This window comes from Halobacteriovoraceae bacterium, from assembly GCA_020635115.1.
In the GTDB taxonomy this organism is placed as follows: Bacteria; Bdellovibrionota; Bacteriovoracia; order Bacteriovoracales; family Bacteriovoracaceae; genus JACKAK01.
Genome location: JACKAK010000011.1, coordinates 1 through 57671 on the forward strand (window position 1 = coordinate 1; position 57671 = coordinate 57671).

Genomic DNA, 57671 nt, shown 5'->3' on the forward strand with positions numbered 1-57671 from the left:
CATCAAAAACAATTCTCTTTATGGTGTTATATGTCTTTAAGAATAATTCTTCTGCTATTAATTATTTTACCTTCGATAAATTTATTTGGAACTGAAACCAAAGTTTGCGAGTCTCTCATTTTGAATTTTTCACAAGTTGGCCTTGCAAAATCTATTCAATTCACTTCTAAGTCTTGGGATCATATAGAGGGTGAATTTTCAGGAAATAAAATTAAATCTGGCCTACACACATTTCAGGGAATTCAAAAACTCTCAAATTTGAACCCTGAAAGCAAAGTTGTGAGTCTCAATGCAAAGTCTTATCAGGAATTTAAAGATGCCATTAAAAATATTCTAAATGAAAAAAATCACAAAAATACCATTTACATATATGAATTTGAAGAATCAAGTGCAATTGCAGCTTTTATTCCACAACAAATGATGAATTCGAAGGCCAAAAGCGCAACTTATATTTCTGCTGTCTCTGGAAGAGGGCACTATTTAACTAAGTCACTTTGGCCTAAAAAATTTACTAAAATAGATATTGAAAACTCTGTCAGAAATGCTTTACGGGAAGGATTTTCAACTTCACTAAGGAGAGATCAAATCCTTATAAAGGCCAAAAATGGAATAACTATCGAAGTTAAAAAAGATACATTTGAAGTGATCACTGCCTATCGGGAAATTGATCAAATTTGGCTAGGAGAAATTTTAATGAAATCTGGCCTAAATTTAGAACATGATTTGTATGAGATCTTTTTAGATATTAAAAATTCTAAATTTGAAAATATAGATGAAGTCGACTGGCTTCTCTCTGAGGCCTATGGAGATGCATTTATTGATATTACTCATAATTATAATGAAGTTCTATTGGCCATAGTCTCGTTTAGCTTAAACCAACATGATCATGAATCTTATATTATAGTCAAAAAAGCTTTCACTAACTATATTATGAAACAAGACCTTGACGCGAGAGACTTACTATTATTAATAAAATATAAATTTGAAGATGGCGGAATTGCTGTTTGGGATATATTTGAGGAAGAAGTCCAAATCTATCCCAAAGATCAAACCTGAACATATTAGAAATATTCTACGTTAATGAAAATATTTTATTTTATAATCACAATATTTATTCTAAATAACTCCTTTGCTGGTATCTTTGAACAAAAATGTTTAAGGCCAGTTTATATGTTACTAGAACCCCTAACAAAAACGAAAAATATTGCCTACAAAGAGTGGAATATAAGTAAATCAACTGAGCTTCTCATCAAAGAAAATTTCTCTGAAGATTTTGAAGATGAACTTCAATATAAGCTTCTGTTTGATTTTTTAGTTAAAGAAAGAAATTTAGATATGGGCCCTTGGGGGCAGAGGTTCATGAAAAAAGTTATTCAAGAGGCCCTCGAAACAGATAGTGAGTTTATGAAAAATATTGGAATTAAAACCTTGAATGATTTCAATGGGCCATTCTATGATCAATTAAAGAATAGAGTTGCGATAAATGGTGAAGGAGAAGGAGTAGAGCGTTTAAATGCTGCAATTCACGAATTAGAACATGCTTTCGATAGGAATTCGAATTTTAAACGGTTTTTTTTCTATGATATCTTTAATATTCTTAATGCCCTTTCTTTTATAAAAATGCCTATTGCATCTATCCTTCACACAAGAATTGAGTCACAGGCCATAGGAGCTCAGTGGGAATTTGTAAGTAGGATCCCCCAAACACATAGACAAAAGTTAATTGAAAAATACACTTATGAACTTACCAATTTGAATCAGTTTCAATCAACAAAGATTACAGATGACAGAAGTATTAGGGAGTTACTCATTTTCTCTTTGATGAATGCTGGACTGTCAAAAAGTGATTACATTGACAGAATGCTTGTCTACCAAGGACACTATTTTGAAATGATCATTTCCACACATTTAGAAAACGGATTTGGACTACTTGATATTCCCAACTTATTATTATACTTGGTTTTATTCTTACATCTATGAATATCTCTCAATTTATTGCTTCTTGTATTGCTGTATGAAGAAACTCATGCCAATGTCTTTCTTTTTACAAAGGAGAACTTATGAATTCTAAGGAATATATAAACAACGCTGTGCGCACGGAGTCTCGTGATTTTGAAGCAATTGGTAAGAGACTTAGCGAAGAATCAAATATTCGCTTATTGCATGGAGCAATTGGACTCGCAACAGAGTCGGGTGAGTTTCTCGATGCTTTGAAGAAACATATTTATTATGGGAAAGAATTGGACCGAGTAAACTTAGCTGAAGAATTAGGTGATCTTTTTTGGTATATGGCCATTATTGCTGATGAGCTCGAGGTTAACTTTGAGCCAATTATGTCTACAAATATTGCTAAACTAAAGGCCAGATATGGGGAGAAATTTTCAGAGCAGGCTGCAGAAAACAGGGATCTTAAGACCGAAAGATTAATACTAGAGCAATAGTTGTCTTATTAAAGTTCCAAGTTAAGTTATTGAAAAAACATTATTTAAATGTTCACGGATAAACAGATTTATTGAACATAGATGGTTGTCATGTTTTTGAGGCATCTAGAGTTCTAGGATGTAGCAATATAAAAACGTATTACCAATAAGTTAGAACTCTATTCTCATGTTTTGATAATAGGGATTCTCCAGGACTTATAATTGAGTTCTGGAGAATTATATGCAGGTAGATAGATTTCTAATTATCCTAATGACACTTGTTTTTCTAAATTCGTGTCAAATTGGAGAAGACACTTTAGATACTTCTACTGGGAATCCATTAACCTCTCTTGCACAATATTTAGATGTAAACAATGATAAAAATGTCCAATTTTATGAGGCCTATACCCAAGACTTGAAGGCCGCAGAATATATTTCAAAAGAAATTCCTGTTGAGAGTGATTTGAATTTAATAGACTTCAACGGGGATAAAATATTTTCACAAGAAGAATATGACTCTATTCAATTACAAAGAGAAGAAATTTTTAAGCTCCAAGACGGGGAAATAGATTGTACAACAGAACAAGTCGTTGAAGAATTTGCTGAAGTTACAAATAACTTTTTATATTATAATCCATTTTGGGCCGGAATTGTGGTTGAGAGGTCTCTCAGGGCAAAATGTTTGTCTACAAATTATAATGGCCTGCTTTTTAAAGCATTAAGATTGATAGATCGTAATAGAGATTCATATATTGATGAAGATGAATTTCACCAACTTTATGGGCAACAAAAATATTCAAAAAAAGAAAGTGCTAATCTTTGGAACTATGATTATTCTGGAGAACTAAAAAAAACAATTTTTCATAGTAATGATTTATATGTTTTCTCTGAGGATTTAATAAGCTTAGTGAAAGCTCATCAGAATATTTTTAAATCTGCTTCTAGTGATGATGGACTTAGATATATAAATCAATTTTTAGCAGACAATAAAAACTTTTATGAAGATGTTATCAAGTCGTACCAGAAATTAAGAAGCCAGGTTTCGCTTTTTGACACTGCTTTTGCTAATCGATATACGATAATGAATTATTCACTTGAAGATTATCCTGAATTTAAAAAATTTGATTTAAATGAAGATGGCCATTTTACATTTGTCGACAAGTTTGCAATTGATTTTGTAATTCAAACTAAATATTTTGATAAATTTAAAGATTGTCATTATGTGGAGTGGAGTGACCCTATTCCTTGGATTACAGTGAATAAAGTTTGTAAAGAAGACGAAGATACTTTAATTAAAAAATTTAAGATAGAAAACAGAACAAGTGTTCTTGATAGATTATCAAATGAAACGAAAAAAGAGGAGTTTATCAAGTCATATAAATTTTTAATAAATTCAATCGTTATTTCAAATTTAAATAAATATGACTATAAGTATAAGTATGTTGAGTATCTTACTAGAAATTGTGGCGATGTTTCAAAAGATTTATCAATAGAGTCTAGTTTTAAGGAGCTCATAGATTTGTATATGAATCTTTCAAGGTTGATTTTTGATGGGGGCGAAAAAAAAGAATACATTATGAATTGTTTTGATTCAGCAATTGAAATTCATACTTGGATAAATTTGGCCCATTATAGTCTACCCAGGCTAAAAAATGACCTTAATCTTTTAAGAAAATCCTGGAAGGAACTTTTTCCCAATGACAATTCATTAAAGCGAATTGAAAGTGAGATTCTGGAACTGACCTTTTCTCATCCAAAAGCACTTAAAATTGCAGATGAAAATCAACTGAGCTTGTTAGATTTGCAAGAAGTAATCTTAAAAGATCTATCGGAAAAATAGTATTTTAAAAAAAATCACTTATTGCAAAATTGAGCTGGAACTTTCAGATATTAGAGGAGATCTTTGGTATAGATGGGTGTTTGGAAGTTCCTCTTTGAGTTGTTCGACGACAAAATCAACTGGCCTAAATTCATTCCAATCTAGCTCAATAACCCTGCTACCTTTATCTTTTAAGTCAATCATTAACTCATGGTACAACTGATCTAGTCCTGTTAGATAACTTAAGGGGATATCCGATTCACAATTACGACTACGCATTTTAATATTTTCATAGGTCCTTGTGGGATCATTTTTTAAATAGATTGTAATATGTGGAATCATTAAATTTCTGAGCATCACATTTCTCATTTTATTATAGTTATCAAAATCTAAATCACTCATATTCCCATCAAGCCAGTTTTTTTTAGCAAAAATATAATCACCATAAATTGATCGATCATAGATACAAGATTGCCCTGTTTTCCAGATATGTGTAATCCCCTCAAGGTGAAATTCATATCGATTTGACATAAGATAAAACTGCATAGGTAAAGCGTAATTTTTTGGATCATTGTAGTACATCTCAAGATATGGATTTGTTTCTACAGGTTCATAAAATGGTTTTATTTTTAAAGCTTCAGAAAGCTGTCGTGTTAATGTCGATTTTCCTGCTCCAATATTTCCCTCTATGATGATCATTTTCATAAGAATCCTTTATTTTTACTTTTAATTAAGCAAATTATTTAACATAGAGAAGCAATAAAATAAATTTATATTAAAAGATACGCAGATTTGATGTTTTTTATTACCTTTTTTTCTGGATCAAGTTACACTTGTTATTGAAATAAATTTAACATAAGTGAGGAATTTTGAGCAAACTCTTAATTATTTCCGCAACAAAGGGTTCAAATTTAGAACTTTCTAAAAAAATTTGTAAAACAGCTGAAAAAATTTTTCATTCGACAGAAGTCATTAGTTTAGAAGATTTCAAAATTCCACTCTATACTCCATTGGAAGAGAATAATGGAATCAATGAAGATGTTCTTCACTTGTATGAAAAATTACGAGAATGTAGTTCGATTGTTTTATGTGCTCCAGAATATAACGGAAATATTCCTCCAATTGTAAATAATGCTATCTGTTGGATCAGTCGTGCATCTGAAAATTGGCGAGAAGCATTCAATGGGAAGACAGCTGTGATTGCGACTTCAAGTGGGGGGACAGGATTTAAGTTTCAGTTATCAATGAGAATGCAATTAGAACATCTTGGATGTGTTGTGCTACCAAGAACAGTTGCTGTTGGTGGGGGAAAGGAGTATAATGCGAAGTCTTGTGAAGGCATAATGAAGCAACTTAATTTGTTTTCAGGAAGAAAAAATGAATAACAAAAAGAGTGTATACTATTACAATTTATTAAAATCCCATGAAATAGAATTTAATAAGAATTATAGTTACCTAATTACTCGGATTTTAAATGTTCAGTCAATGTATACTATTGGAAATCTAGAACTTGAAAATGTGAGCAAAGAAATATTGGATGCTTTTAATAAAAATGAGAGCTTTGTAGGAATTGATCGTATTTGTCTTTGTATTTCTGATGATTTTTCAAAGAAATTATCAGTTATATCTTCAGCAAACTCTTTAAAATTAACAGAGAATAAAATGATGGCCCGTTATCAATGCTATGTGGCCCATGAGAGCTCGCTTTATAACCTCTCTCAGGGGGATTTTAGGTCATATAGTGATATAGATCAAATACTTAAAACATATGATGAAAATTCAAAACCTTCTCAAAAATCATTGATAAGACTCAAGGAAATGGGGGTGAAAAGTGGCCTAACACTAAGATTTAAAATTGATGAATCTCATAGCGGTTTTATTTTTTTAAATTCATCCCATACACAGGTTTTTAATGTATTAGATGATGAATTTTTTTCTATGCTATATTTGTTAAAATCTGTAGTAATGTTAATTATTCTAGAAAGTATTTATAAGAATGAAAAATATCTAAATATCACAGACTTTTTTGTCAATGATAGACTTCTTACAAGATCAAAAGTTAATTTTGATATTATAATGAATGCAATTCAGGAGTATTATAATTTTCATTATTCTGAAACTAAAATTAAAGGTATAGGAAGTTTAAATATAAGCGCATTAAATTCAAATAATATACTTTTAAAAGAATTATTTCATCTAATAGATCTCAATCCTAATTTATTGAATCTTACTCAACTCGAAGTTGAATTGAGTATTGTTGCAAATAAATTAAAAATTGAAATTAGATATGAAGAAAAAATAAAACTATATATATCTAAACACACACTGGGAAAGAGATTTTTTGGTGTTCATTTGTCCATTGAGGAAAATGGATTTGTTTTAAGTATTCCTATTGAAATATCAAAAAAAGAAATGTTTCCTTATAGTGTGGAGTAAAAAAAATGCGATTAGAAGATTTTCAAAAAACCGCAAAAGATCTCTCTGAGTATATAATTTCAACGCCTACAGTTTATTCATCTGTTTTCTCAGAGCTGGCCAAGTCTAAAATATATCTCAAATTAGAAAATTTGCAATTGACTGGATCATTTAAGATTAGAGGGGCCTTAACCAAACTCAATCACCTCTCTCAGAGCGATTTAGATAAAGGGATCCTGGCCGCTTCTGCAGGAAACCACGCTCAGGGGGTTGCCCTGGCCTCACGAATCAAGGGGGCCAAATGTACTATTGTCATGCCGGAAACAACTCCCCTTTCAAAGATTCGGGGGACTCAACGTTTAGGAGCAGAAGTAATTCTTTGTGGTAATACTTATGATGATGCCTTTAATAAAGCAATGGAGTTACAAACACAAAAAAATTATACGTATGTGCATGCTTATGATGATGAATCCATTATCCTTGGCCAAGGAACTGTTGGTCTTGAAATTATTGAACAGTGCAAAGGTGTTGACACGATTATTGTTCCAGTTGGGGGAGGAGGATTGATTTCTGGAATTGCTAAAAGTGCAAAAATGCTCAACCCTAATTTAAGAATTATTGGGGTAGAAACTGAAAGCGCAATCTCTTTGAAAAAAAGTATTCAAAGAGGACAAAGAATGCCTACTGAATTAAAAAAAACCATGGCCGATGGGATTGCTGTTAAGCAAATAGGTGAAGCAAATTATACAATCTTAAAAGAACTATTGGATGAAGTTGTTACTGTCACTGAACTAGAAACAGCAAATGCGATTATGCGCTTACTTGAAACTGAAAAAATACTGGTTGAAGGAGCAGGGGCGGTAGGTATTGCAGCAGTTATAAATGATTACATTTCAATGAAAGAAAACGAGAAAGTTGTTTGCGTGATTTCAGGGGGAAATATAGATCTAAACTTTCTGTCTAGAATAATTAATAAGGGGATGGAAAGTGATGGTCGATTGTTTCAGTTCAAAGTTAAAGTGCCTGATGATCCTGGTATATTAGCTTCAATTGCCAAGTTGATTGGACAAAAGGGTGCCAATATTCTTGAAATCAATCATCAACGGGTGTTCTCAAATACAAGACTAAATGAAACGATTTTGAGTTTCAACTTGGAAACCAAAGGTTTTGACCAGGTCGATGAAATTTTAAATGAAATTAAGGCCCAAGGATTGGAGCTCATGACAAATTAGGGCGCTAAAGTTACAAAAATAATCTCATTAGCGCCATGGACCTTGAGTTGCGAATAAAGTAGTTCTCTCATGAGACGTGTTGAGTTATTTCCCAAAATGAGTAAAATGTTTTGACCTTCTATTGATTTGAAATATTTTTTCGAAAAATTTACTGACCTAGAAAAAAGTAATTTTTCGGAATCAGTCCCTGGACTTGCACCATAGTGCATAGTTTTTTGTGTGAACTGATCTAACATGATCTCGGAGAGATTTAGATTTAATTTCTTGTTCATGTATTCTAATAACTTCCATTCTATAGTTCTGACTTGCTCAAGACGTTTCATAATATATTTATCAAAAATTGGAGTTATAAATACGGAATGAATTTCATGATTTTTAATGAATTGAGAAATTTGTTTATCGAATTGACCTGAAGATAGATCCTCATACTTAATTTGATTCTCAAATATGGAGTGTATACTTTGATCTTGTTTAAGTTGAGAATATTTACTAGAAAAAGAAGACAGACCATATTTAATAGACCAATCAATTAGTTTTGAGTAAAGATCTAATTCATATTTATTCACAAACTCATGCAATTCAACTGATTCTAATTTTCTTGATGGTTTGGCAACAGATGAAGCTCCTAGTGTTACAAGATCCACACCAGTTTCTAAGTAAACGTTTATAGCAAATTCTTCTAATAACTCTTGATAGCTATGAGTAAAAAATTGGTTAAATCGAGAATATTTTTTTTCAAAAGGGTGAGAAGTCACAAGATCAAAATGTTTACTTTTTACAATGATTTTATCATGTTTTAATATTTGAAAATGAGGATTATTTTCAATTGTTCTTTTAAATATCGGATGTAAAAAATTATTAGAAAAGAATTGATTTTGATTTATTTCTTTTTTGTGAATTAATCTAAGGCCCTCTCCAACTAAATGGCGAGCAAAAACTCTAAAATCAACTCGTTTTAAAATCGCTATAGCGTTTGCATAATCAACATCTTCGGCCCTAAAAATGGTAGAATTCCTACTTGGATCGAATAAAATCTTACTGCCACTTTTTTCGATGGCCTCTAAAAACATACTCTCTTTATCCATGAATTCTATTTTTTTTTCACCTAGAATAGTAATAGGCTCATACTCTTCGTGAATTACATTTTTGGCATCTATTATGTCTTGAGTATTTTTTTGAAGTGACCGAGGAATTGGTAGATGGTTTGAATCAAAAAAAGACAGAGGGATTCCAATCGAGTTGTAGTGAATCGCTATTTCCAATTGATCTTCTTTCGTACTCATTTTGGGTTCACAATCACTTGCATATAAGGAAGAGAGAAAAAAGAAAATACAAAGTATGCAAATCATAAATACGGCCCTAGATAATATGAAAAAAGGGGAATATACACACTTTTCTGACTTGTTCAAATAACTTTGATATTTAAATGTAGTATTCGTGAAATTGTTCTAGATCAATTTCTCTAGTGGTAAACAGTCGATATTTATTTTAATTTTAGTGAGAGTCATCGCCTGGTAAAACAACATCTTTATCAAAGGTAGAATTGGCAATAATAATTGAAACTGGTAAACTGGCCCAAGTAGCAACTAAAATTAAGGCCATCCATAATTCATCACTCATATATAACCCTTTTTCATTATCTTAATTTTGGAATTTTGATTAATATTTATAGAAAATCATTATATGTTTCAAGAAATAAAATGAAAATATGATATATTTTGCTGGAAGGAAAAACTATGAATATCAAAGAATACGATAAACAGCAATTAACAGCAGAAATAAACTCAAAAATTTGTTTAGATTTTGGTCAAGATAAAGGATTTCAGGAATATATCTCATTTTTACTCATGAATTATGCATATCGTTATTTTGATTCTGAAAACGAAACTGAAATTAAACTTATCAAGGAAAATGGTTTTTACTTTGCAAAGTACTCTGAAACCAAATGGTCCAAAATATTGAAGCTGAGCAACTCAGATATTTTACCTATTCTCAAACAGGCCGCAAAAAAGAATCCAAAAGGTGTTGGCACAAAAGTCGTCTATTCAATTTTTATTCAAGATTGTGAAATTTCTGAAAAACAAGGAGAAATTGATTTTGGAATATCTTGGAACTGGAATAATCCAAGTTTTGATAGCAATAGTGAAAACGAATTTGTTAAAATGCATAATTTTGAATACTCCGATAGAGTTTACTTTCGTAACAAATTTCCAAAAGCATTAGATGATCTATGCTCTCAATTTGTGTGAGTCACATTTGAAAAAATATTCTCTTCAGCAACTTCCGCCTTATCGTTTTATTCCGGGTATAAATCCACATCCTTACAAAGAAAAGCAAGGATACAATTATGGAAAATCAGAACCAACGTTTGTTGGTACAACGAAACAATTTTATAATGAAGAATTTTATAAATTTGCTCTAGATCTTTTTAATAATGGCCATTATTGGGAAGCACATATTTACTTCGAGTCTCTTTGGAACTCTTTCGGCAGGAAGGGCCAGCAGGCAGATTACTTTAAAGGACTCATTCAACTTTGTGCTGCTGCAGTCAATTTAAGTCAATTGAAATATGAAATATTTATAACTCAATTTAAAAGAGCAAAAGAACTACTGACCCATTTGCCATTAAAATTCCATGTATTTGAGTGGCCAGAGGAAAATTTTGAACTAGCAATTTTACAAAACAGATCTGTGATTTATAGTTTTCTGAAAATATATGGCCCGTAAAAAGAAGCAATGCATATAGCTTTGTCTACTAGAGGGCCCGTAGAATATGACATCGCAGTTAAATTAACTATTTCAAGGAGAAGGAAAATGGCCAAAAAGAGTGCCCCAAAAAAGAAAGAAATGTTATTAGTTGGATCTAAAACAAAAGAGGCCCTAAAAGGAAAAGGATACAATGTATCTTCTGACACAATTGAAGCTTTAAATGAATATGTTTATTGGTTAGTTGATCAGGCCCAAAAAAAATGTCAAGCAAACGGTCGTAAAACTATAAGACCATACGATATTTTAGCGTAATTTTTTAAATTTTTTCGGGCCGTTTTTATTGAGCATATTTTTAGAAACGGCCTCATCTGTGTTTTTTTGGAGTTAATATGGATATTAGAAAGGTCGCAATCATAGGTGGAGCTAGAATCCCTTTTTGTAAAAGTTCAACAATTTATTATGATTCAAGTAACAAAGAAATGATGACGGCCACTTTGAAAGCATTAAGTCGAAAATATGATCTGAATAAACTTCAAATTGATGAGGTATGTGTTGGCGCAGTATTAAAAAGTTCTAAAGATTTTTCTTTGGCCAGAGAGTCGGCCATAGATGCAGGCCTTGGCTGGGATGTCACAGGCATAGATATACAAATGGCCTGCGGAACTTCTCTTGCAGCAGCTGCGAGTATTTTTGGAAAAATTGCCACAGGCCAAATTGAATGTGGAATTGCCGGAGGTGTAGATTCTAGCTCAGTTGTTCCAATTGAATTTAAGCAAAGTTTTGCAAATCGATTAGTTCAAATTTCAAAGGCCACAAACTTGGGTGAACGTTTAAAAATTCTAAGTGGTTTCAGACCTAGTGAACTTACTCCTTCTATTCCTTCCATTAAAGAACCTCGAACAGGTCTATCAATGGGGGAGCATTGTGAGTTGATGGCCAAAGAATGGAATATTTCAAGAGAAGAACAAGATCAGTTCACCTTAGATTCACATCATAAATCGAATAAGGCCTACGAAGAGGGCTTTATGGACGATCTCGTATTTGAATTTAAAGGTATAAAAAAAGATAACTTAATACGTCCAGGTGGTACTCTCGATAAATTGGGTAAACTCAAACCTGCATTTGATAAATTGCATGGCACTTTAACTGCTGCAAATAGCTCGGCCTTAACTGATGGTGCTTCTTGTGTTTTTTTGTGTTCAGAAGAATATGCAAAAAAACATAATTTAGAAATACAATCATATTTAAAATTTGTTCAAACTGCTGCTGTCAATTACAAAGAAACTGATGGACTTTTAATGGCCCCTGCCTACGCAGTTCCTAAAATGCTTGGTAAGCTTGGACTTACTCTTCAAGATTTTGATTTTTATGAAATTCACGAGGCCTTCGCTGCTCAAGTACTTTGCACATTGAAAGCATGGAAAGATGAAAAATTCTGTAAAGAAAAATTAGGTCTAACTAGTCCTCTTGGAGAGATAGACCTGGCCAAACTAAATACTAAAGGGAGCTCACTTTCTCTTGGTCATCCCTTTGCAGCAACAGGCAGTAGAATTTTGGCCACAACATCAAAATTATTGCATGAAAAAGGTTCAGGTAGGGGACTCATTTCAATCTGTACTGCTGGCGGGATGGGAATAACTGCTGTCGTTGAAAAATAACGGAGATATCAATTTGATCAAAAACTAAAAAAAGACTGTTCTATTCTTATAGAGAATAAGTATGGCCATGATGATCAGAAAAAGGCCAAATAATTTTTTCAATTGTTTCTGTGGGACAAAGCATGTGAGCTTTGTCCCAATAACAATTCCAATTGACGTAAAGATAGTAAATTTACCTAAGAATTTCCAAGGAATTTCAACAGTCCCTAAATAACCTACAAAACCTGAAAAAGAATTTAGTGCAATGATAAAAAGGGAGGTTCCGATGGCCTGTTTCATTGGAATTCTAGCAAGTAATACCAGCGTTGGTACAATCAGAAAACCTCCTCCAACACCGACTATGCCTGTTACAACTCCCACTAGAAACCCTTCTAGTAAGATGAAAATAATCGGAAAAGATGAATCTCTAATACTTTCTTCAGAATCTTTTTTTTCTTTAAGCATAAAATAAGAAGCAAGCATCATAATGATGGCAAATGCAATGAGTTGAATTTCACCAGTTAACAGAACTGCAAGTTTGGCCCCTAAGAATGTTCCAAGCATTGCAATTGGAGCAAAAATGAAGGCAACTTTAAAATTTACATTTCCGGCCCTTAAATGGGTAATTGTCCCTATTAAACTCGTCAAACCGACAATTGCCAAACTTAAAGCGATAGACGTTTTAGGGGGCATATTAAGAATATAAACAAGTATGGGAACAGTGAGAATAGATCCACCGCCACCAAGTAATCCTAGTGATAAACCGATAAAAGAAGCAAATAGGTAGGCAATCATTTCCATAATTATTCCCCTTTTTAGTTATCATTAGAATAGTTGACTGAAGAATTAAATACTTTGATTTTGATCAAATCTATATAAAACTTGAGGCATAATTTAATAAATCCTCAGTGCTTTCAATCAAAATATTGCGACCTATTTTTTTTATTAAATTTTCTTTCTCCAACAATGATAGTACTCTTGCAACTGTTTCCGTTTTTGTTCCTGAATATTCACCAATTTCTTTACGTGTCCATCTGTGGTTTGGATGTTTAGTTTTTAAGTATACTAAGGATTCAATTATTCTGGTTTGAGCTTTTTTGCCAGTTGAATCTCTTAATCTTAACTCTGCGGCCTTTAATTCTTTGGCCAAAATTTCTGTCATTTTGAGTAAAATATCAGGTTGTTTATGTATAATTTCATAAAATCTTTCTTTCGACACAAAGCAAAGACGGGTTTCATCCAAAGCAATAGTTGTACTGTGATATGTTTCATTGGCCAGCATTGTACGATGGCCAAAAAAATTATTTGGGCCAAAAACTCTAAGTAGTGACTCTTCTCCGTTTGGCAAAATGTTTACAAGCCCAACAATTCCACTTGTGATACAGTATAGTCCTTCAGGTTTTGATCCTTCGTGATAGATTATTTGACCTTTTTTATAAGTCTTAACTATTCCACACTCTTTGATGAAAGGGCCAAAGTTTTTATTCATTCAGATTCCCCCTAGTACTCAAAATTTGATATTTGATGGCCATCATAGTTTAAAAACAATTATCTATTTAGTATAGTTTTAGTAGGAGCAGGGAGGATATTATGAAAGTTCAGGAGTTTTATGACGCTAGTACATACACATTAACCTATATAGTCTACGATGAAGCTACAAAAGATGCGATCGTTATTGATCCAGTATTAAACTATGAACCAAACAGTGGAAGTTATTCTTTTGAATCCATGCAAAAAATACTGGATTTTATGAAAGGAAACGAACTAAATGTACACTTTATAATTGAAACTCATGCTCACGCTGATCATTTAACAAGTTCATATTTCGTGAAGTCTAAATGGCCAAATGCCAAAGTTGCAATAGGAAAAAATATTACGAAAGTTCAATCAGTCTTTAAAGATGTATTTAATCTTAAAGAATTTATTCCTGATGGTTCTCAATTTGATGTTTTATTAGCAGATAACGAAGAAACAAAGGCCGGAAATCTTAGTTTTAAAACCATATTTACTCCTGGACATACACCGGCGTGTACTTCTATTTTAGTTGGAGATGCACTCTTTACTGGAGATACTATTTTTATGCCAGATTATGGTACTGGAAGATGTGATTTTCCGGCCGGAAGTGCAGAAGATCTATATGAATCTATCACTCAAAAAATCTATACTCTGCCAGAAGATACTCGAATATTTGTGGGGCATGATTATTGTCCCAATGGGCGAGAGCTGGCCTTCCAAACAACTGTAGGGGAATCCAAAAAAAGTAATATTAGGCTTACATCGAACACCACAAAAGAAGAATTCGTTAAATTTAGATCTGAAAGAGATGCAACGTTGAGTGCACCTCGTTTACTTTTACAAAGTATTCAAATAAATATACAGGCCGGGAAACTACCTGAGGCCGAAGATAATGGGATGAGATATTTAAAATTGCCTTTAAAAACCGAATGAGTTTACATTTGCATTAATTGTATAACTTTATATAAAAGGAATTATATGGAAAAAATTCAACTTTACTCACTGGCCACACCTAATGGACAGAAAGTTTCAATTGCACTAGAGGAAATGAAAATTCCATATAAGGCCTACACAATTGATATTAATAGTGGATATCAATTTGAAGAAAAATTTATAAAAATTAATCCAAATTCAAAAATTCCTGCGATTATTGATCCGATAGGGGATGACGGAAAACCACTGGCCATCATGGAGTCAGGGGCCATTTTAGTATATTTGGCCGAAAAAAGTGGAAAATTTTTTCCAAAGGATCCGGCCTTAAGATGTAAAACTCTACAATGGTTATTTTTTCAAGTATCAGGCCCAGGTCCCATGTTTGGACAATTTGGCCATTTCTTTAGATTTGCCAAGGATAAATGTGAACATCCTTATCCTCTTGAACGATATAAAAATGAGGCAAAAAGACTTTTAGGTGTAATAGACATCCAATTATCAAAATTTAGTTATATTGTTTGTGACAGGCCCACAATTGCTGATTTTGCTCTTTTTCCATGGATATTATGTTTGGATAAGTTTTATGAAGCGAGAGAAATCCTTGAATTAGATAGCTTTACAAACATCACTAAATGGGTGGGCGATTTGGCACAAAGACCTGCTGTTCAAAAAGGTCTAAACGTCTGTAGTCTCTAATCAGTCGTGATCAATCCAGGCCAAAACTCTTTGAACACACTTATCTATTCCAAGAGCAATATCACTGATTGCTGCCTCATCGTACATATATGCTGGAGTTGAGACTATTTTTAATTTTTCATCCACAATTATTTCATGAACTTGGGTTTTTATGTGTTCTGCACCCAAGGACTCTATGACTTTTGCTGTCGCTTCGTCGCTTCCAATTGTAAGTTTTGCTCCTTCTTTACCAAATAGTAACGAAAGTACTGCAGGTGATATGCATATTGCCCCAATTGGTTTGGCAGAATTTCTCATCATTTCTAAAAGATTTTTGAGATCAGATATCACTTCTCCTTGGTTTCCTTCAAACGCAAAATTCGATAGATTTTTAGCAACCCCAAATCCACCTGGTAAAATGATGGCCTCAAGTTCAGTCGCCTTGGCCTCAGATAGTGGAGAAATTTTACCACGAGCAATTCGGGCCGCTTCAACCAATACATTTCTGGTTTCCTTTACCTCTTCACCGGTAATATGGTTCAAAACATGATGTTGATCTTGGTCTGGTGCGTATATTTCTATGTCGAAGTGTTCTTTTCCATGTTTATCGAGGGCCAATAAAGTTAAAACTGCCTCTCGAATTTCTGAGCCATCAAGATGACCTGATCCGGCCAGTACAACACCTATTTTCTTTTTCATTTTTTACTCCCTAACATTTTTGTCAATTATAAAATTTCTTAATAGAGACGGATAGGCTTTTTTATTTATTTTCGTAAGCTTCAGAAATCTTTGAGTTTATTGCAATTTTACTCATTTTGTGCTGAGAAAGATCATTTTGTTGATTGAAAAAAGATGATAGTTAGTATATTAAAATAGATGTTTGGTTATTCAAACAATGTTTGGAAGGATTACTATGAGTTTAGACCAATCTCCCAAAGGCCCCACTAGAAAGATCTGTTCAAGCTCTTTCGATAGTCTATGTGAAACCAAAATAAGACTTCTGCAATTAGGTTTTCTACCAGATGAGGATGTTACTGTCGTTCACCGTGGGAGTTTTTCAAACAATATTTTAGTCGAAGTAAGAGGTAGTAAGTTTGCTCTTACTGCAGATGAGGCACATTTAATTAAACTCAAAAATTAAAGTGAACATTATATGTTAGAAAAAGCTACTGTAAAGGGATCAAACGAAACACTTCTAGTTGCATTGGCCGGTGGACCTAATTGTGGAAAAACGGCCCTCTTTAATGCTCTTACTGGGCAAAAGCAAAGAGTCGGAAATTTTCCAGGTATTACTGTTGAAAAAAAAATAGGGCAAGTTGAAACCAACGGGGAGAGCTTCTCTCTCATCGATTTACCTGGCACTTATAGCCTGGCAGCCAGAAGTTTAGATGAACAGGTCACGGCCGATATATTGGTTGGGCGTGACAAGAATGTCCGGCAACCAGATTTAATCATTGCTGTAGCTGATGCAACAAATTTAGAAAAAAGTTTATACTTTGTTTTAGAACTTATTAAAATTGGAAGACCTGTCATTCTCGCTTTAAATCTTTATGATCTTGCACAAAAAAGAGGTCTTGAACTAGATTTAGATATCCTTAAAAAAGAACTTGGCATTACGGTTGTTCCAACAGTGGCCGTCGATAAAATAGGGACCAAAAAATTGGTTGATGAAGTACTTAAACATGCTGAAATTACCGACCCCAAATCTCCCATCAATACCAAGATTATATCTGATGTAAGTAATATGAGTTTTATTGCCGAAAATTATCGCTATCTCAACTCATTACTCGCCAAGGCCACCATAAAAAAAATAGTGCCTGATACTTTGACACAAAAAGTGGACCGTTTTGTATTAAACCCGATTTGTGGGCCAATAATCATGTTGAGTACATTGGCCCTCATTTTTCAGGCCGTCTTTGAATGGGCCGGCCCATTACAAGATTTTGTTGAGTCGCAGTTTGAACTTCTTTCAGAATATGTATCCAATATAATTCCAGTTGGACTGTTAACAAGTTTTATCATTGATGGGATAATTGCTGGGGTTGGGGGATTTGTTGTTTTTGTTCCTCAAATCGCCATTTTATTTGCATTTATCCTAACCCTTGAAGAAATTGGTTATATGGGAAGGATTGCCTATCTTTTAGATGGGACCATGAGGAAATTAGGTCTACCCGGAAAGGCCGTTGTTCCCCTTTTGTCTTCCCACGCTTGTGCCGTCCCTGGAATTATGGCGGCCAGAACATTAACTAATGAAAAGGACCGCCTGGCCACAATGTTAGTAGCACCTCTCACACAATGTTCGGCAAGATTACCGGTTTATACGATGCTCATTGCTGCAATTGTTCCTGATAACAATGTACTTGGCCCATTCAAGTTGCCTGGACTTATTATGTTCGGTCTTTATTTTACAGGAATGATGTTTTCATTTTTAGTGGCCTTCATCTTAAAGAGCAAAGTCATTAAGGGTGTGCCCTCACAGCTTTTGATGGAACTGCCTGATTACAGACTTCCAAGACTTGCCAATATTTCAAAAGGAATCTGGCAAAAATGTTCTATATTTATTAGAAAGGCCGGTACTGTCATTCTTGTTTTATCAATTGTTATTTGGGGTCTTGTCACTTTTCCAAACTATAATGAAAAAGATGCAACTAAAATGGTCGAAACAAGTTATGCAGCTTCCATTGGGAGGTTTTTTGAACCAATAACGCGTCCACTAGGTTTTGATTGGAAATTAAATACTGCTTTGATTCCTGCTTTTGGAGCAAGGGAGGTTGTCGTTTCGGCCATGGCAACAACTTTTTCTGTTGCTGAGTCTGAAGATAGTGAGGCCTTTGAAATGAGTCTTGCACAGAAAATGGCACAAAATTATTCTCTGGCAACACTAGTTGCCCTTATTGTTTGGTTTATATTCGCTCCACAATGTGTATCAACGATTGCAATATTAAAACGAGAAACGGGTGGATGGAAGTGGACTTCACTGATGTTATCCTACACAACTGTTATGGCCTATGTTTTTTCATTTATTGCTTATCAAGTCATAAGTGCTCTGGCCTGATGAGATAGATTTAAAATTTGAGTTAACAAAATAAATTTCTATGATAAATTCTCTTTGAAAATTCTGGAGTTAATGATGAACTATATATTCTACCTCTTTATTATTCTGAATATTTCTGAAGCTTATTCTTTTGAAAAGCTTTACGAATCTCTAAATGCTAGGGAACAACTTGTTGCTGGTGATGATGAGCTCACAATCACACAGAAAACATTAGACGGATTGATATGTATTAAAACAATTTCTGAAAATACTGTTTATGAATGTGAAATTGATATATCTGAAATTGATTCACAAAGTCTTTATGATTCACTAAACATCCGTCCCTCACCATTTGTTGCCAATGTATTTGAAAAAAGTGCTGATGGTTTAACTTGCACAATAGATCTTGATATACAATCCAATCAGAGATATGAATGTTTCATTGATTGGGCCCATGAATGAAATATAAGTATTTGGAAATAGATCATATTTCTGTCATAGTTAAACCAGGCTTCCCTGAAAAAAATGAAATCAAGTGCAAGAATTTAATCGGTCACAGAAAATATCATTCAGGCCAAGGAACAGCTGCGGAATTTATAGTTTTTGAAGAGAATTATTTGGAGTTTATTTGGGCATCTGATAATGAAGAATTAAAGAAATGTGATATCCACCTATATAATCGCTTCACTAACATCAATTGTCCTTTTGCTATTTCGTATAGAGGAAATATCGAAGAAAAGTTTAAGTCTGATTTTATTGAGTATAGGCCAAAGTATTTACCATCAGGTCGAATTCTAAAGCATTTTTCATATAAAGAAAACCTGACAATTCCATTTATTTTCGTCATGGATGTTTATGATACTCTAGATCGTTATTGGCCAAAATATAATGAAAGATTTAATATTTTTGATTTACGAAAAGGTGGAGTTAAACAAATTGTCATTCATACTCCTTATCCAAATGAAATTTATAAAAACTTTCCTCAAATAACCCAAGTAAAAAGTGATATTTGGAAACTTGAAATTCATGGTCTAGAGAGTTTCGATTTTTCACCGTTTAATTTTTTAACTATGGCCAAAGAACAAGACTAGTTTTTGGTTTTGTTAAAAATATGTAAAAAAAACGAAAAATTATCAAATTTATGAATTATCTTTCTATAGTGGCCCTTAAAAAAATTCATTTTTTTTGCTATAATGCGCTCATGAGAGCTTTATTATTTATATTTATTTTTTATTCAAATTCAATTCTTCCTCAAGAAAAGGCCTTAAAGTTAAAGGAAGAAAGCAAAGAAGATTTTAAAAAAATATCCGGAGAAGATAAGTCTGTAAATTTAGGAGATACTGGGAAATTTAATGATGCGCAGGACCTTCAAGGGGATTATCACGAACTCATCAAAAAATATAAACAGGCCCAGGAAAGAAAGAAACCTGGAACCTCTCAAGATCCTGGAATGCGAAATTTTGACCGTTTAGGCCCTGATTCTTTTGATGGCATTTTCAAACAACTGAGAGAGGAAATGGAAAGAGACTTCGGAGACTTTGACCGTCTTCTGCAAGAACGAAGTGGAATTGGACACGCCGAATCCTCTGTCTCACAAAAAGATTTAGGGGATTCTATCGAATTAACTATCAACATCACAGGAATTGAAAGTGGTAGCACGAGTGTAGATGTTGAAAATGGGGTTATCTATGTTCGTGGAGAACAAGAAATAACTAATTCGCAAAACCATGGTGATCAAACTTTTAAGTCAATTTCTCGCAGCTCTTTCCAACGAATGATTCCTTTGCCTGAAGGCGTTAAAGAATCAGGCTTTAAGAAACGTATTGAAAAGGATAGAATCATCCTAGAATTTAAAAAGAAATAATTTTAGATCTTAAAAAGGATGATACATGGAAGAAATCTCTATCGATCAACTAATCCTAGAGAATAGGTATCTACGTTTTGATACAGACATTGATAAGTTATGTGAGTCAATTTCACAAGTAGGCCTTATCCATCCCTTAATCGTTAATAAAGATAACAAACTTCTTAGCGGAGGGAGGAGATTAAGTGCTCTTAAGAAATTAGGTTTTAACAAAGTTCCAATTGTCAGAGTGGATAAGGGTGAACTCATTGAAGAACTTATATCAATAGATGAAAATCTTATTAGATTAGAACTTAAAAATACCGACTTAGAAATACAGTTGCTAAGAGCTAAAGAACTTTATGAATCACTATATCCCGATTCCGTTGAAGAAAATCGGCCAAGAGAATTAACTACTGAGCAAGTTGAGGCCTTACCTTTAAAATTCGAGACACAAACAGCAAAAAAAACAGGCCTATCTGAAAATAGTATTTCTATGGCCATCAAACGAGCTGAAAAATCTGCTCCAACCGTTGTAAAACTCAGAAAAGAGGGGCTGATTTCAACCGCTCAAGCAAATGAACTCATTAAACTTGACAGAGATGATCAAGAAAAAATTCTTCCAGTTGTAGTCGATAGGCCAGTGAGTGAGATTAAAGATCTCATTAAAAATGTAAAACAAATGGGTCTAACTCAGGCCATTGAGATTGATTCTCAAACTGATAATCATTCTAAACGCGACTTTGTAGAACTAAATAAACTTGCAAAAAAACTGAACAAACAGATTAACAAAATTTTATCTGAAGATGTAGAATATCAAGGTCCAGGCCATGAAAAAGTTTATGACTCTGTGATACAGGTGTTTCAAGGGATGAAACAACTTCTTGAACAAAGAAGGCCTGATATTTTGGTTGAATTTGTGAACAATCAAAATATTAATAACAATTCTGAACACAGTATGAATCAATAGTATGAAAAAGAAAAAAATTGACGTATTTAGGGAAGATTCTGACAAAAAAGGCGTGATGGGTTATTTAGAAGGACTGATTCGTAAGTTCAGGATGCTTAGTTTTGCTCTCCTCCTTATACCTATAGGCATTGCTCTAATGTTCTGCTTAGGAGTCGCCATTACTCCAGTTGTAGGTCTTATCGATTTTGTCTATCACGGGACAAAAGATTATTGGAAAATTTTCCACTATTTTTTAACCGCTTTTTCAATTGGAATTGGATTTTATGTTTATGGACTTACACTAATTGTTGTTGTTCCAATCGTAAATTTTCTATTTCCATTTAAAGTAAAACCATGGAGAGGCCCTTGGCAATCAATTGAAACAATTCCTTGGCTTTTTCACAACGCACTTACTTATCTTGTAAGATATACTTTTCTTGAATTTATAACCCCAACTCCCTTTGCAACTTTTTTCTATAAAATGATGGGTATGAAAATTGGTAAAGGTGTTCATATAAATACGACAAATATTTCTGACCCTTGCCTTATAACGATTGAAGACAATGTCACAATCGGTGGATCGGCGACAATCATTGGGCATTACGGACAAAAAGGTTACTTGGTGCTCGCTCCTGTTGTCATCAAAAAAGGTGCTACAGTAGGGCTTAAATCTTCAATTTTTGGAGATGTACATGTTGGTCATAAGGCCAATGTCTTGGCCCACAGTGTACTATTTCCCAAAACTCGTGTCGGTGACGAAGAGACTATATGATCGAGTTCTCCCTCATTACTTTTAATATTCATAAGGGAATGGATTGGCGAGGACGTAAGTTTACCTTCCAAAAAATTAAAGATGCTCTTGAATCCGAAGGAACTGAATTTGTATTTTTACAAGAAGTTCATGGAGAAAATTTAAAACATGCTCAAAAGTTCGATGTTGCTTCACAGTTTGAGGAACTTGCTGACAGTATGTGGGAACATTATCGCTATTCTAAAAATGCAATTTACCAAAATGGTCACCACGGAAATGTGATTTTAGGAAAATTTCCAATCGTTTTTAGTGAAAAAATTGACATGACTCTCAACAAGCTTGAGCAACGTGGACTTCTCTATGCAAAATTCGAACTAGCTGATGTTGGAAAAGATCTCCACTGTTTTTGTGCACATTTGAATCTTATGGAGAAGGATAGAGTCAAGCAATATGCGATCATTATTGATGAAATTTCAAAAAGAACAACCAAAGATGATCTCATAATTGTTGCAGGTGATTTTAACGACTGGAAACAAAAAGCATGTGACCATTTGACCGAAGGATATGGACTTACAGAGGCCTATAAAAGCATTCACGGTAAATATGCCAAAACTTTCAATAATTTATTTCCTTTACTCGCATTAGATAGGGTCTATGTTCAAAATTTAGAGGTTTTGCAGGCCGAAGTACTCGACAATAAGGCCTGGAGAGAGCTCTCTGATCATTTACCTCTCAAAATTACACTTAAAATATAAATATTTACTGATAATTTATTTATCAGTTTATTTTTTGATCTGTCTTGTGCTAGGTACATCTAGTTTGAAAATAAGGATCAATATGTTTAAGAAAATTGTCGTGTTATGTATTTTAATTATGTCATCAGAAGTCATGAGTTCATGTGAAATGCAATTTGCAAATATTTTTGAACCTAAAACTTGGCCAGAAGTTCCGAGTAGAGTTTTAATTGAAGAAAAATTATCTGAGATGATTGAACACGACGAAATCGTTTTAAACTATGTTCTTAAACTTGGGCAATTGATAAAAACATGGCCAAGCAAAGAAGAGTATAAAAACTTATCTTATCCAGAACAAAGTAAACTTAAAATTTCTCTTCAACATACAGTTTCTCAGATCGTATTTTCACTAAGGTTAAATCCTATGTATGAGTTTTTTGAGGCGTACAACCTGATGTCAATGAGAGGAGAAATACAAGAATACGACCATGCACTTTCACGAAAAATGCTTTCACATCAAAATTCAATAAATCGACAAATCGGATTAGTTGTAAGTGATTTAATTAAGGAAAATTTCATAGATTAACTAGAGATAGGGCGTAAATAATCGACACAAATTGCTTCTAAGCTTGTAAAAAGTTGGCCTGTTTTGAAAAACCTCAGAAGACAATTGAGTTGAAGTTTTTAATTTGTTTTCTAGAATTGAAGTGAGTTCTAATGCAAAATTTTGATTGAGACATTCTATGTTAAATTCAAAATTAAGTCTTAAGCTTCTTACATCCCAATTTGTAGACCCGATTAGGCTCCAACATCCATCGACAACCATTAATTTACTGTGTTCAAATTTATCTCCAACATAATAAATATTACAACCGGCATCTATCAGTTCTGGAATGATTGTTTCAGTGGCCCAAGTCATAAATGAAAAATTATTATGTCGAGGTAATAGAATATTAATTTTAACTCCACTTAAAGCAGCAACCTTAAGCGATGTTACTAAATCTCTTTCCGGTACAAAATAAGGAGTTTGTAGCCATATTTCATATTTTGCACACCTTATAATCGACTCCAATGTAAGAGGTAATTTATCGATGTACTCACTAGGCCCGTCAATTATAGATCGACACAAAATTTCACCACTTGAGTGGAGATTTAGTTTTTTCTTAACGAGTCGTCTTTTTTTCTGAACACTAAAATTCCAATCTTTAACAAAAATTTCATAGATTTGTTGAACAACAGGGCCTTGCAATTTGAAATGAAGATCATCAATCTTGTCAAGATGTCCTCTTCTGATATTCATCCCCCCTGTGAAAGCATGATGTCCATCAATAACCATAATCTTTCGGTGGTTTCTCAAGTTCATATATCTAACATTAAAAGGGTGTCTAACCGGCAGAAAAATAGCAAAGGGTATTTTGTTTTTTTTAAGAACTTTAATAATTGAAGGAGAAGAGTACTTTGTACCAGCTCCATCTACTAAAACCTTTACTTCTACTCCACGTTCTTTGGCCTTAGCTAGTGAATTTACAAATCTCTCGCCAAGCTCATCATAATCAAAGATATAGGTACACAAATAAATATTATGATTGGCCATATCTATTTCTTCTATCATCGACTCATAGGCAACTTTTCCCTCGTGAAATGTTTCGATCTTATTGCCATGGCAAAACGAAAAGTGATGAGAATTATTACCTAGAGTTAAATGCTGTGAAAATTGCTGAGGACAAGAAGATTCTATTATTTTATTAGATTGAATCAGTTCTTCAATTTTTTCAGGTTCAGTCATATCCGAGACAAGTCTAAGACCTGTGCTTTTTATGCGATTAATTCCAAAAACAATGTAGGCCAGGGCCCCGAAAATGGGAGAAAAAATGATGATAGAAATCCAAGCAATCTGACCTCGATAGTCTCTTTTGTTCATGAGGACATGAAAAACAAGTGCAGTTTCAAATATAATGAGGAAAAAACTCAATACCGTAAATACTTGGGGCCAAAATTCAGTGAAAATATTCAAAGACCTATCATACATTACTCTACAATGACATATGACATAAAAAGTGTCTTCATATATTTAAAATCTTTATGTTTTTTGTTTTGACCATCTGCGCGTAGAAAGACTTTCTAGAGTAATATAATATGGCAAAAATTTTTGGAGATAATAGTATGAGCTTGAAAGACCAGCTGATGAAAGCAGGCTTTAAACCTAGTGTAAATTCTAATGTTAGAGAAGAAAAAAAAGGTCCTCGTAAAGCTTCTGAAAGACATCAGGCCGAGAGGAATTTTTGTGAACAATGTGAATCTATTTTTCCCGATGTAGAGAAATATAATCATAAAAATCCAACAACATTTGCTAAATGGATTTGCGCTGCTTGCGCTGATAAATTGGAAATATTAGATAAATTTAGAGTGACTGCGCAATCTGAGTTTTCAAAGACTGGAAGATTTAGACGTGAATATGGAGAAACATATAGAATGATTGGTGGCAAATTGCAGGCACCTTCAGAGTTGAAACATAAAAAGGGTAATAGACCTCAAGAATCTTCTCAACAAAGAAATACCCCAACTCGTCCAGAGGGCAATCAAAGAAGAAATGATAACCACCGCCGAGGCCCAAAGAAAAACTTCAATAGCTAATTATCAATTTCAAGCTTGTGAAGGATTATTATGCCAAACTTAAATATAATCTATCTTGTGATAGGTACTTGTTGCATAGGTTTGGCCCCCATATTCGTAAAGATGTGCCATTTATCTCCAAGTTTGATTGGATTTTATAGATGTGGAATTGCTGGACTTGCCCTTCTTGCTTACCAACTCATTTTAAAAAAACCATTTCCAAAAGATAGAAGATTTTATTTGATAACAACTTTATCAGGGATTTTTTTTGCTGCAGATCTTTTTGTTTGGCATAGATCTGTCCACTTACTTGGGCCAGGAATGTCTACAATTTTAGGAAATACTCAAGTCTTCTATCTTCTTATTATTGGCTACTTTCTTCATAAAGAGTCTCTATCTTTAAAAAAAATTCTGATTTTTATTTTTGCTTTTTTTGGAACGATACTCATCATAAATGGACAAATGGAATTTTTCAGTAGAGATAATTTTTTATGGGGCACTTTTTTTGGTCTTGCAACAGGTCTTTGTTATTCACTTTACACAACTTCAATTAAGCAAGCTTACGTGACAAGATTTGAACCTAAACCAATTCAAATCATAACTTTCGTTTCAATATCAACAGCATTTTGGATATACGGACTATCTTTTTTTGATAAAAATTATCCGCGCTCATTTCAAGACAATTGGCAACCTTTGATTGGGCTTGCTTTCATTTGTCAAATAATTGGTTGGGGCCTCATTACCAAGGCCATTAAATTTGTACCTCTTTCGGTTTCAGGACTCATTATTCTGCTGCAGCCGCTTATTGCTAAAACACTTGGAGTATTCATTTTTAATGAACCTACCTCTATTTTGGAATTCATGGGAACTTGTATTCTATTTACTTGCATTTATTTTGGCTCTAGGCCAGAAGTTCCAAAAAATAAATGATAACTCTTTTTTTTACAAGTTTGCTTTGACAAGAAAAAAAATCATGATGTTAATCAGTATTTGCCCAGCACTGAGTCATGTTTAGTTTATTATTTTTAGGTATCCTACCGCAACGTTAATTAACTAAGGTTCACGATTTCGATGTTTGAAAAATGTCCAACAGATCAAGCAACTTCTACGAGTAGAATATGCTCGCATTGTGATAGCACTATCATTGTGCCATTTTATATCAATGGTGAAAGTGAAGGTCGGGAAGTTTTTTGTTGTGCGGGGTGTCGCGCTGTTTTTGAAATTCTTCATCAAAAAGGCCTAGAACGCTACTACGATATTAAAAGTAAAAGCGAGGCCGTCCACGATGCAACTCCCGCAAGCGAGCTAAACTCTAGATTTATTCATTTTGATGATGATGATTTTCAGAAAGAGTATATTATAAAAAACGATAAAGGTCATAAAGTCGTACGTTTTTATCTAGAAGGAGTACATTGCCTGGCCTGCTTATGGCTTATTGAAAAAATACCCCAGTTTGTTCCTGGAATCATTTTTTCTAGATTAGATTTAGGTAAGGCCATCGCTACCATAACCTTCAAGGAAGACTTTCCACTATCTAAAATTGGATTTGAACTTCAACAATTTGGCTATCGTCCACACATTCTTAAAATTGATGAAAATGGAGAGACTCAATTTCAAAAAGAAGAGCGTTCAATGCTGATTAAAATTGGCGTTGCTGCTGCTTGTGCTGGAAATATTATGCTTTTCGCAATTTCCATCTATGCGGGAGTCTCAGGTAAAATGGCCAATATTTTTTCTTGGCTTTCTTTTTTCATCACTATTCCCGTTATGAGCTATAGTGCTCTTCCTTTTTATCAAAGTGCCTATGGATCACTCAAAAATAAGATTCTCTCCATTGACGTTCCTGTGGTTTTTGCTATTTTACTTGCCTTTATATACAGTACTTTTGAACTTTTGAATCAAGGAACACATATGTACTTTGATTCAATTACAAGTCTTGTTTTTCTACTCCTTAGCGCTCGTTTTATTCTGAGACGTATGCAAAAATCTGGTATTGGTGCAGATCAGCTTGAAAAGTTCTTCTCATTTGATGCAGTAAAAAAAATAAATGAAGATGGGGAAGAGGTTGAAATTCTTCCAAAATATCTCAAAAGAGGAGATATTATTAGAGTTACTTCAAATTCTCAGATTCCTGTCGACGGGGTTATCGTTAAAGGAAATTCAAATCTTAATCTCTCTCTCTTAACAGGAGAGTCTTTACCCGTTGAAATCAAACCGGGTGATCTGGTTTATTCTGGAACTGTAAATTTAGATTCAACTCTGGAAATTAGAGTTGATTCAATCGGAAGTGAAACAAGATTAGGTCAAATTCTGCATAGGATTGAATGTGAATCTCAAAACAAGTCACAAATTGTACGTATCACCGATAAAATTGGTAAGTATTTTGTCTATATTGTTCTTACTCTAGGACTCTTAGTTTTTACCTACTTCGCTTTAAGGGGAGAATTATCTACTGGTATAGAAAGAGCTCTAGGACTTATCATTATTTCATGTCCATGTGCTTTAGCTTTGGCCACACCTCTAGCACTCTCTTATGGATTAAAAAAAGCGGCAGACCTTGGAATTTTTGTCAAATCTGATGACATCATAGAGAGAATTTATCGGGCAAAAGAAATTTTTCTCGATAAAACAGGAACTCTAACCTATGGACTTTTTCAAGTTGTAAAAGTTGATGATCAAACCCCTCAAGATTTGAATCTCTATGAGATCACTTACGCATTAGAGGCCAAATCATCTCACCCAATCGCAAAAGCTCTTAAAGATTTTTGCCTTTCAAAATTGAATGGAACACTAAATAAAGAAATCTTTGTACATAATTATAAAGAATATCCTGGAGTTGGTGTGACAGGTGAGTGTAATGGAGGCAAATACAAACTAATTAAGGCAAGTGACAATTTTGAATCATTAGAGAACGTTGTTGAATTAAAATGTCAGGTAAGTGAAAATATTCTAGCTAGATTCTTCCTAAAAGATAATCTTAGAGTAGATTCACTTAAGGCCATGGATACGATGAGAGATTTAGGACTAACACCATATATGATTTCTGGAGATCGACGTGAAATTGTATCATCGATCGCAGATTCTTTAAGAATCCCCCCCGGAAATTATATTTCAGATTTAAAACCAGAAGATAAAGCAAAGATTATAGGCGAACATCCTTTTTCCATCATGGTAGGTGATGGTGCAAATGATGCAATAGCATTAGTAAAATCTTTGGTTGGAATTGCAGTGCATGGAAGTGTGGAAGTTAGTCTTCGTGCAGCTGATGTCTATAATTCTCGTCCAGGAGTATTGCCAATTTCAAATCTCATCAATATCGCTCATGAAACAATTAAGGTTGTTAAAAGAAACCTCATTTTGTCACTACTCTACAATGTCATAGGTGTTCTTGGTGCGTTGCTTGGCCACATCACTCCACTTTGGGCCGCCATTTTTATGCCTTTAAGTTCTTTAACCGTGATTCTATCTACTATTTATGGGACGAAAAAAATGAGACAAAATTCAAAGGGGGGGAGATGAATATAGTTTATTTTCTTATTCCAATAGCACTTCTGCTTGGTGCCCTATTTGTGGGAGCATTTATATGGGCCACTAAAACAGGACAGTATGAGGACCTAGATACTCCATCGCACAGAATTCTATTAGATGATGATAATATTAACGATAACTTAAAAAAGGATGAAGAATGAGCTCAGACAATGCTGACAATGTAAAGCTCGAAACCTTCTCTTACGACGATAAGGTTGTAAGGTGGTATCTCTTTGCAAGTATTTTTTGGGGGGTTGCAGGACTTCTCGCAGGTGTGACAGTTGCTTTTCAACTGGCCACATGGAAAGCTAACTTTGGTTTAGAATGGTTAACATTTGGCCGTTTGAGACCATTACACACGAATGCTGCGATATTTGCATTCACGGGAAATATGATTTTCTGTGGTGTCTTTTATTCAATGCAAAGACTGTGTAAAACCAGGATTTTCAGTTCCACATTGGCGTGGCTACAATTCTGGGGATGGCAGCTAATTATTGCCCTAGGTGGCGTATCGATTCTCATAGGCTTTTCACACGGGAAAGAATATGCAGAACTTGAGTGGCCATTTGATATCGCAATTGCTGTGGTATGGGTCATGTTTGGTATCAACATGATTGGAACTCTTATCAAAAGAAGAGAGAGACATATCTATGTTGCGATTTGGTTTTATCTTGCAACCTTTGTAACAGTTGCAGTTCTTCATATTGTGAATTCAATAGAATTTCCAGTTTCCCTCATGAAATCTTATCCAGTTTACGCTGGGGTTCAAGATGCACTTGTACAATGGTGGTACGGACACAATGCTGTTGCCTTCTTTTTGACAACACCATTTTTAGGGTTAATGTACTATTTCATACCAAAAGCAGCAAATAGACCTGTTTACTCTTATAGATTGTCCGTGATCCACTTTTGGTCACTGGTTTTTATCTATATCTGGGCCGGTCCTCACCACCTGCTTTACTCTTCTCTACCAGAATGGGCACAAACTCTTGGTATGATCTTCTCAGTTTCTCTTTGGATGCCAAGTTGGGGGGGGATGATTAATGGTCTACTCACTCTAAGAGGTGCATGGGATAAATTAAGAAAAGATCCTATTTTAAAGTTTCTTGCAACTGCAGTAACTTTCTATGGTATGGCAACTTTTGAAGGACCTTTAATGTCTATAAAGTCAGTTAACTACCTAGCTCACTTTACTGATTGGGTTGTTGGACATGTTCACAGCGGAACTATCGGTTGGAACTATATGATGATCTGCGGGATAGTTTATTATCTCGTTCCAAAAATGTGGAAAACAAAAATTTTCTCTGAAAGATTGGCAAATATTCACTTCTGGACAGCTACTTTCGGTCTTCTCCTTTACATAATGTCAATGTGGGCAGCAGGGATTACTCAAGGTCTTATGTGGAGAGCAGTTGATGATCAAGGAATGCTTGTTTATGACAAGTTCATTGAAACTGTTGTAAGAATTGTTCCTATGTATTGGGTTAGAGCAAGTGGTGGGGTTCTTGTCCTAACTGGATTTATTTTGATGGTTTATAACGTCATTAAAACAATTAAGGCCGCTCCTCCGATAACTGAAGAAGAAACTTTCCAAGCAGCTCCTCTTGCATCTGATAAAGAAGAAGCAAGTGCTACTCCCCATAGAAGACTTGAAGGTATGCCCGTCTTATTCACAGTTCTTTCTTTACTTGCAATAGTTGTTGGTACATCTGTTGAGCTTCTACCTGCTCTATTAAGTGAGTCATATGTAGAAAAAAATCCAAACGTAAAACCTTATACTCCGCTTGAACTTGCTGGACGTGATATTTATATCAAAGAAGGTTGTTATGTTTGTCACTCTCAACAGATTCGACCAGATGTTTCAGAGCAACTTAGATATGGAAAGATTTCAACTGCAGCTGATTCAATCTACGATCGTCCTTTCCAGTGGGGTTCTCGTCGTATTGGACCAGATTTAGCTCGTGTAGGTGGAAAGTATAATGATACTTGGCACTTTAAACACATGGAAGATCCTCGCGCTGTTACTAAAGGTTCAATCATGCCAACCTATCCTTGGTTAAGAATGAAGAAAACAGATTTCGGCTCTCTTAGACCAAAGCTTAAAGTAATGGCAGCTCTAGGTGTTCCTTACAGTGAAAGCGATATTGAAAATGCAGCTGATTTGGCAATGAAACAGGCCGCAAAAATTGCTGAGAAACTCATGAACGACAAAGTAACAGATATGAACATTCAAAATAAGGAAATTGTCGCTCTGATCGCTTACTTACAAAAATTAGGTGTTGATACAAGCAAATAGTTTAAAAAAGGGAGAGTAAATGAAGTCTGAAGTTTTGAATAGTGCAGGGTATACGGTATTACCAATCATTGCCATGATTTTGTTTGCTCTCGTTTTTCTTGGAGTCGTTTTTAAAACAATGAGAAAAAGTAATGAAAGCGATTACAAAGAAAGTGAACAATTACCATTAGATTTAAATAATCAGGAGAATAATAATGAGTGATGACAACCAAAAAGTCGAGGTCTTCGAAAATGAGAAGTCTTTGCTCCTCGACCACAATTATGATGGTATTCACGAGTTTAATTACCCTCTACCATCGTGGTGGGTGTGGACGTGGGCCATTTCAATCATTTTTTCAGTCCTCTATTGGCTATATTATGAAATGGGAGGACCTACTCTTAGAGATGAATTCAAAAATGAGTGGGCAAAAGTTGAAAAAGTTAGAGCTGAAAATGCAGCTAAATTGGATAATTTTGAACCTGAACTATTTGCAGCAACAATTGCTGACAATGGTGTAGAAGAAGGTAAAAAAGTATTTACCCAATATTGTGTAGAATGCCATAAAGAAGGTGGTAGGGGAGACATTGGACCAAACCTAACCGATAAATATTGGATTCTAGCAAAAGGAACACCTGAGACCATCTTTCCTGTTGTCGTAAAAGGCTCTGAAGAGAACGGTATGCCAGCATGGGGTGAAATGATTGAGAAAAAAGAGATTTACCAAGTTATTTCTTATGTCATGACACTGGTAAATACAAATCATCCTGAGGGGAAAGCACCTCAAGGAGAGCTTGTTGAGTAATTAATTATTTCAATATCTTGGCCGTGATTGTTTTTTGATCGCGGTCAAGTTTTTCAGTTTTTATTCTTGATATAATCTTCTCGTACTCAATTAAAGAGGTTTTTAATGAGTGATAATAAGGATGATCCAAGGGCCCTTCACGAAAATCGACTGGCCACAACTGATGAACATGGACATCGGATTTTTCTCCATCCGTCAGAAGTAACTGGATATTTTAGAAATTGGAGAAATGTCGTTTATTGGGGACTAATCTTCCTCTACCTAATCCTTCCATGGATTTATATAAATGGAAAACAAGTACTCCTTTTAGACATTGCTAAAAGAGAGTTTTATATATTTGGCGTGACCTTTATGGGGCACGATGCTCCCTTACTCATCTTTCTCTTTTTAGGAATCACTCTAGGCTTTGGTTTTTTAACCTCTATCTATGGGAGAGTGTGGTGTGGATGGGGTTGTCCACAGACAGTCTTTATTGATGCCATCTATCGGAAGATAGAAGAAATTGTTGAAGGCAAGGCCAGAGTTCGAAGAAAACTAGATAAAGATCCATGGAGTTTGGATAAATTCAGAAAACGAATAATTAAGTGGATTCTTTTTGTTTTAGTTTCTCTTCACATAGGCCACACCTTTGTTGGTTATTTTGTTGGAACTCACAGACTACTTGGTATTTCTTTAAAATCTCCCGCTGATAATCTCACTATTTTTATTACTACAATGGTCATTTCTCTCATTTTTTTAATAGACTTTGGTTGGTTCAGAGAACAGTTTTGTCTCATCGCCTGTCCATACGGTAGATTTCAAAGTGTCATGATGGATGAAGATTCAATGGTCATCATCTATGACGATAAAAGAGGAGAACCAAGAAGAACTGTTGCTCCTGATGAGGCCAGCGAAGGTGATTGTATTAACTGTTACAAGTGTGTTCAAGTTTGCCCTACTGGCATCGATATACGTAGAGGAACACAATTAGAATGCATCCAATGTACTCAATGTATTGATGCTTGTGATGAAATCATGGATAAGGTTAAAAGACCTCGAGGACTCATTCGATATGCTTCTGAAAACTCTGTAAAAGGAGTCAAAGCGAAAAAACTGCATGTTAGAACAATTATCTATCTCGCTGCTCTGACGATTGTGTTTATTGGTTTTATTATTTCTTACAACAAAAATATGGAACTAGACGCTCTGTTTCTTCGTGGAAAAGGAGCTCCATTTAGTGTAGTTGGTCATGAACATCATGACTTTATTCAAAATCTCTACTCTCTTGGGCTCTATTACCAAGGTGAGCAAAAATATAAGCTCTTTTTTAAAGTTAAAGATGGTGTTGGAACAGATAAAATAATTCTCAAAACAGCAAGACAGCCCTATATACATGAGGGAAAGGGTAAACAGTCTGTACCTGTTTTTTTCCTTTTCCCTCAAGAAATACTTGTATCTGGTTCTAAAGTGATCACTGTTGAAATACTCAGTGGGGAGAGTATTCAGAAATCAAAACTCATAACAGAGGCCGAGGTTACACTTGTCGGACCAACTAACTAATCTTGCAAACGCGCCCATATGGCTTGTGCCTTGGTTCAGTTTTTTGGCCGGCCTTGGTGGCAGCTTACATTGCATTGGAATGTGCGGGGGACTTGTTGTTTCATGTGGTACCACAAAAAAAAACTTAGTCGGATATCACTCGGGTAGGTTTATAGGATATGCTTTACTAGGTGCTCTAGGAGGTTATCTCGGAGCAATTTTTACAGTTCAAAGAGATAAACCAATTCTTGCTCTCATTCCTACTGTGTTTATTGGCCTTATCTTTATCTACTTAGGTGTAAAAACTTTCTTAAAATCTAAAACTCCTCATCTCATACCTCAATTTCTTTCAAGAAATTTTTCTAAATTTCAAAAAATTGCTTTTGCAAAGTCAATCCAGTCTCAAAACTCTTTTATCATTGGTTTCCTATCAATTCTTTTACCTTGTGGGCTTTTGTATGGAGTTGTTCTTACAATTGCCATGTTTCAGGCCCCAACAGTTGGAATGATTTCAATGATTACTTTTTGGGCCGGAACTCTTCCTGGTCTTGTATTTGCTCCAACTCTATTTAGAAAAATTTTTAATCCAATCAAATTAAAACTGCCTACCTTATCTTCACTTCTATTGATTCTGATTGGACTTTCAACTATTGTTTGGAGAGTCTATCAATTTAATATAAATGATGGAATTTGCCATTAAGGAACTATTTCAGAGGTCGCAAAATAGACGGCCACTCCAATTGAAATAAGTGGGGCCAAAGTTGCCATAAATATGACAAAGTATTTAAAAAAATGATCTTGAAGATCTCTCATTTTCTTTTTCATGCGAATTTATAACACTTTGTTTTCAAAATGTATAATTAGGCCGCTGATTTTTCTTCTTTTTGATTAATGAGATCCTCTAACTCTGAGACCGTGCTTGTAAGAGCACTCGAAGAATTTGAAAGTTCATCAGATCCAGATGATGAATTTTTTGCTAAGTCTTTGAATTCAGCTGCAAGCTCAATTAACTCAGAAGTCTGTATTGATATATGATCTATACCCTTAAATTGCTCATTTGAAGCAGTTTGAATCTCTGTGATCATATTATAAACTTCTTGAGCATTGCTCATAACTTCCTCTAAGACCTCTAAACTTTCTTTTGTAGCACTTTGGCCCTTTTGGATTTTAGCTCTATTTATATCAATCATATTTTGCATAGATGACTTTGAATTCGTAATTATATTTTCAACTGTTTGAATGGAATTACTAAGAATTTTTGCAATTTCGTTGGCCGCATTTCCTGAAGCAACTGCTAGATTTCCAACTTCTTCAGCAACAACTGCAAATCCTTTTCCATGCTCTCCGGCCCTCGCAGCTTCTACGGATGCATTAAATGACAAAAGCTTAGTTTGAAAAACAATATCATTAATCACATTGGCCTTGTCACCAATTTCACCAATAATCTGTATGATGTCAGTTAATTGCGAATTGACTTTATCAATTTCACTAGCAAAGTCATCATTTGAAGTTTCTATTTCATCCATTGCCAAAGATGTTTGCTCGACATAGGTTTTTCCTCTGATCGCCGCTTCAGCACTTGACTTAGATCTATCCATCGACTTGGTGACATAGTTCATATTCATCTCTAGAGTGGCCTTAACTTCATCAAGTCCAGTCATTGTTTCATTAATACTTTGCGATACCTTATTTGAACTTGTATCTAAAATTTGTGAACTCTGCTTTAAAGCATAGGAATTATTATTCACTTTTCCTGAAACATTTTTAAGACTTTTAATTGCATCTGTAACAGGCGTAACCATTCTTGGGATTACATAAAAAAGAACAAAAGATGACAAAACGATAATAATTGCTGTGAAAACAAATGAAAAAAGAAGTATTTTTGTAACCGCATTGAATACTTCAGAAGCTTGCTTTTCTACAATAACTCCCCATGTTTGACCAAGAAAATTAATTTTTTTAAAGTAACTTACAACTTTCTCACCGGCAGGATCTTTCACTATTTGAGAGAAAGAATCAACTTTAAAAACATTTCTTATTGTTTCTGAATCAACCGGTATGTTTTCTTTAAAAGATTTATAAACATTAAACTCATCCTTATGCACATAAAAATCAGAACGCAATATTTTGTCTGGCCCTATCAAATAGGCCTGACCTGTTTCACCCATACCTATTCTTCTATTTACAATAGAGTTAATGTGATTCAGTTTTAATTTTGCAACAACAACACCCATTGTATCGCCAATATTTATCCCTTCAGAGAGATGGTTAAACTCTGCAAATGCTTTTTGACAAAGATACGCCGTAACTTCATCAAAAATTGGGTTATACTCATAGCCACTGTAGTGTGGGGAGTCACTCTCATCACTAAAAGCAGAATTAATACATTTTGCAACTTTTGAGTCCTTTAAAATTCCATTTTCTAAGTTTTTTCCTAGCATTTTTGAGTTTCCATCCACACTAACAGAAAGCACAATCTGACGATCAAGAGTTGATAAGTGAATTTCTTCAAAACCAAAATCTTGAAGCATACTGTCTAGTCTTTTAGAATATACGCTATAGATACTTTTGTAATCTTTACTAAATATCTCTTCATCGGCGCCTGGATTTAACCCTCTCCCATAAAAGCTTGACTCAAACGATAGGAATAGGCCTTCTATGAGTCTATCATGTGCCAAACGATCAATGAAACGAAGTGATTTGTCACCATATTCTTCTACGCGGTTTGCGGTAGTGTCTCCGATTGATTCAAGCTGATTTGTTACGATTTCTTGAAGAGTTGATCGAAAAAAATAAAATGAAATTGCTGACACAGTAGTGATTCCTATCATGACAATTAATATTGAGATAGAAACAATTTTGTGACTTAAACCTAGTTTTTCAAATGTTTTTTTTAGATTCATACTTTTTCCTCAATAATTTTCTTTTCGAACACAAATTTTTTTAGTTTAATTTATTTGCATGTTTAATTATATTTTTTTTAAAAAAAGGGGATTCATTGATGAAGATCATAATTTTAGGACTTGCTGGACTAATTTCATCGGGTTCATTTGCCGGAGAATGCAGTAAAGAAATTACAAAAAAACAAGTTGAGCGGGTTTGCGAGGCCATTAAAGCAAAAGGAATGGATGCAAAAAATGAAGAGTTAACTTTTGAAAACTGTGGGAAAAACTATGTTTGGGTACAGGACGCTTCAAAACCAACTTTAAACATGATTGTTCATCCAATTAAAAGACGATTGAATGGGAAACGCCTAGATCAACATGCTGATGAAAACGGAGTAAAGCTATTTGTTGAATTTGACAAAAAAGCTAAGGCCGAAAAAGATGGGGGATGGGTTGACTATATGTGGGCAAAACCCGGAAAAGAAAAAGCTACACCAAAAACTTCATTTGTTAAACTATGCGAAGGAAAAGGAGTTAAATGGATAGCAGGTTCAGGTATCTGGAAAGAAGATCTTAAATAAAAACTTTATAAAGAAAAGGATTTGACATGAAAAAACAATTTTTTATTTTAGCAAGTTCGGTTTTAGCATTAGGTGCTCAAGCTAGTGATGGTATGCCAACGTGGTATGGTTTAGTTAACAAGGAAATCAGGTATATTTCACAAGATAAGAAGGCAGCTGCTCCTACTTACTCTGGTGTAACAGATGTAGACGGTTTCGAATCAAGACTTGGTATTAAAGGTGACTATAATGAAACATCAATTGGAAATGTTCATTATAAGTTTGAATTAGGGATTAACTCTAACTTAAATTCTGGGACAGATAGAATTAGAATTCGTCTAGGACATGTAGATGTTAAGAACTCTTGGGGGACAGTGAGATTAGGTCAATTCTGGACACCAGGTTCACTAGCTATACTCGCTGCTGATCCTTGGATGGCAACAGGTTCACAATTATTTGCTCCTGATAACGATGATCTTGCTGGATCTAAATCAGCTAACGGAGCAAGAGGAAATGGGTTCAAAGATCAAGTCGCTTTTATCTCTCCAGAAATTGCTGGTGCAACTATTACAGTAACACACTGGAAATCTAATGGTGGTGTTCAACAAGGTGATAAGTGGTACGAATTTGACTTAAATTATAAAAACCAATTAGGTTCAATAGATTTTGGATTATTCGGAACTTTTGCAAAACAAGAAATGGATTCAACTAAAGGATCTCCTCTTGAAAGTTTTTGGAACGCCGGTTTAAGTCTTTCTCAAAAAGATTGGATGGTTTCATTCGTTTATGGAACTGAAGATAAAGGGAAAATTTCAGGGAAAGATTATGAATACACTAATATGATGATTGGTGCAAAATATATGTTCACTGAAACTCTAGGACTTTTAGCAAACTATGGTTCAACTGACTTTGGAAAAGAAGGCGTTGGAAACTCTCAAAATGATGGAGAGCAAGTTCAATTTTCTGTGGGTCTAAAATCTGATGTAAACAAGTTCATCTCACACAGAGTTATGTATAGAAACACAAAAATTGAAACAAAAGATGGAATTAGCTCAAATACTGCATTTACAAAAAATACTGCAAATGCTGTTATCTATGGTATGACTCTTAAGTTCTAATCAACTTTTTGATCTATAGTTGTAAAGGGGGACAATTTGTCTCCCTTTTTTATTCCTCTTCAGATGAAATTTTTCTGATTGGATCTGTATCAAAAGCACTTATTGTGAGTTTATGCTTCGTAAGTTCTGCGACTTGCTTTGCTGTTTGTCCCTTTGAATCTGATATTTCTTTACTCGCACCCAATTTGATAAGCGCTTTCACATTTTCCCATCGTTTGTTAACCGCCGCAGAATGTAACGCCGTAACTCCCTGGTCATTTTTAAAATTAATATCTAAACCCGTACTAATGAGATATCTAATCGTTTCAGGTGTTCCAATTTGGGCAGCTTTAATTAATGCATTGTTAGTGATGATAATTTTACTAGGTGCTTCCTTCTTAACAATTTTTTTGATCTTTTCAACCTTTTTATCTTCAGCAATGGCCATGAGTTCACTTAATTCTTCACTTTCATTCTCTTCGTCCAAATAATCTTCGTCACTTGGCATTTCTTCATCTTCGTTCATTGTTCCTGCTACAGTTTCTTCAGATTTATCATCTTCTTCAAATTCCTTTTCTTCCTTTTCATTACTAGATAACTCTTGCATATCATCATCACCCATTTTGCTGTCAAGCATATCTAGTTCTTTAGATGTATCTGAAGTGCTATTTGAAAAATCGACACTCGCACTTTCATCCACAGGTTCAAGCTGGCAAGAAACGAGCCAAACTATTGAAAAAAGATAAATAAAACTAATCAATTTAATTTTTCTTAAAATCATACTGATTATATCGGACAAGTCGAAAAATAACTTGAGTAAAATGAGCGGAATTATTTCATCTCTAAGAGTTCTTGTATGTAGATGATTTTCAAAGGATAATAAAAAAACAGGAGTTGGATCGATGCAAATTAGCAAGGATGCGAGATTTATTATAATTGACGATCAGGCCGTCGTTCGCATGGCCGTCAGAACTCATCTCAAGGAAATCGGTTTTAATGGTGAAATCCTTATGGCCGAAGATGGTGACGTGGCCCTTAAAATTATGGAAGATCTCTTTTCTCAAGGAAAAGAAATTGACATGATAATATGTGACCTGGCCATGCCAAATGTTGATGGATTTAAAGTTCTTGAACACGTACGTGGAGATTCAAGATATGAAAAAATACCATTTATCATGTTAACTGCTGAAAGTGAAATCAACACAGTTATGAAAGTGATAGATCTTGGGGCCACAAATTATATTGTTAAACCATGGTCGTTACAAACGTTGCAACGTAAACTCGCCGAATCCTGGATCAAAGTTGAAAGAAAAATCAAAAATAAAGAAAAGAAAGAAGAAGCAATTAGAGAAAATGAAAAAAGAAAAAGTAATGATTTTATAGATCTAAAATCTAATCGTGAAAGTGCACTGAGTGAAACAAAATTTAAAGCACTTATACTAAGTGAGGGTAATCCATTAATTGCAAATCAAAATACAAATTTAAAAAATCAAAAAACGGATCCATATCTAGATAAACTAAAAAAATCATTACTTGAAGGAAATCTTGAAGATGTTAAAAATGCAAAACTTGAGGAAAATTTAAGTGATGACATTGGAGATATTGAATGGGAAGGTGAAGATATCACTCAAGCTGCCATCAATGTATCAAAGTTTTTGGGGATTTCTGAGGCCCATCCCATTTCAAATACTGTCTGTAAAATAAAATGGAAAAAAGTAGATGGCCCACAATCTTATTTGATCTTTAAAAAAGTACACAATATTCTTGATCTTGTAGGTAACACAAATGCAAATGCAGATTTTTATTTTATCCGAAACCTCGCACCTGGAGAATCCTACGAATTTCTAGTTAGGCAAATTGATCAATCAGGAATTACAGACAAAAATGAAGTGACCTTAAAAGTTAAAATGCCAAAAAAATCACCTCAAGATTATTCTGAGTTGGGCATATGGTATTGTGCTGCAGAATTAGATGCAGCAGAAGGTGAAAAGATACATAATTGGCCAGACCTTTCATCAAATAAAAACCATGCAATCTTCATAGATAAAAATAATGTAAAACCACCTGAATTAACCTTTGAGAGCTTCAACGGACTTCCAAGTTTAAAGTTTCGGGGAAGGGGCCAGCTGATTTCAGAAGATATTATTACAAATATTGACTCCTCTTTTACTTTTTTTATTGTTTGCAAGCTCCACTCTCAAATTGGAGATTATTCACGTATTTTAGGGCCTTACAGCAAAGATGGAGTGGGAATCAATGACCTTTTCTTGGCCAGTGAACTCAATGACGGAAATTTGGGAATTTATCAAAAAGAAAATCGATCCACCGGAAAGTCACTACCCGAAGGTGAGCACCTACTGACATTTGAATTAAATGAAAATGGACAGGGGAGAGTTTGGCGTAACGGTAGGCCCTTTGGCGATGCTTTTTCTTATCAAGCAACTCCATTGCTACATATTGTCATTAGTGGACTTAATTTCAAAGAGCGCGCAGCGCAATTTTTTCAGGGTGACCTCGCAGAGATTATTGTTTATAAACGTACTCTAGACGAAGTTGAGCTAAAAGAACTTAATTCTCAACTCATGGAACGATGGCGACTCTAATTGCTTATCTTTCAGTTTTAAACAGGGGTAAATGCTTTGGAAGAACAAAATTCACAAGAGACTTTTTTATCGAGAGTCTTTAGAAAGAAAAAATCTAGTAATACACATAAAAAATATTCAAAAGAGTGGTTCAAAAAAGAATTGATTTCTTTTGCTGTAATCGGATTTGTTGTCTTTGCTTTTAGATCTACTTTTTTTGAACCATTTAGAATCCCAACAGGTTCAATGATCCCCACGTTGCTCATCGGAGACTTTGTCCTCGTTAATAAATTTATCTATGGTTTTAAAGTTCCTTATTCAGATATGTTTGGTAATCCTATCTATATCACAGGGCCCTATGAACCAAAAAGAGGGGATATTATAGTTTTTAAATATCCACAAAATCCATCTTTAAACTATATCAAAAGGCTTATTGGAGTTCCTGGAGACGAAATTGAAATCGATGGTAGACAAATTTTCGTCAATGGAGAGCTCATTGAAATGAGAAAAATTGGAGAAATTCCTGAGCGCAAAGATATGGTTGAAAAATTTAAAAGGCGCGATTTTGAGTATTTTTTAGCAAGAACTGGCAATAAAGAGCATAATATTATTTTTGAACCAAATGGAAGTAGTCGTCTTTACAGTGAAAAATTCAGAGTGCCACCTGGAAAATATTTTGTGATGGGTGATAATAGAGACAACTCTGCTGATTCAAGATCATGGGGATTTGTCCCATTTGAAAATATAAAGGGACGTGCACTTTTATTATGGATGTCTATGACTATTCCTGGCCTTGATCCTGAGCATGAATTTGTTTTTAGACCTGGTCGAATTGGAACTATTCTTCACAAAGAGATCGATTTAAAAAAATAAATTGTTTGTAAGATCAAAAAGATCAATATTTTGAGTAACTATTTTGTAGAATCTATTTGCATCAGTGGATTAAATCAAAGCTTTCATAAGGGAAAAAGTTACTTTTTTCCATTTTCCAAGAATCAATTTTTAAATACTTTAAATTTTCTGTTCCTTGGAAAATTGATGTAAAATTTGTTATTGGGATTTGTTTTACTAAAAAATGATTCAAATCTAAATATTCAATTGATGCAGCTTTGTAGAACAATTTATCCATATCTTTTACATTCGAAGTATCAAAGTTTAGCAAATATATTCCTCTTAGGGATAATGTTTCACTAAACATATTACTCATTGTTTGAACTTGAGAAGTATTGAAAGACTCTAAGTCCAGAAATTCAAGTTTACTAGATTTAGAGAACATTTTATCCATTCTTCTTACATTTTGAGTATTAAAATGAGTTAAGTCTAATGACTTTAGTGATTTTAGTCCTGAAAACATTCCGGTCATACTATTAACATTTGAAGTGTCAAAAGAAGAAACATTAAGTTCACTCAGAGATTCCATAGAATTGAACATATCATACATAGATGATACTTCTGATGTGTCAAATGTCGATAAATCCAAACTCACTAGTTTTAAATTCCCAATGAACATTCCTGCCATAGTTGTTACTTTCTCAGTATTAAAGGAAGAGAAGTTTGCAAATTCTAAAGACTTAGCGTTTTTGAACATTTCTCGCATTGATCCAACTTGATCTGTGCATCCGCCCTTAAATGATTTTAAATTGTGAGCTTCCTGAAATGCTTGTTCTAAACTCACGTAACCTAAATCGCCCAAGTTTACAACTTCAATAAGATTTTTAATCGATAAGTTATTAACAGGATTAAAAAGTGCTCCTACTTTTCCTGTGACAGTGACCTTATAGATACCAGGATTTCTATATACATGACTTTTATTTCCGTACATTCCATATTCTTTTACTTCTTCTACCTTTCCATCTCCCCAATCTACTATAAAATCATAACTTTTTATACTTCCTGGAGATAATGGTAATTCAATCTGTTCTCCTGGATATAAAATTGACCACTTGGACACAAAAGGTTTTTCTGAATGTAAACAAAATGGTCTCTCGTAAAGAGCTTCATTTTGTTTAATGGTAGTATCTGTGTTTTTATCTAAGAAATAATCATTTTCATCTGCTTTATTTTGAGGTGGGGTCTCTGAAATATTTGTAGTTGTATCACTTTTACTCAAAATATTTTTTGAAAAAAATTCATTATTCTTACAACTGGTTATAGATAAAAACAAGACTGAGTAAAAAACGATTATTAATTGTGATTTGTTTTTGAAATACATAATTCGGCCCGTGTCTCAATTTAATCATTCATACAAGAGTACATGTTAGAAATCATTGATAATCCTGCAATTTGTTCATTGCTCATTTCGATATTTTGGCATTGAGAAATTAATAGATTTCTGAATTCATCATTTGAAAACAATGAAGAGTTTCCGACTTTAAAGTGCGCATTCTGAGAGTTCTCAATATAAATACGTTTTCCATTTTCAAAATTAAAAATAATCCAATAATATTGATTATCAATTAACAGAGTTTGAAAATAATTTAAATCTCCTAAATGTGCAAAATGGATAATATTCTTTACATTTAATTGTTGTGTTTGAGGAGTAATGTAAATATTGTTTATCGAAAAATTTGATTTTATATAAACTGTATCTTCACCATTTTCTACTCCTCCAAAATAAAAATGTTCAAGACTAAACGAAGAATCAATGCAATATAAATCGTCTAATTCTGAACTCTGATTTGGGTCAAGAGAATTCTGGCAATTATAGTGATTTTCTAAGTTGGTTTCTCCTACAAGAAAAGAAACAATTTCATTTTTTGAACTATTCTTCACATCGTCAGTGGACAAGTTATTTATTGACTGTGTATTCATTTTTTCTTTTATAGTTTCTCCACAGCTACTAACTGAGAGTAGTAAAATAATTGATGTCCAAAGTTTAAGATATTTTCTTTTCAACATTCGAAAATCCTTGTTGTCGTTACAAATTATTGTTTGTTCCATTCATTTTATTATTCTGGATAATATCTACAAAAAATATCTGGCCATATTTTTAAAAAACCATGAAAAATGGTGAGTTATAAAGATTTTTGTTAAATATTTGTATACCAAAAAAATGTGGCACTACTAAGGATAGTTCAATATCTGATTGATTTTATTTATTCTTGAAGTATCAAATGGAAATGTATCCGAGTTAACGAATGAAGAGTTTAATAAACCAATAGTTAGTCGAAAGAAAACTTATAAAGTGCTAGAATATATTCATACTCTATTTTCAACTTATATCAAATTTAATAGCACTCAATTTTCCGCTTTATTATTTTTCTATTGTCCAGCTATCAATTCAAAGTTGTACTTTAATATTTCTCCTAGGGTCCCTCCTATTATCTGATTACAAATTTATCAATTATTTATTTAAAATCATAATAGAGATTTTAGAAAAAATTAAATCAATTCACCATAGGAGAAACAATATGGAAAACAAAGAGAATAAAGATTTACAAAACAAAGAAGAAAAAATCATCAGTAAGTTCTTTAACAAGAATGTTTTGAAGATTATTATCTTTAGATTCAACGAGTGTATGTTTTTTTAAAGTTTTAAGAATTTCATTTTGGATTGAGTTGCTATATGATTTTATGATGTCCTCATTATAAAGACAATCTAATTCAACATATGGCAATTTTACTTGCGAAATAAGTTCTTTAAAAACAAAAGCTTTGATTTCATCAATCGTCATATTCTCTCCTTATTAACAGTTTTAATTCAAATTGGAGAGATGTAAATTCAGTAAAAAAGTACTAGTGTTATAAAAACTTTTAAAAATTCTAAATTGTACAGGAAGAGAGAGAATCCTCCAGAGAAAACTAATTTAACGATCGATCTAGAGTAATGATAATAGAAAAAAGTTTTAATCTATATTCGTTCTTAAGGACTTGTGGCCCTAAATGAAAGGTAGGTTTAAATAATTCAAAATTCAAAAAGTAGAAGGCAAATGATTTATGGATATATATCATTTCAAACTTAAAGAAAAAGAAATTATTCTAACAAATTAGAATAGATATAGATTTTAAAACGCATAGTCACTTTATTATTTGTTTAAACTATGAATTTATCAATCTATGATTTAGAAATAGTATTCTTTTCATTGTTGTATATTTCTCCCTGTATTAAAAACTGCCCAAAATAGTTTTAAACAAAACTTCAATGATTTGAGGTTATATATTCCTAAAAATAATCAAGCTAATTCTGCGTATCTTTTTATCTCTCTCAATTTACAGAGCAAATTTCAAAATCTGGGTTTCAACGGTCAAGTTTAGAAATAGATCAGAACTTAGAAGTCAATCTGCTTGATACACCTAAATTATTAGAAATAAATGAATCAAAATCAAAGACTAAAAAATGGTGGATTTCACTGAAAGTACTTTGTTGCGAAAAAAATAATCGCTAAATTTTGTTTTCTATTTTCATCTCATTGAAATTCTATTTATAGAAACAATCGAACCTCGCGTGTTTTAAAAAAATATACTTAAATTGACTTTTCAAATCTTAAATAATGTTATTTGATCTATATGTCTATTCAGTTAAAAAGTGAGTGAAAAATGAAAATTTTTAGTATTTCGAAAAGTGAACAATTTGGTCAAATGTTAAAGAAGGTCTTAAAAGGGAAATATCAAGTAGAATCACTAGAAAATGAAGCAGGATTGTTTGAACATGATTATGATAAATGTATGTTAGTCATTGATATCGATACTCTTCAAGATCATGGTTTCACTCTCGCCGCAAAACTGTCTGCGATTCCAGATCGGAAAGCTCTCATTGTTGGTATTACAACTTTTGAAGTAGATTCTGTTGATGCTAAATTTGACTTTTTCTTCAGTTCTTTGAATTCCATCGATGAAAACTTAGATTTAATTTTGGAAAGATATGAACAAATTTAAGAGTATAGTTAATATTGAATTCTGGAAAATTAGTTTAGCAGTTATCCTCATCGGACTAGGGTCTGGATATTTTTCATACTTTCTTCATAAAATTGTCTTTTTGACGACTAATTTGATTGGAACAAATGATACATTCACAATAAAGACACTCTTTTTTTCGATTTCTTTTGCACTTTTATCTTACCTTTTAACAAAAAAAATATTTAAAGATACAAACGGCTCAGGTATTCCACAAGTGAAGCTCAGTCTCGTTGCTTATAAAGGTGAAATGCAAAAAAGAATGCCTGTCGGAAAATTTATAACGTCATTTTTAACTCTTTGTACGGGACTATCATTCGGGAAAGAAGGACCGCTTGTAACAATATCTGCTGCTTGGGGACACCTCGTTTCTCATGTCTTAAAATTAAATCGGCAAATTACAAAAGTCTTAGTTTCGTCTGGTGCTACTGCTGGTCTTGCTGCTGCTTTCAATACTCCTATCGCAGCTGTCGTCTTCACCGTCGAAGAAATCTTAGGAGAACTTAATACCAAGTATCTTGGACCGATTATTGTGACATCTGTGATTGCTTCAGTATGTTCATATAAATTATCTGGTGGACATGGAACTTTTTCCAATCTTAATTATGGTTTCCATGTAGAGTGGCACCTCATTTTTTATTTAATCTTAGGTCTTTTTATGTCTTTTATTGGCCTATTTTTTACTAAATTTATTCTCTTATCGAAAGAAATTAGAAAAAGATATTTTCAAAAATATGACTTTGTGTTTGTGGTCTTTGCCATTGCTTTGGCGGGAATCGCTTCTCTTTATAGCAAAGAAGTTCTAGGCGATGGTATTAATAGTATTAATAATATTTTACAGGGAACAAATATCGATTCACTTAAATATATTCTTTTGCTTTTTATTATCAAGTTTTTTTTAACGACAAGTTCATATAGTACAGGTTTAAGTGGTGGTCTATTTATGCCCGTTCTTTTTTTAGGAGCATTAGGTGGTGGTGCATTTGCAATTGCTTTGAGCAAAATTGGAGTTGAAAATGTAGACGTTGGAGCTTTTGCATTACTAGGGATGACTTCTTTGTTGGTTGCTGTTATTAGAACTCCATTTACTGCGTTTGTCATGCTTTTCGAAATGACAAGGGATTACGAACTCATCCTTCCTTTGATGACTTCAAGTGTAACCGCATATTTTATCTCAAGTTTTATTCATCCAGAATCTGTGTATGAATCAGTTGCTGAATATGAAGGCGTTCATTTGCCAACTCATGATGATAAAGAATGTTTGAATGAGATGAGCGTCGAAGAGTGTATGGTTAAAAAGGTTGTAAGTTTAGAATCTAGTCTCAAATTAAGCGAGAGCATAGATATTGTAAGTCAATATGATTTTGGGGGATATCCAGTTGTAAATAAGGGTATACTCCTAGGAATAATAAATAAGAGTGATCTTCTAGATAAAAAAGAAAGCGGAGAAGATTGCAACATTATTGAACTCTTAAAATATTCAACTATTTCAATATATCCTGATCAAAGTTTATTAGTTGCTATGGATAGAATGAAGAGATTTGAAATCGGAAGATTACCTGTTGTGAGCAGATTTAACGATAGAAAGCTGTTGGGCGTGATTACTCCGAAAGATATCGTCAATTATCTGGGGATTCAGAAAAAAGTAGAGTAGTTTCTCTTAAAAGAGTCCCATAGATCTGGCCTGCTCCATCAGTTTTTGCCTTTCCTCATCACTCATTTGGGAAACTTGTTCTTGAATTTTTCTGAGCTCTTCAGGATCCATCTTGTTCATCATTTCTTGAACTTTTTGCAATCCCTCTGGCCCAAAACCTTTTAGGGCAGATCTAAAAATGATTTTCTCAGAAGTTTTTTCGTGCTCTATTCCTTCAGCTTTGAACTCACTCAGTATATTGTTTAGATTTTCATTTCTTTCATCCGCAATTTCGTACATTTTCTCCAGTGGAAGTGAAACACTTTTTAATGGAAAACCATTCATTTGAATATTTTTTAAAATTTGTTCCTTTAAACTCATATTCTCTCCCTTCTGTCCAAAAATTGGACAAGACTATCAGCTAAAAGGGAAAGTGCCTACATTTTAATAAAAGCTAAATAAGTTATGATTATTTTGAATAGAATGAATCCTATGCTGCGTTGCTTTTCTTTGGATTTGGAAAATCTAAAATTTCATCAGAATTAAAACGTTTCTGACACTCACTGACGCTTTTTTTAACAATTCCACCCCTAAAAGCTTCATCAATTTTTAACCATCTTTCCTTTAACTCTGCAGAAGCTCCGGCCTCATCTATTGACTCCGCAAGTATTTTGGCCCTTAAGTTGAAAAGTTCATCAGAAATCATCATATGCTTATGAGCTGGAATTGGCAGTTTTCCACAATAAATATTTCCTCCACCTAAGGCCCCTGTCATAAAATCCACCTGTTGGGCCTCAATACTTTCTTGCTTGATCCCCACAAAATATTGCGACAACCATTCATGTGCAAACAACTTATCATAAAGTATTTTACTAATTTTTTGTAACATTGGTTTTCCACCAAGTCGCTCAAATTCTTTTAATTTTTCATCTTGATTATCATTGGCCATATTAACCTACCTTCTCGACTTCTTGAGCACCTTCTTGCATTTTTTCTGAAATATAATCAACTCTCTCAATCCATTTATTAAGAAGAGTATCAGTACAATTGTCTCCCTTGGCCATTTTGAAGGCCTCAACCATACTGTTTTTAACAAGACGATAGTGATTAGGACGTATCTGATAGGCCAAATGCCTGATGCCCAATTCATGCAGATATTTATCTAACTCAATTCTGTTATCAAGATTAGATAATATTTTCTGAATTCCCTTTTTGAGTTCTTCTTTCTGTGGCCCTAGTTCTGTATTTTTAAATAACAACTCAACAATTGGCGCCATTTCAAAAAAATTCTTGTAAAAAATATCTACAAATTGATCTAACTCTTTTTCTTCCAACATAGAATTCTCCTATAGATTCTATTCGGAAATAAAAAATAAAAAATTAAATATAATCTACAACTTCTTCAAGAGAATATCTTACTTTCGGGGCCGTAGCATATTTGTCAGAATTTGATCTAAAACCTATTGGACAAACGACGACCGATTTTAGACCTTTTTTGTCAAGACCTAAGATTTCATCGTATTTCTCCGGAGAAAAACCCTCAACTGGACAAGCATCTATGTCATTGATGGCACAAACAGTGAGCAAGTTTCCTAAAGCAAGGTAGACTTGATTTTTCATCCATGCATTTTTTCGCTCAGGACTCATTCCCTTTAGAAAATTCTTCATCATATCAGAATAACCTTTTAACTCTTGCTCATCTTGATTTCTTAACATTGCAGTCGAGTGTACAAAACGATCTACGTCTTCATCTGAAAGATCTAATGGATGGCAAAGCACAATTAAATGTGAAGCATCTGTTATTTGCGATTGGTTCCAACTTGCTGGACGTAACTTTGATCTGATTTCTTCATTTGTGATAACGAGAAATTTCCACGGCTGAAGTCCAAATGAGGAGGCCGAAAGTCTTAAGGAGTCTAATACAGTATTAAGTTGTGTATCTGTTAGTTTTTTACTCGGATCAAATACTTTAGTTGCGTAGCGCCAGTTTAGTTTTTCAATAATTAATTCACTCATGACTTCCTCCTTTAAACGAACAAATTGATTCTACTTGTTTATGCAAATAGTGTTAAGCTGAATGTTTCAGTGTTGAAAAATATTTATGTGGCCATATTTATGGTTTGTTTTTTCCTGGTTATTTATTTGTAGCGTCTTCCTCAGCTATCTTTTTTATCCACTTTTCCGATGTTATGACGATAGCGTTTGACATTTTTACAAGATTGTCTTTATTGCTCATTGATGATTTAGAAGCAATTTCTTCTACAAATTCATCATAACTGATTTGCCTCTTTGCTCCAAACCAAAACAAATTCTTAGTATTCTCAATTTTTTTTCTCAGATGCTGAGCAGCTTCTAATGCTGTATGTTCTTGAACATTTCGAATAAATACAAACTGAGATGTTTCAATTTTTTTAGAACAAAATTGATTTTTTTTCATCTGTTTGTCCATAATACTCACTTCCTGAAAGAATATTTATAAAAACTAAAATCAACGGAAGTTGTGAAAATTTGTACATAATACCCTCATAAAAAGGTGTATATGCAGTCTAAATGATAGAAATTTTTAGGACAATTAAAAAAATGCATACTTTTCTAAAATTACCGATTCATGCTATAATAAAGGTGACGCTATAAATGGATTTAAAGCGTAAATAGGATGACCTAAAGGAATGAGAACACTACTACTAGACAACTCATTTTTTCCCATTAAAGTCATTAGCTGGCAAAAAGCAATGATTTTATTACTCACTTCTCGTGCTGAAATTGTGGATGAGTATAGTGATTTTACAGTGAGATCTCCTCGGAAGCATTTTAATGTTCCTAAAATACTTAGACTTTATTCAAAACATCAAGGCCCAAAAAAGATAAAATTCAATCGTCTAAATGTATATTTAAGAGACGACTTTTCTTGTCAATATTGTACTTTAAAATTTGATTATAATGATCTGACATTTGATCATGTTCTTCCTCAAAGTAGGGGAGGTAAGACCTCTTGGATAAATATTGTAACTTGTTGCAAATTGTGTAATTTAAGAAAAGGGAACAAGACCCCTCGCGAAGCAAATATGAAACTTAAACGTCTTCCTCATGAACCTCAATGGTCTGCTAGACTTGTGATTAAAATGCTTGATGATGATCCTGAAGAGTGGTTTTATTGGCTTCCTCAGTCTACGATCGTTGCATAAATTTTTTGTGTTCTATAAGTTTTATCTCTAATTAAATAACTAATTAATTTAAAACAGGTCTAAAGTTTAGGGACGTTGTTTCGAAGGCCCGTTCTGAAAGACTGCGAATTTTATCATTGTGAGTTGTTTGAATGCTTTCGCAAACATTGATTTGCACATTGACTCTGTCACATTCACATAGGGAAATAAAATGGCCCAAAAAGTCCATATCTCCATACCAACAAACTTTGTCACGATTTTCAGGGCCAAATGTACAATTATTAATTCTTGTATAGTTTATTGCCAAAATCAAGATTGGACAATTGGAGTCAACAGCGGCCTGAAATAAAGGTCTTTTAAAAGGAAGTACTTTTTCACCATTTGAACTTGTTGCCTCGGGATAAACAGTGACATTTAGTCCATTTTCCAATGCCTGGGTGACTTCTTCAATCTCACGGTGAAGGTTTTTTCTGTTTCTTCTCTCAACATATAAACATCCCCCAAGCAATGTTAATAGACCAAGTCCTGGGGTATTTTTAATCTCTACTGATGTTACAAAGCAAGTTGGAGCAATCGATGATAAGATTAAAACATCCAAATATGAGAGATGGTTTGAGGTTATAAAATGATTTTGATTTCTTGAAAAAGTATCTATATCACCTTTTAGAGTTACTTTTATATTGAGAACTCTTAAAAGGAGTGTTGAGTAAAAACTAACTAATCTGATAAGTACTTTTCTGGCCTTAAAAGGTGTTAACCTAACGAATATATAAAAGGGTAGTGCTGAAATTATATAGAAAAAAATAATTAATAAAAATAATATGAATTTAATATTTTTTTTCATATTCAGTTTCCAAAATAACGTCTTTTAAAACTATCATTTAAATTTTTTAAGTCGAGAACTGTAAATAAATCAGTACAATTAAAATCTCGGTCCAGAGCTGGAGAATCACATACTTTTGCTCCTGCAAGTAAGTACATTCTTAGTAGTGGTGGAATCAGTTCTGGGATATTTTTGTCATCACAATATTGAGTTTTCATTTCAAAATCAGTAAATTTAAAATCTTCTAAGGTGTCGATTTTCCCTTCAATTAGATGCTTTTTTTCTCTGAGCACAGAAATAAGTTTTGCGATTTGATGATATGACATGGTTTTTATACTACTACAACCAAACAAAACATCTGCCCCACAGACTTGAGAATATCTACCAATTCCTTTCCATAGAATATCAAGTGTTTTTCCATCTCTAAAATCTTCATCTATACAAGCTCTACCCAACTCAAGTCTGATACCTTTGGTTTCTTTAAATAATTGCTCTAAATTGAATTCTGTCTCTGAGTAAAAATTGTTTGATACCACCGAACAAAGAACTCTATAAGTTCCAATAACTTTTTTAGATTTTTTATGAATTATGATAATGTGGTCACATTTTTTATCAAACTGATCAATATCTAAATTCCACGGCCTTTGTCCTGAAGTTGATTCAAGAAAGTTATTATAACGTAATCTAAATACTTGGGTGAATTCTTTGAGTTTAGAAGCTGTTTTTAAAATGTAGTGAGAAGTTTCAAAGTAAACAGGAAAAGATGGCCGATAAATTGAAAATCTTCCTAGTCTTATAAAATTTGAAAGTTCATAACTCAATCTCATATTTTCATCCTTTGTGTTGATATTTTGTTTAAGATTTTTGCAAATGCCATACCTTTTCTATAGAGAGAATCAGTGTATATGAATTCTTTTTCCTGATGTAAGAAATTTCCCTCACAACCAAGTCCATCTAAGGAGAGATTATACTCATTTGATAAATAGTTTATGTCTGCCGCTCCATTTGAGTGTTCATGGGTTCTTAATTTGTATGGAGTAAACGTGTTTAGTACATCTACATATTGATTTGCAAATCGAATATTCTTGGGTTTCAAAGACATGGATGGACAATCATCTTCAATTGAATAGGAAATTTCAAAAGACTGATCTCTGTCTGAATGATATCTTTTTGAATGAGTAAGCTTTTGATGAATAATTTGAAGAAGTTTAGCTCTTGAATTCTCACAAGAAAATCGCAGGTCGAGTTTAACTTTAAGTTCACCACAAGTTATATTAAAAACATCAAACCCACCTTCAATTCTTGAAACATTTAGTGAAGCATGGTCAAAATTGAGTACAAATTTTTCTATTTCAACTAGTTTTCTTGCAAATTCATGAGCTGCGTTCAGTGCGTTTCTTCCTTTTCTTCCTGAGTGAACACTTTCACCTTTTACCGTGATGTCGTACCAAATATTTCCATTGCGAGAGCTTATGATTTGATTTTCGTCCAGAGCTGGTTCAAAACCGAAATTATAATCAGTTCCATGGCCTAGGGATTTGAAAATGTTTGAAAAACCTTTAGACCCCTGTTCTTCATTTGGAGAAGAAATAAATGAAATATTCAGATTAGGGTTTATCTGATTTGCAAAAAAAATTTTTAGTCCAATTAAAGCACAGATAAGGCCTGACTTATCATCAGCGACTCCCGCACCAAATGCCTTGTCTCCTTTGATTTTAAATCGTGTTTTTTCAGTTAGTGGAAGTACACAATCAGCATGGCCCATTATGGTTATGTGTGGTGAAAAAATATTGTTATAATACCTGGCCACAAGTAAATCGCCACTCTTAAATACAGGGTTTTTTTCAAAAGAGATTTTAAAACCAAGATCAAGCAGATCATTGGCAATTTCATTTTGAATAGAATTGACTCCGGAAATATCATTTGTACTTGAGGAAATTCCTACAAGCTGTGAGAGTCTGTTGATGCCCCAATCGTAAAGGTCATATTGATAAACTGATAAATTGCCAAGATCGTTTGGACAAAGAATTTGTTGGGTTATCACAAAAACCTCGGTTTTTAATATTACCCAAAATAGATATCAAATTAAGTGTTAATTTCGTGTTAGGATTTAGCTAGATTTATATTTAATCCAGCTTAAGATTTCTTGAGCACTCCACTTTGGATCTTCAAGCGGAAGATCATGTCCTGCATTAGGGTGAGATATACAATGCGCATTGAAATGTTTTGAAAGCTCAAAACTGCATTGGGGGTTAACCATTTTATCTTGAAGTGAACATAAGATAAGAAGCGGGATATTCATTTTTTTAGGTAACCTAAACATTGCTGCTGCGGCCAATTGTCTAAGTACATTTTCAATTTTGAGCGGATGTTCATCTAAATAACGAGCATGTCTTTTGGCAATTTCTTTTTTCCCCTTGGTACTATTGATAACTAGGTCAAGGACGGTGGATTCTCTGTCAAGGTTTGTTTTTTTTGTAGCGACTTCTAGAAGTTTTGCAATTCCAAATGGTCTAAGCCGATGAAGTAATGGGGAGAGGTTTCCACTTGAACTATTTATAACAGTTAATGACTTAAAATCATTTTTATATTTGTTGGCCCAATAAAGACCAATCATTCCTCCTAAAGAGATGGTTATCAGATGCCAATCACCTTTATGGCCATTTTTGATCTTAAGATACTCTTTACGTAGAAACTTAACTGTTGAAGAAATCGTAAGGGGAGAATCAAGATTTGTATAAATTCCAAAACCTGGAAGGTCTATAAAGTGTACATTAACTTTTGAGTCTATTTTTTTGAGTTCTTGAGGAAAGTCTCCCCAATGTCTATATTCTCTACCAAGTCCACGAAGAAGAAGTAAATTCATTGGCCATCACCTACAATCGTTGTTTTTTGAAACCAAGCGGGATAATTTTTAGTGACCCGAAGCAAGTAATCGAGGAGTAACAAATGCCTTCTCATCGTTCTGCTATGTCTATGACGTTTCATGGGGTTAAACATACCAAGTAATGAAAAAATTTGAGAAGGATTTTTTCTTACCCAATTCCAAGATCCCATCTCAAGTGTAAAGGGAATATAGACAGAATTTTCATTTTGGGGATCATTATAGTGAAGATCAAAGAGGTGATCCCACAGATCTCCGCTTATTATATAACTGTCGGCCTGAGATTCAAATTTATAAACATGGTGAGGAATTGTTCTGTCAAGGAGTTCACTAATAACTAAAGATTCTTTTTTACGAGGAAAATCTGAAGATGTCTTCGCATAGGGATACCAAATTCTATCAACCATCCCAAAACCAGAATGGACATCTAGACTAATTGAAGCAGGAGAGTTAAAGAGGTATTTAGTCACAAAATCAATGACAAGTTGAGTCTCACTTTCAATTATCCCTTTTTCTCCGCGATACCATGGAATCAAATTACTAATTCTATGCCCTGAAATAAACGGAGTTCCTTCATCAATCGAATCCACAGGGGAGTTTCTCATAATGTCTACTCCATTTGGATTGCTACGTTGATAAGTGGCCATTCCTGCAGGATTAATTAAGGGGATACTAACAAAACGAAAATTTTTAAAGAAATTTCTTAGTTCCATATCCCAAGTTAATTGTTGAAAGAGGGAAGTTAAATAATTAATAACAACATGTGTACCAACTCTTTCAAGCCCGTGAACCCCTCCAAAAAGTCCAAATGTAGGAACACATTTGTCTTTTGGGCCTATAACAAAGGAAACAATAGGGTAGTCGCGTTTTTTGTGCTTAATAATTCCTAAATTATCTGTACTGATAAGATCATTTTGAAAACTTTTGAGTTCGAGAATCTTTTTTAACTCTGGCAGATTATGCATAGTTTAGTTTTTAAAAAATTTCATTTCGTGTCTTACAATTTCACCTTCAACTAAGTATATCAGATCTTCTGCAATATTTGTTGCATAATCTGAAATTCTTTCTAAATGTTTAGAACATGATAAATGTTGAGAATACAACTGTACATCGTTAGGATTTTGTTTGATTAATTCATAGTGGGCCTGATGCATATTTCGATTGATCTCATCAACTACTTCATCCATTTCACATACTTCTTTGGCCAAGGCCACATTTTGGTTAAGAACAGAGTTAATTGATTTTCGAAGCATATTTAATGTTATATCTGACATTTCTTTATAATCAATTGATGTAACCTTGAAGTTGTTTGACGAAATAAATTTTGCTCTTTGAGCAATGTTGGCCGTAAGATCACCAATTCTTTCTAAATCATTATTTACTTTTAACACTGTTATGACAAATCTTAAATCAATCGCTACTGGTTGATGGAGTGCCAATATTTTTAAACATTCCTCTTCAATTGTAACTTCAGCTGCATTGACTTTCTGGTCAGTATCGATAACTTTTTTGGCCTTCTCAATACTACCTTCAGCGAGAGATTCTATAGATAAGATAAAATTATCTTCAATAATTTTCATAAGTTCTTGTAATTGCCATCTAAGCTTATCAATCGCTTTTTCTAAATGTACTGCCATTGTCTTGCCTTTTTACCCAAATCTACCAGTAATATAGTCCTCTGTCTGTTTATTGGATGGGTTTGTGAATATTTTTTTTGTTTCATTAAACTCAACCAGTTCCCCATTATAGAAAAAAGCAGTTTGGTCTGATATTCTTGCGGCCTGTTGCATATTATGAGTGACAGTAATTATAGTATAGTCCTGGGCCAATTCAGTCATAAGATCCTCTATTTTTAATGTTGAAATAGGATCTAAGGCCGAACAAGGTTCATCCATTAATATAACTTCTGGTCTCATTGCAATTGCTCTTGCTATACAGAGTCTTTGTTGTTGGCCCCCGGAGAGAGCTGTGGCCATATCATCTAGCCTATCTTTGACATCATCCCACAGTGCGGCCTTTTTTAAAGAAGTTTCAACTAACTCGTTGTAATCTCCCTTGAATCCATGAATTGAAGGGCCCCAAGTGATATTTTTTCGAATTGATTTTGGAAATGGGTTTGGCCTTTGAAAAACCATTCCAATCTGTTTTCTCAGTTCAGCTGGATCGACTTTTCTATGGTAAATATTTTTGTTTTTAAAACGTATTTTACCATCTACTTTCATTATATCTATGAAATCATTCATTCTGTTAAGGGTTCTAAGCAGTGTACTTTTTCCACAACCTGATGGGCCAATAATAGCGGTAACTTTTTTTTCTTCAAACTTAAGATTCACATTTTTTACTGCACATTTAAGTCCATAAAAAATTGAGAGATTTTGGGTTTCAATGATCGGATCGGTTTTCGTATTCATAGTTTAACCTACTATAGTTTTTTACTAGTTTTATGGCGAATAAGAACTGCCGCTAAGTTCATCGTAAACATAAAAATAAGAAGTACAATAATCCCAGCAGCACTTAGATAATGAAATTCAACTTTTGGCCTAGATGTCCAGTTAAAAATCTGGATTGGAAGAGTTGTAAATTCGTCATAAATATTTTCAGGAACAAAAGCGACATAACTGAGTGCTCCTACTATGATGAGTGGTGCAGTCTCTCCAATAGCTCTTGAAAGCGAGAGAATTACTCCAGTCATTATACCAGGGAGTGCATTTGGTAAAACATGACCAAATATAACTTGCCACTTTCTAGCTCCTAGAGCATAGGCCGCCATACGTAAAGACTTAGGTACGGATTTGATTGCTCCACGGGAACTAATAATGATGATAGGGAGAATAAGTAAAGAAAGTGTTAGTCCTCCACTTAGAACACTACGTCCAAAACCCAAAGTGTGGACAAAGATTGCAAGTCCCAATAGCCCATAAACAATAGAGGGAACTCCTGCAAGATTTGAAATATTAAGATCAATAAAGCGAGAAAAACGCCCTTTACCTCCATATTCCTCTAAATAGAGTGCAGAAGCTATTCCAACAGGTATTGCAAAGGCCGCAGTTACGCCCATAAGCCAAAAACTCCCTACAAGAGCTGTTTTAATTCCAGCTTTATGTGGAAATCTTGAGGGTAAGGCAGTAAGAAATTCTGTATTCAGCCAATCGTAACCTTCCTGAACAATTTTATAAATAAGAAAGGACAAGATCAGTACAACAAACCAACTAAACACAATACATAAAAGTTTGAAAAATTTCTCAAATATTCTACGAGATTTTAAAGTTCTAGTTGAATTCATTCCATCACCAATTGATAACGTTGATAAATTTTTCGACCAATGTAATTCATAAATAAAGTCATGATAAAAAGTAATGAACCTACGGCAAATGATGTTTGATACTCAATTCCTCCGGCCGGTATATCTCCAAGTGAAACTTGGACAATGTAGGCCGTCATTGTTTGTATACTCTCTAGAGGATTTATTGTTAGCTTCGCCGTTGCTCCTGCTGCGAGTGTAACGGCCATGGTTTCTCCAATTGCACGTGATAATGCAAGTATAAACGCAGCGATTACTCTTGGAAGGGCTGCGGGAATTAGGATAGATCTAATAATTTCAAATGATGTGGCGCCAAGAGCATGGCCACCTTCTTTAAGTCCTTTTGGAATAGAAGCAAATGCATCATCACAAAGCGAAGAAACCATGGGCAGAGTCATTATTCCAACTACGATTGCACCGGAAAGTGCGTTAAAAACTTCTGTTTG

The 57671-nt window shown here is 33.8% G+C and carries 63 protein-coding genes (1 of these 63 running past the window's edge); 38 read left to right on the top strand and 25 right to left on the bottom strand.

Translation table 11 applies throughout. The features are described 5' to 3' along the window. The first annotated feature begins 30 nt into the window (after positions 1-30). From H6622_15895 to H6622_15910, 4 genes are all read left to right on the top strand, one after another. Positions 31-1056 (top strand): hypothetical protein, encoded by a 1026-nt coding sequence (locus H6622_15895; GenBank protein MCB9063005.1) that lies wholly within the window; start codon positions 31-33, stop codon positions 1054-1056. A 114-nt stretch (positions 1057-1170) separates the two neighbouring features. Further along, positions 1171-1980 carry a hypothetical protein gene (locus tag H6622_15900; protein ID MCB9063006.1) on the top strand — a complete coding sequence of 270 codons (810 nt, stop codon included), beginning with the start codon at positions 1171-1173 and terminating at the stop codon, positions 1978-1980. 80 nt (positions 1981-2060) lie between these two features. Beyond that, the gene (locus tag H6622_15905; protein MCB9063007.1) at positions 2061-2441 is read left to right on the top strand and encodes a nucleoside triphosphate pyrophosphohydrolase family protein; all 381 of its coding nucleotides are present in this window, start codon (positions 2061-2063) and stop codon (positions 2439-2441) included. A gap of 220 nt (positions 2442-2661) precedes the next feature. Next, positions 2662-4260: a hypothetical protein gene (locus H6622_15910; protein ID MCB9063008.1), complete on the top strand. Its 1599-nt coding sequence runs from the start codon at positions 2662-2664 to the stop codon at positions 4258-4260. 18 nt (positions 4261-4278) lie between these two features. On the opposite strand, the gene H6622_15915 is transcribed toward H6622_15910, so the two are convergent. After that, positions 4279-4944, bottom strand: a complete 666-nt coding sequence (locus H6622_15915) for a deoxynucleoside kinase (protein ID MCB9063009.1) — start codon at positions 4942-4944, stop codon at positions 4279-4281. Between the two features lie 164 nt (positions 4945-5108). Here H6622_15915 and H6622_15920 point away from each other — a divergent pair, with 164 nt between their 5' ends. From H6622_15920 to H6622_15930, 3 genes are read left to right on the top strand one after another with little or no spacing between them, the layout of a single operon-like run. After that, entirely contained in the window at positions 5109-5624 is a 516-nt protein-coding gene (locus H6622_15920) for an NAD(P)H-dependent oxidoreductase (protein ID MCB9063010.1), read from the top strand. Then, positions 5617-6675 (top strand): hypothetical protein, encoded by a 1059-nt coding sequence (locus H6622_15925; protein MCB9063011.1) that lies wholly within the window; start codon positions 5617-5619, stop codon positions 6673-6675. Before H6622_15920 ends, H6622_15925 begins: the two co-directional genes overlap by 8 nt. A 5-nt stretch (positions 6676-6680) precedes the next feature. Beyond that, positions 6681-7886 carry a threonine ammonia-lyase gene (locus H6622_15930; protein ID MCB9063012.1) on the top strand — a complete coding sequence of 402 codons (1206 nt, stop codon included), beginning with the start codon at positions 6681-6683 and terminating at the stop codon, positions 7884-7886. Here the strand turns inward: H6622_15930 and H6622_15935 are convergent. Further along, the gene (locus H6622_15935) at positions 7883-9169 is read right to left on the bottom strand and encodes a hypothetical protein (protein ID MCB9063013.1); all 1287 of its coding nucleotides are present in this window, start codon (positions 9167-9169) and stop codon (positions 7883-7885) included. The two genes, H6622_15930 and H6622_15935, sit on opposite strands and share 4 nt — an antisense overlap. Before the next feature lie 453 nt (positions 9170-9622). Here H6622_15935 and H6622_15940 point away from each other — a divergent pair, with 453 nt between their 5' ends. The 4 genes from H6622_15940 (at position 9623) to H6622_15955 (ending at position 12253) form a co-directional block, all read left to right on the top strand. Beyond that, positions 9623-10135 carry a hypothetical protein gene (locus tag H6622_15940; protein ID MCB9063014.1) on the top strand — a complete coding sequence of 171 codons (513 nt, stop codon included), beginning with the start codon at positions 9623-9625 and terminating at the stop codon, positions 10133-10135. A gap of 7 nt (positions 10136-10142) precedes the next feature. Continuing rightward, positions 10143-10613: a DUF309 domain-containing protein gene (locus tag H6622_15945; GenBank protein MCB9063015.1), complete on the top strand. Its 471-nt coding sequence runs from the start codon at positions 10143-10145 to the stop codon at positions 10611-10613. Positions 10614-10700: 87 nt separating this feature from the next. Next, on the top strand, positions 10701-10907 hold the full coding sequence (locus H6622_15950) for a hypothetical protein (GenBank protein MCB9063016.1): 207 nt from the start codon (positions 10701-10703) through the stop codon (positions 10905-10907). Positions 10908-10984: 77 nt separating this feature from the next. Then, on the top strand, positions 10985-12253 hold the full coding sequence (locus H6622_15955) for an acetyl-CoA C-acetyltransferase (protein MCB9063017.1): 1269 nt from the start codon (positions 10985-10987) through the stop codon (positions 12251-12253). A gap of 24 nt (positions 12254-12277) precedes the next feature. Here the strand turns inward: H6622_15955 and H6622_15960 are convergent, their stop codons facing one another. Together H6622_15960 and H6622_15965 are read right to left on the bottom strand one after the other, a co-directional pair. Next, complete coding sequence (locus tag H6622_15960) at positions 12278-13033, bottom strand: sulfite exporter TauE/SafE family protein (protein MCB9063018.1); 756 nt, start codon at positions 13031-13033, stop codon at positions 12278-12280. Between the two features lie 70 nt (positions 13034-13103). Then, positions 13104-13721, bottom strand: coding sequence for a Crp/Fnr family transcriptional regulator (locus H6622_15965; protein MCB9063019.1), 618 nt, complete (start codon positions 13719-13721; stop codon positions 13104-13106). Positions 13722-13822: 101 nt separating this feature from the next. Between H6622_15965 and H6622_15970 the strand changes: the two genes are divergently transcribed. Together H6622_15970 and H6622_15975 are read left to right on the top strand one after the other, a co-directional pair. Then, positions 13823-14680 carry an MBL fold metallo-hydrolase gene (locus tag H6622_15970; protein ID MCB9063020.1) on the top strand — a complete coding sequence of 286 codons (858 nt, stop codon included), beginning with the start codon at positions 13823-13825 and terminating at the stop codon, positions 14678-14680. Positions 14681-14725: 45 nt separating this feature from the next. Beyond that, complete coding sequence (locus tag H6622_15975; protein ID MCB9063021.1) at positions 14726-15376, top strand: glutathione S-transferase N-terminal domain-containing protein; 651 nt, start codon at positions 14726-14728, stop codon at positions 15374-15376. Here the strand turns inward: H6622_15975 and elbB are convergent, their stop codons facing one another. Further along, a complete protein-coding gene (gene elbB / locus H6622_15980; GenBank protein ID MCB9063022.1) occupies positions 15377-16054 on the bottom strand; it encodes an isoprenoid biosynthesis glyoxalase ElbB in 678 nt (225 codons plus the stop codon). It lies immediately after the preceding gene. 214 nt (positions 16055-16268) lie between these two features. Here elbB and H6622_15985 point away from each other — a divergent pair, with 214 nt between their 5' ends. From H6622_15985 to H6622_16025, 9 genes are all read left to right on the top strand, one after another. Then, on the top strand, positions 16269-16496 hold the full coding sequence (locus H6622_15985; GenBank protein MCB9063023.1) for a ferrous iron transport protein A: 228 nt from the start codon (positions 16269-16271) through the stop codon (positions 16494-16496). Between the two features lie 12 nt (positions 16497-16508). Next, on the top strand, positions 16509-18410 hold the full coding sequence (locus tag H6622_15990; GenBank protein MCB9063024.1) for a ferrous iron transporter B: 1902 nt from the start codon (positions 16509-16511) through the stop codon (positions 18408-18410). 75 nt (positions 18411-18485) lie between these two features. Continuing rightward, a complete protein-coding gene (locus H6622_15995; GenBank protein ID MCB9063025.1) occupies positions 18486-18851 on the top strand; it encodes a hypothetical protein in 366 nt (121 codons plus the stop codon). Beyond that, a complete protein-coding gene (locus tag H6622_16000; GenBank protein ID MCB9063026.1) occupies positions 18848-19480 on the top strand; it encodes a hypothetical protein in 633 nt (210 codons plus the stop codon). The genes H6622_15995 and H6622_16000 overlap by 4 nt, the downstream gene beginning before the upstream one ends. A 110-nt stretch (positions 19481-19590) precedes the next feature. After that, positions 19591-20253 carry an Hsp20/alpha crystallin family protein gene (locus tag H6622_16005; protein ID MCB9063027.1) on the top strand — a complete coding sequence of 221 codons (663 nt, stop codon included), beginning with the start codon at positions 19591-19593 and terminating at the stop codon, positions 20251-20253. 25 nt (positions 20254-20278) lie between these two features. Further along, positions 20279-21202, top strand: a complete 924-nt coding sequence (locus H6622_16010) for a ParB N-terminal domain-containing protein (protein MCB9063028.1) — start codon at positions 20279-20281, stop codon at positions 21200-21202. A 1-nt stretch (position 21203) separates the two neighbouring features. Further along, positions 21204-21953 carry a hypothetical protein gene (locus H6622_16015; GenBank protein MCB9063029.1) on the top strand — a complete coding sequence of 250 codons (750 nt, stop codon included), beginning with the start codon at positions 21204-21206 and terminating at the stop codon, positions 21951-21953. Next, a complete protein-coding gene (locus tag H6622_16020; GenBank protein ID MCB9063030.1) occupies positions 21950-22687 on the top strand; it encodes an endonuclease/exonuclease/phosphatase family protein in 738 nt (245 codons plus the stop codon). The genes H6622_16015 and H6622_16020 overlap by 4 nt, the downstream gene beginning before the upstream one ends. Before the next feature lie 82 nt (positions 22688-22769). Next, positions 22770-23252, top strand: a complete 483-nt coding sequence (locus H6622_16025) for a hypothetical protein (GenBank protein MCB9063031.1) — start codon at positions 22770-22772, stop codon at positions 23250-23252. Here the strand turns inward: H6622_16025 and cls are convergent, their stop codons facing one another. After that, a complete protein-coding gene (gene cls, locus H6622_16030) occupies positions 23253-24638 on the bottom strand; it encodes a cardiolipin synthase (GenBank protein MCB9063032.1) in 1386 nt (461 codons plus the stop codon). 164 nt (positions 24639-24802) lie between these two features. Here cls and H6622_16035 point away from each other — a divergent pair, with 164 nt between their 5' ends. The 9 genes from H6622_16035 (at position 24803) to H6622_16075 (ending at position 34103) form a co-directional block, all read left to right on the top strand. After that, the gene (locus H6622_16035; GenBank protein ID MCB9063033.1) at positions 24803-25300 is read left to right on the top strand and encodes a hypothetical protein; all 498 of its coding nucleotides are present in this window, start codon (positions 24803-24805) and stop codon (positions 25298-25300) included. 30 nt (positions 25301-25330) lie between these two features. Next, a complete protein-coding gene (locus tag H6622_16040; protein MCB9063034.1) occupies positions 25331-26209 on the top strand; it encodes a DMT family transporter in 879 nt (292 codons plus the stop codon). 141 nt (positions 26210-26350) lie between these two features. Then, the gene (locus tag H6622_16045; protein ID MCB9063035.1) at positions 26351-28798 is read left to right on the top strand and encodes a heavy metal translocating P-type ATPase; all 2448 of its coding nucleotides are present in this window, start codon (positions 26351-26353) and stop codon (positions 28796-28798) included. Next, positions 28795-28968, top strand: a complete 174-nt coding sequence (ccoS, locus tag H6622_16050) for a cbb3-type cytochrome oxidase assembly protein CcoS (GenBank protein MCB9063036.1) — start codon at positions 28795-28797, stop codon at positions 28966-28968. The genes H6622_16045 and ccoS overlap by 4 nt, the downstream gene beginning before the upstream one ends. Beyond that, positions 28965-31103: a cytochrome-c oxidase, cbb3-type subunit I gene (ccoN, locus tag H6622_16055; protein MCB9063037.1), complete on the top strand. Its 2139-nt coding sequence runs from the start codon at positions 28965-28967 to the stop codon at positions 31101-31103. Before ccoS ends, ccoN begins: the two co-directional genes overlap by 4 nt. A 19-nt stretch (positions 31104-31122) precedes the next feature. After that, complete coding sequence (locus H6622_16060) at positions 31123-31305, top strand: cbb3-type cytochrome c oxidase subunit 3 (protein ID MCB9063038.1); 183 nt, start codon at positions 31123-31125, stop codon at positions 31303-31305. Further along, on the top strand, positions 31298-31885 hold the full coding sequence (locus H6622_16065; GenBank protein MCB9063039.1) for a c-type cytochrome: 588 nt from the start codon (positions 31298-31300) through the stop codon (positions 31883-31885). The genes H6622_16060 and H6622_16065 overlap by 8 nt, the downstream gene beginning before the upstream one ends. A 105-nt stretch (positions 31886-31990) precedes the next feature. Continuing rightward, complete coding sequence (ccoG, locus tag H6622_16070; GenBank protein ID MCB9063040.1) at positions 31991-33424, top strand: cytochrome c oxidase accessory protein CcoG; 1434 nt, start codon at positions 31991-31993, stop codon at positions 33422-33424. Continuing rightward, the gene (locus tag H6622_16075; GenBank protein ID MCB9063041.1) at positions 33405-34103 is read left to right on the top strand and encodes a sulfite exporter TauE/SafE family protein; all 699 of its coding nucleotides are present in this window, start codon (positions 33405-33407) and stop codon (positions 34101-34103) included. The genes ccoG and H6622_16075 overlap by 20 nt, the downstream gene beginning before the upstream one ends. A 160-nt stretch (positions 34104-34263) precedes the next feature. Here the strand turns inward: H6622_16075 and H6622_16080 are convergent, their stop codons facing one another. Next, positions 34264-36306, bottom strand: coding sequence for a methyl-accepting chemotaxis protein (locus H6622_16080; GenBank protein MCB9063042.1), 2043 nt, complete (start codon positions 36304-36306; stop codon positions 34264-34266). A 98-nt stretch (positions 36307-36404) separates the two neighbouring features. Between H6622_16080 and H6622_16085 the strand changes: the two genes are divergently transcribed. Continuing rightward, the gene (locus H6622_16085) at positions 36405-36869 is read left to right on the top strand and encodes a cache domain-containing protein (protein ID MCB9063043.1); all 465 of its coding nucleotides are present in this window, start codon (positions 36405-36407) and stop codon (positions 36867-36869) included. A gap of 26 nt (positions 36870-36895) precedes the next feature. Then, complete coding sequence (locus tag H6622_16090) at positions 36896-37966, top strand: hypothetical protein (GenBank protein ID MCB9063044.1); 1071 nt, start codon at positions 36896-36898, stop codon at positions 37964-37966. 49 nt (positions 37967-38015) lie between these two features. On the opposite strand, the gene H6622_16095 is transcribed toward H6622_16090, so the two are convergent. Further along, on the bottom strand, positions 38016-38726 hold the full coding sequence (locus H6622_16095) for an ankyrin repeat domain-containing protein (protein ID MCB9063045.1): 711 nt from the start codon (positions 38724-38726) through the stop codon (positions 38016-38018). Positions 38727-38847: 121 nt separating this feature from the next. Between H6622_16095 and H6622_16100 the strand changes: the two genes are divergently transcribed. After that, a complete protein-coding gene (locus tag H6622_16100; protein MCB9063046.1) occupies positions 38848-40548 on the top strand; it encodes a response regulator in 1701 nt (566 codons plus the stop codon). 36 nt (positions 40549-40584) lie between these two features. After that, positions 40585-41400, top strand: coding sequence for a signal peptidase I (gene lepB / locus H6622_16105; protein MCB9063047.1), 816 nt, complete (start codon positions 40585-40587; stop codon positions 41398-41400). Positions 41401-41461: 61 nt separating this feature from the next. On the opposite strand, the gene H6622_16110 is transcribed toward lepB, so the two are convergent. From H6622_16110 to H6622_16120, 3 genes are all read right to left on the bottom strand, one after another. Further along, a complete protein-coding gene (locus H6622_16110) occupies positions 41462-42637 on the bottom strand; it encodes a BspA family leucine-rich repeat surface protein (protein ID MCB9063048.1) in 1176 nt (391 codons plus the stop codon). Between the two features lie 122 nt (positions 42638-42759). Next, entirely contained in the window at positions 42760-43425 is a 666-nt protein-coding gene (locus H6622_16115) for a hypothetical protein (GenBank protein MCB9063049.1), read from the bottom strand. A gap of 536 nt (positions 43426-43961) precedes the next feature. Further along, on the bottom strand, positions 43962-44201 hold the full coding sequence (locus H6622_16120) for a hypothetical protein (GenBank protein ID MCB9063050.1): 240 nt from the start codon (positions 44199-44201) through the stop codon (positions 43962-43964). An 862-nt stretch (positions 44202-45063) separates the two neighbouring features. Here H6622_16120 and H6622_16125 point away from each other — a divergent pair. Next, complete coding sequence (locus H6622_16125) at positions 45064-45402, top strand: hypothetical protein (GenBank protein ID MCB9063051.1); 339 nt, start codon at positions 45064-45066, stop codon at positions 45400-45402. Beyond that, on the top strand, positions 45389-47074 hold the full coding sequence (locus tag H6622_16130; GenBank protein MCB9063052.1) for a chloride channel protein: 1686 nt from the start codon (positions 45389-45391) through the stop codon (positions 47072-47074). The genes H6622_16125 and H6622_16130 overlap by 14 nt, the downstream gene beginning before the upstream one ends. 6 nt (positions 47075-47080) lie before the next feature. Here H6622_16130 and H6622_16135 read toward each other — a convergent pair whose 3' ends face one another. The 5 genes from H6622_16135 to H6622_16155 form a co-directional block, all read right to left on the bottom strand. Then, positions 47081-47434 carry a hypothetical protein gene (locus H6622_16135; GenBank protein ID MCB9063053.1) on the bottom strand — a complete coding sequence of 118 codons (354 nt, stop codon included), beginning with the start codon at positions 47432-47434 and terminating at the stop codon, positions 47081-47083. 109 nt (positions 47435-47543) lie between these two features. After that, positions 47544-48002 (bottom strand): group 1 truncated hemoglobin, encoded by a 459-nt coding sequence (locus H6622_16140; protein ID MCB9063054.1) that lies wholly within the window; start codon positions 48000-48002, stop codon positions 47544-47546. 1 nt (position 48003) lies between these two features. Further along, positions 48004-48390: a hypothetical protein gene (locus H6622_16145; GenBank protein ID MCB9063055.1), complete on the bottom strand. Its 387-nt coding sequence runs from the start codon at positions 48388-48390 to the stop codon at positions 48004-48006. A 43-nt stretch (positions 48391-48433) separates the two neighbouring features. Continuing rightward, complete coding sequence (locus H6622_16150) at positions 48434-49069, bottom strand: NAD(P)H-dependent oxidoreductase (protein ID MCB9063056.1); 636 nt, start codon at positions 49067-49069, stop codon at positions 48434-48436. A gap of 118 nt (positions 49070-49187) precedes the next feature. Next, positions 49188-49490 carry a DUF5329 family protein gene (locus H6622_16155; GenBank protein ID MCB9063057.1) on the bottom strand — a complete coding sequence of 101 codons (303 nt, stop codon included), beginning with the start codon at positions 49488-49490 and terminating at the stop codon, positions 49188-49190. Between the two features lie 232 nt (positions 49491-49722). Between H6622_16155 and H6622_16160 the strand changes: the two genes are divergently transcribed. Continuing rightward, positions 49723-50238: an HNH endonuclease gene (locus tag H6622_16160; GenBank protein MCB9063058.1), complete on the top strand. Its 516-nt coding sequence runs from the start codon at positions 49723-49725 to the stop codon at positions 50236-50238. A gap of 43 nt (positions 50239-50281) precedes the next feature. Here H6622_16160 and H6622_16165 read toward each other — a convergent pair whose 3' ends face one another. The 9 genes from H6622_16165 to pstC form a co-directional block, all read right to left on the bottom strand. Next, entirely contained in the window at positions 50282-51061 is a 780-nt protein-coding gene (locus tag H6622_16165; GenBank protein MCB9063059.1) for a 1-acyl-sn-glycerol-3-phosphate acyltransferase, read from the bottom strand. Positions 51062-51063: 2 nt separating this feature from the next. Beyond that, the gene (locus H6622_16170; GenBank protein MCB9063060.1) at positions 51064-51867 is read right to left on the bottom strand and encodes a GNAT family N-acetyltransferase; all 804 of its coding nucleotides are present in this window, start codon (positions 51865-51867) and stop codon (positions 51064-51066) included. Further along, complete coding sequence (locus H6622_16175) at positions 51864-53084, bottom strand: M20/M25/M40 family metallo-hydrolase (protein MCB9063061.1); 1221 nt, start codon at positions 53082-53084, stop codon at positions 51864-51866. Before H6622_16175 ends, H6622_16170 begins: the two co-directional genes overlap by 4 nt. Positions 53085-53150: 66 nt before the next feature. Continuing rightward, positions 53151-53906: an alpha/beta hydrolase gene (locus tag H6622_16180; protein ID MCB9063062.1), complete on the bottom strand. Its 756-nt coding sequence runs from the start codon at positions 53904-53906 to the stop codon at positions 53151-53153. Then, positions 53903-54889: a hypothetical protein gene (locus H6622_16185; protein MCB9063063.1), complete on the bottom strand. Its 987-nt coding sequence runs from the start codon at positions 54887-54889 to the stop codon at positions 53903-53905. The genes H6622_16180 and H6622_16185 overlap by 4 nt, the downstream gene beginning before the upstream one ends. A 3-nt stretch (positions 54890-54892) precedes the next feature. Beyond that, entirely contained in the window at positions 54893-55561 is a 669-nt protein-coding gene (gene phoU, locus H6622_16190) for a phosphate signaling complex protein PhoU (GenBank protein ID MCB9063064.1), read from the bottom strand. Positions 55562-55573: 12 nt separating this feature from the next. Next, positions 55574-56335, bottom strand: a complete 762-nt coding sequence (gene pstB / locus H6622_16195; protein MCB9063065.1) for a phosphate ABC transporter ATP-binding protein — start codon at positions 56333-56335, stop codon at positions 55574-55576. An 11-nt stretch (positions 56336-56346) separates the two neighbouring features. Next, positions 56347-57207, bottom strand: coding sequence for a phosphate ABC transporter permease PstA (gene pstA / locus H6622_16200; protein ID MCB9063066.1), 861 nt, complete (start codon positions 57205-57207; stop codon positions 56347-56349). After that, positions 57204-57671: the 3' portion of a phosphate ABC transporter permease subunit PstC gene (pstC, locus tag H6622_16205; protein MCB9063067.1), read on the bottom strand. Its footprint extends 504 nt past the window's final position; 468 of the gene's 972 nt are visible here — the last part of the coding sequence; the start codon falls outside the window, past its right edge; its stop codon occupies positions 57204-57206. The genes pstA and pstC overlap by 4 nt, the downstream gene beginning before the upstream one ends.

What these genes read in the sequence shown, in the direction of transcription:
- H6622_15955 (MCB9063017.1), top strand. Translation starts at nt 10,985, where the DNA reads ATGGATATTAGAAAGGTCGCAATCATAGGTGGAGCTAGAATCCCTTTT.
- H6622_16125 (MCB9063051.1), top strand. Translation starts at nt 45,064, where the DNA reads ATGAAAATTTTTAGTATTTCGAAAAGTGAACAATTTGGTCAAATGTTA.
- ccoS (MCB9063036.1), top strand. Translation starts at nt 28,795, where the DNA reads ATGAATATAGTTTATTTTCTTATTCCAATAGCACTTCTGCTTGGTGCC.
- H6622_15950 (MCB9063016.1), top strand. Translation starts at nt 10,701, where the DNA reads ATGGCCAAAAAGAGTGCCCCAAAAAAGAAAGAAATGTTATTAGTTGGA.
- H6622_16145 (MCB9063055.1), bottom strand. Translation starts at nt 48,390, where the DNA reads ATGTTGGAAGAAAAAGAGTTAGATCAATTTGTAGATATTTTTTACAAG.
- H6622_16005 (MCB9063027.1), top strand. Translation starts at nt 19,591, where the DNA reads ATGAGAGCTTTATTATTTATATTTATTTTTTATTCAAATTCAATTCTT.
- H6622_16090 (MCB9063044.1), top strand. Translation starts at nt 36,896, where the DNA reads ATGAAAAAACAATTTTTTATTTTAGCAAGTTCGGTTTTAGCATTAGGT.
- H6622_16120 (MCB9063050.1), bottom strand. Translation starts at nt 44,201, where the DNA reads ATGACGATTGATGAAATCAAAGCTTTTGTTTTTAAAGAACTTATTTCG.
- H6622_16000 (MCB9063026.1), top strand. Translation starts at nt 18,848, where the DNA reads ATGAAATATAAGTATTTGGAAATAGATCATATTTCTGTCATAGTTAAA.
- H6622_16130 (MCB9063052.1), top strand. Translation starts at nt 45,389, where the DNA reads ATGAACAAATTTAAGAGTATAGTTAATATTGAATTCTGGAAAATTAGT.
- H6622_16100 (MCB9063046.1), top strand. Translation starts at nt 38,848, where the DNA reads ATGCAAATTAGCAAGGATGCGAGATTTATTATAATTGACGATCAGGCC.
- H6622_16025 (MCB9063031.1), top strand. Translation starts at nt 22,770, where the DNA reads ATGTTTAAGAAAATTGTCGTGTTATGTATTTTAATTATGTCATCAGAA.
- ccoG (MCB9063040.1), top strand. Translation starts at nt 31,991, where the DNA reads ATGAGTGATAATAAGGATGATCCAAGGGCCCTTCACGAAAATCGACTG.
- H6622_16040 (MCB9063034.1), top strand. Translation starts at nt 25,331, where the DNA reads ATGCCAAACTTAAATATAATCTATCTTGTGATAGGTACTTGTTGCATA.
- H6622_16115 (MCB9063049.1), bottom strand. Translation starts at nt 43,425, where the DNA reads ATGTTGAAAAGAAAATATCTTAAACTTTGGACATCAATTATTTTACTA.
- H6622_16095 (MCB9063045.1), bottom strand. Translation starts at nt 38,726, where the DNA reads ATGATTTTAAGAAAAATTAAATTGATTAGTTTTATTTATCTTTTTTCA.
- H6622_16135 (MCB9063053.1), bottom strand. Translation starts at nt 47,434, where the DNA reads ATGAGTTTAAAGGAACAAATTTTAAAAAATATTCAAATGAATGGTTTT.
- H6622_15905 (MCB9063007.1), top strand. Translation starts at nt 2,061, where the DNA reads ATGAATTCTAAGGAATATATAAACAACGCTGTGCGCACGGAGTCTCGT.
- H6622_16080 (MCB9063042.1), bottom strand. Translation starts at nt 36,306, where the DNA reads ATGAATCTAAAAAAAACATTTGAAAAACTAGGTTTAAGTCACAAAATT.
- H6622_16045 (MCB9063035.1), top strand. Translation starts at nt 26,351, where the DNA reads ATGTTTGAAAAATGTCCAACAGATCAAGCAACTTCTACGAGTAGAATA.
- H6622_15965 (MCB9063019.1), bottom strand. Translation starts at nt 13,721, where the DNA reads ATGAATAAAAACTTTGGCCCTTTCATCAAAGAGTGTGGAATAGTTAAG.
- H6622_16060 (MCB9063038.1), top strand. Translation starts at nt 31,123, where the DNA reads ATGAAGTCTGAAGTTTTGAATAGTGCAGGGTATACGGTATTACCAATC.
- H6622_16010 (MCB9063028.1), top strand. Translation starts at nt 20,279, where the DNA reads ATGGAAGAAATCTCTATCGATCAACTAATCCTAGAGAATAGGTATCTA.
- H6622_16150 (MCB9063056.1), bottom strand. Translation starts at nt 49,069, where the DNA reads ATGAGTGAATTAATTATTGAAAAACTAAACTGGCGCTACGCAACTAAA.
- H6622_16185 (MCB9063063.1), bottom strand. Translation starts at nt 54,889, where the DNA reads ATGCATAATCTGCCAGAGTTAAAAAAGATTCTCGAACTCAAAAGTTTT.
- H6622_15985 (MCB9063023.1), top strand. Translation starts at nt 16,269, where the DNA reads ATGAGTTTAGACCAATCTCCCAAAGGCCCCACTAGAAAGATCTGTTCA.
- pstA (MCB9063066.1), bottom strand. Translation starts at nt 57,207, where the DNA reads ATGAATTCAACTAGAACTTTAAAATCTCGTAGAATATTTGAGAAATTT.
- ccoN (MCB9063037.1), top strand. Translation starts at nt 28,965, where the DNA reads ATGAGCTCAGACAATGCTGACAATGTAAAGCTCGAAACCTTCTCTTAC.
- H6622_15960 (MCB9063018.1), bottom strand. Translation starts at nt 13,033, where the DNA reads ATGGAAATGATTGCCTACCTATTTGCTTCTTTTATCGGTTTATCACTA.
- H6622_15915 (MCB9063009.1), bottom strand. Translation starts at nt 4,944, where the DNA reads ATGAAAATGATCATCATAGAGGGAAATATTGGAGCAGGAAAATCGACA.
- phoU (MCB9063064.1), bottom strand. Translation starts at nt 55,561, where the DNA reads ATGGCAGTACATTTAGAAAAAGCGATTGATAAGCTTAGATGGCAATTA.
- elbB (MCB9063022.1), bottom strand. Translation starts at nt 16,054, where the DNA reads ATGAAAAAGAAAATAGGTGTTGTACTGGCCGGATCAGGTCATCTTGAT.
- H6622_16155 (MCB9063057.1), bottom strand. Translation starts at nt 49,490, where the DNA reads ATGAAAAAAAATCAATTTTGTTCTAAAAAAATTGAAACATCTCAGTTT.
- H6622_15940 (MCB9063014.1), top strand. Translation starts at nt 9,623, where the DNA reads ATGAATATCAAAGAATACGATAAACAGCAATTAACAGCAGAAATAAAC.
- H6622_15930 (MCB9063012.1), top strand. Translation starts at nt 6,681, where the DNA reads ATGCGATTAGAAGATTTTCAAAAAACCGCAAAAGATCTCTCTGAGTAT.
- H6622_16180 (MCB9063062.1), bottom strand. Translation starts at nt 53,906, where the DNA reads ATGAATTTACTTCTTCTTCGTGGACTTGGTAGAGAATATAGACATTGG.
- H6622_16065 (MCB9063039.1), top strand. Translation starts at nt 31,298, where the DNA reads ATGAGTGATGACAACCAAAAAGTCGAGGTCTTCGAAAATGAGAAGTCT.
- H6622_15995 (MCB9063025.1), top strand. Translation starts at nt 18,486, where the DNA reads ATGAACTATATATTCTACCTCTTTATTATTCTGAATATTTCTGAAGCT.
- H6622_16020 (MCB9063030.1), top strand. Translation starts at nt 21,950, where the DNA reads ATGATCGAGTTCTCCCTCATTACTTTTAATATTCATAAGGGAATGGAT.
- H6622_15975 (MCB9063021.1), top strand. Translation starts at nt 14,726, where the DNA reads ATGGAAAAAATTCAACTTTACTCACTGGCCACACCTAATGGACAGAAA.
- H6622_16165 (MCB9063059.1), bottom strand. Translation starts at nt 51,061, where the DNA reads ATGAAAAAAAATATTAAATTCATATTATTTTTATTAATTATTTTTTTC.
- H6622_15925 (MCB9063011.1), top strand. Translation starts at nt 5,617, where the DNA reads ATGAATAACAAAAAGAGTGTATACTATTACAATTTATTAAAATCCCAT.
- H6622_15990 (MCB9063024.1), top strand. Translation starts at nt 16,509, where the DNA reads ATGTTAGAAAAAGCTACTGTAAAGGGATCAAACGAAACACTTCTAGTT.
- H6622_16015 (MCB9063029.1), top strand. Translation starts at nt 21,204, where the DNA reads ATGAAAAAGAAAAAAATTGACGTATTTAGGGAAGATTCTGACAAAAAA.
- H6622_15935 (MCB9063013.1), bottom strand. Translation starts at nt 9,169, where the DNA reads ATGAGTACGAAAGAAGATCAATTGGAAATAGCGATTCACTACAACTCG.
- H6622_15900 (MCB9063006.1), top strand. Translation starts at nt 1,171, where the DNA reads ATGTTACTAGAACCCCTAACAAAAACGAAAAATATTGCCTACAAAGAG.
- H6622_16170 (MCB9063060.1), bottom strand. Translation starts at nt 51,867, where the DNA reads ATGAGATTGAGTTATGAACTTTCAAATTTTATAAGACTAGGAAGATTT.
- H6622_16085 (MCB9063043.1), top strand. Translation starts at nt 36,405, where the DNA reads ATGAAGATCATAATTTTAGGACTTGCTGGACTAATTTCATCGGGTTCA.
- H6622_16160 (MCB9063058.1), top strand. Translation starts at nt 49,723, where the DNA reads ATGAGAACACTACTACTAGACAACTCATTTTTTCCCATTAAAGTCATT.
- H6622_16140 (MCB9063054.1), bottom strand. Translation starts at nt 48,002, where the DNA reads ATGGCCAATGATAATCAAGATGAAAAATTAAAAGAATTTGAGCGACTT.
- H6622_16035 (MCB9063033.1), top strand. Translation starts at nt 24,803, where the DNA reads ATGGCAAAAATTTTTGGAGATAATAGTATGAGCTTGAAAGACCAGCTG.
- H6622_15970 (MCB9063020.1), top strand. Translation starts at nt 13,823, where the DNA reads ATGAAAGTTCAGGAGTTTTATGACGCTAGTACATACACATTAACCTAT.
- H6622_15910 (MCB9063008.1), top strand. Translation starts at nt 2,662, where the DNA reads ATGCAGGTAGATAGATTTCTAATTATCCTAATGACACTTGTTTTTCTA.
- H6622_15895 (MCB9063005.1), top strand. Translation starts at nt 31, where the DNA reads ATGTCTTTAAGAATAATTCTTCTGCTATTAATTATTTTACCTTCGATA.
- pstB (MCB9063065.1), bottom strand. Translation starts at nt 56,335, where the DNA reads ATGAATACGAAAACCGATCCGATCATTGAAACCCAAAATCTCTCAATT.